The 57,671-nt window shown below is 46.1% G+C and carries 43 protein-coding genes (2 of these 43 running past the window's edge); 16 read left to right on the top strand and 27 right to left on the bottom strand.

Annotated features, from left to right (window positions below; all coding sequences use genetic code 11):
- Nucleotides 1-2,176: the 3' portion of a Tex family protein gene (locus MHN09_RS02760; protein ID WP_239239016.1), read on the top strand. It extends 173 nt beyond the left edge of the window; 2,176 of the gene's 2,349 nt are visible here — the last part of the coding sequence; its start codon lies beyond the left edge, outside the window; it ends in the stop codon at nucleotides 2,174-2,176.
- A 427-nt stretch (nucleotides 2,177-2,603) separates the two neighbouring features.
- Nucleotides 2,604-4,382, top strand: a complete 1,779-nt coding sequence (locus MHN09_RS02755; protein WP_239239013.1) for a C1 family peptidase — start codon at nucleotides 2,604-2,606, stop codon at nucleotides 4,380-4,382.
- A 121-nt stretch (nucleotides 4,383-4,503) separates the two neighbouring features.
- Here MHN09_RS02755 and MHN09_RS02750 read toward each other — a convergent pair whose 3' ends face one another.
- The 3 genes from MHN09_RS02750 to bioH all read right to left on the bottom strand — a co-directional run bounded on the left by MHN09_RS02750 (nucleotide 4,504) and on the right by bioH (nucleotide 6,749).
- The gene (locus MHN09_RS02750) at nucleotides 4,504-5,430 is read right to left on the bottom strand and encodes a putative metalloprotease CJM1_0395 family protein (protein WP_239239010.1); all 927 of its coding nucleotides are present in this window, start codon (nucleotides 5,428-5,430) and stop codon (nucleotides 4,504-4,506) included.
- 14 nt (nucleotides 5,431-5,444) lie between these two features.
- Entirely contained in the window at nucleotides 5,445-5,762 is a 318-nt protein-coding gene (locus tag MHN09_RS02745; protein ID WP_239239007.1) for a hypothetical protein, read from the bottom strand.
- A gap of 177 nt (nucleotides 5,763-5,939) precedes the next feature.
- Nucleotides 5,940-6,749: a pimeloyl-ACP methyl ester esterase BioH gene (gene bioH / locus MHN09_RS02740; protein ID WP_014980724.1), complete on the bottom strand. Its 810-nt coding sequence runs from the start codon at nucleotides 6,747-6,749 to the stop codon at nucleotides 5,940-5,942.
- A 98-nt stretch (nucleotides 6,750-6,847) separates the two neighbouring features.
- Here bioH and MHN09_RS02735 point away from each other — a divergent pair, with 98 nt between their 5' ends.
- Entirely contained in the window at nucleotides 6,848-7,561 is a 714-nt protein-coding gene (locus MHN09_RS02735; RefSeq protein WP_239239004.1) for a ComF family protein, read from the top strand.
- A gap of 56 nt (nucleotides 7,562-7,617) precedes the next feature.
- On the opposite strand, the gene MHN09_RS02730 is transcribed toward MHN09_RS02735, so the two are convergent.
- A complete protein-coding gene (locus MHN09_RS02730; RefSeq protein ID WP_239217858.1) occupies nucleotides 7,618-10,275 on the bottom strand; it encodes a M14 family zinc carboxypeptidase in 2,658 nt (885 codons plus the stop codon).
- 160 nt (nucleotides 10,276-10,435) lie between these two features.
- Between MHN09_RS02730 and nfuA the strand changes: the two genes are divergently transcribed.
- From nfuA to MHN09_RS02710, 4 genes are all read left to right on the top strand, one after another.
- On the top strand, nucleotides 10,436-11,014 hold the full coding sequence (nfuA, locus tag MHN09_RS02725) for a Fe-S biogenesis protein NfuA (protein ID WP_014951369.1): 579 nt from the start codon (nucleotides 10,436-10,438) through the stop codon (nucleotides 11,012-11,014).
- 472 nt (nucleotides 11,015-11,486) lie between these two features.
- Entirely contained in the window at nucleotides 11,487-12,191 is a 705-nt protein-coding gene (locus MHN09_RS02720) for an aspartate/glutamate racemase family protein (protein ID WP_014951371.1), read from the top strand.
- Between the two features lie 87 nt (nucleotides 12,192-12,278).
- Complete coding sequence (locus MHN09_RS02715) at nucleotides 12,279-12,662, top strand: VOC family protein (RefSeq protein ID WP_014951372.1); 384 nt, start codon at nucleotides 12,279-12,281, stop codon at nucleotides 12,660-12,662.
- A 285-nt stretch (nucleotides 12,663-12,947) separates the two neighbouring features.
- Nucleotides 12,948-13,664 carry a class I SAM-dependent methyltransferase gene (locus tag MHN09_RS02710; protein WP_239239001.1) on the top strand — a complete coding sequence of 239 codons (717 nt, stop codon included), beginning with the start codon at nucleotides 12,948-12,950 and terminating at the stop codon, nucleotides 13,662-13,664.
- A 95-nt stretch (nucleotides 13,665-13,759) separates the two neighbouring features.
- Here MHN09_RS02710 and MHN09_RS02705 read toward each other — a convergent pair whose 3' ends face one another.
- A complete protein-coding gene (locus MHN09_RS02705) occupies nucleotides 13,760-15,106 on the bottom strand; it encodes an MATE family efflux transporter (protein ID WP_239238998.1) in 1,347 nt (448 codons plus the stop codon).
- A gap of 121 nt (nucleotides 15,107-15,227) precedes the next feature.
- On the opposite strand from MHN09_RS02705, the gene MHN09_RS02700 reads away from it, so the two are divergent.
- A complete protein-coding gene (locus MHN09_RS02700; RefSeq protein WP_239238995.1) occupies nucleotides 15,228-16,454 on the top strand; it encodes a polysaccharide deacetylase family protein in 1,227 nt (408 codons plus the stop codon).
- Nucleotides 16,455-16,533: 79 nt separating this feature from the next.
- Here MHN09_RS02700 and MHN09_RS02695 read toward each other — a convergent pair whose 3' ends face one another.
- The 6 genes from MHN09_RS02695 to MHN09_RS02670 are packed head-to-tail and all read right to left on the bottom strand — an operon-like array spanning nucleotide 16,534 to nucleotide 21,133.
- Nucleotides 16,534-17,121 (bottom strand): GNAT family N-acetyltransferase, encoded by a 588-nt coding sequence (locus MHN09_RS02695; RefSeq protein WP_014951376.1) that lies wholly within the window; start codon nucleotides 17,119-17,121, stop codon nucleotides 16,534-16,536.
- Between the two features lies 1 nt (nucleotide 17,122).
- Nucleotides 17,123-17,767 carry an SCO family protein gene (locus tag MHN09_RS02690; RefSeq protein WP_014977801.1) on the bottom strand — a complete coding sequence of 215 codons (645 nt, stop codon included), beginning with the start codon at nucleotides 17,765-17,767 and terminating at the stop codon, nucleotides 17,123-17,125.
- Nucleotides 17,764-18,681, bottom strand: a complete 918-nt coding sequence (gene cyoE, locus MHN09_RS02685) for a heme o synthase (protein ID WP_014980735.1) — start codon at nucleotides 18,679-18,681, stop codon at nucleotides 17,764-17,766. The genes MHN09_RS02690 and cyoE overlap by 4 nt, the downstream gene beginning before the upstream one ends.
- Nucleotides 18,674-19,891 carry a COX15/CtaA family protein gene (locus tag MHN09_RS02680; RefSeq protein ID WP_239217864.1) on the bottom strand — a complete coding sequence of 406 codons (1,218 nt, stop codon included), beginning with the start codon at nucleotides 19,889-19,891 and terminating at the stop codon, nucleotides 18,674-18,676. Before MHN09_RS02680 ends, cyoE begins: the two co-directional genes overlap by 8 nt.
- A 5-nt stretch (nucleotides 19,892-19,896) precedes the next feature.
- A complete protein-coding gene (locus tag MHN09_RS02675) occupies nucleotides 19,897-20,436 on the bottom strand; it encodes a hypothetical protein (RefSeq protein ID WP_014951380.1) in 540 nt (179 codons plus the stop codon).
- Nucleotides 20,429-21,133: an SURF1 family protein gene (locus MHN09_RS02670; RefSeq protein WP_239238992.1), complete on the bottom strand. Its 705-nt coding sequence runs from the start codon at nucleotides 21,131-21,133 to the stop codon at nucleotides 20,429-20,431. The genes MHN09_RS02675 and MHN09_RS02670 overlap by 8 nt, the downstream gene beginning before the upstream one ends.
- 45 nt (nucleotides 21,134-21,178) lie before the next feature.
- Between MHN09_RS02670 and MHN09_RS02665 the strand changes: the two genes are divergently transcribed.
- Nucleotides 21,179-21,388: a DUF2909 domain-containing protein gene (locus MHN09_RS02665; RefSeq protein ID WP_039221374.1), complete on the top strand. Its 210-nt coding sequence runs from the start codon at nucleotides 21,179-21,181 to the stop codon at nucleotides 21,386-21,388.
- A gap of 15 nt (nucleotides 21,389-21,403) precedes the next feature.
- On the opposite strand, the gene MHN09_RS02660 is transcribed toward MHN09_RS02665, so the two are convergent.
- The 7 genes from MHN09_RS02660 to MHN09_RS02630 all read right to left on the bottom strand — a co-directional run bounded on the left by MHN09_RS02660 (nucleotide 21,404) and on the right by MHN09_RS02630 (nucleotide 33,212).
- On the bottom strand, nucleotides 21,404-22,297 hold the full coding sequence (locus MHN09_RS02660; RefSeq protein WP_239238989.1) for a cytochrome c oxidase subunit 3: 894 nt from the start codon (nucleotides 22,295-22,297) through the stop codon (nucleotides 21,404-21,406).
- Between the two features lie 23 nt (nucleotides 22,298-22,320).
- Complete coding sequence (locus MHN09_RS02655) at nucleotides 22,321-22,908, bottom strand: cytochrome c oxidase assembly protein (protein WP_014951384.1); 588 nt, start codon at nucleotides 22,906-22,908, stop codon at nucleotides 22,321-22,323.
- A gap of 147 nt (nucleotides 22,909-23,055) precedes the next feature.
- A complete protein-coding gene (gene ctaD, locus MHN09_RS02650) occupies nucleotides 23,056-24,699 on the bottom strand; it encodes a cytochrome c oxidase subunit I (protein WP_014977806.1) in 1,644 nt (547 codons plus the stop codon).
- A 9-nt stretch (nucleotides 24,700-24,708) separates the two neighbouring features.
- A complete protein-coding gene (gene coxB / locus MHN09_RS02645; RefSeq protein ID WP_014951386.1) occupies nucleotides 24,709-25,872 on the bottom strand; it encodes a cytochrome c oxidase subunit II in 1,164 nt (387 codons plus the stop codon).
- A 582-nt stretch (nucleotides 25,873-26,454) separates the two neighbouring features.
- Complete coding sequence (lexA, locus tag MHN09_RS02640) at nucleotides 26,455-27,081, bottom strand: transcriptional repressor LexA (RefSeq protein WP_014951387.1); 627 nt, start codon at nucleotides 27,079-27,081, stop codon at nucleotides 26,455-26,457.
- 112 nt (nucleotides 27,082-27,193) lie between these two features.
- Nucleotides 27,194-30,754: a hypothetical protein gene (locus tag MHN09_RS02635; RefSeq protein ID WP_239238986.1), complete on the bottom strand. Its 3,561-nt coding sequence runs from the start codon at nucleotides 30,752-30,754 to the stop codon at nucleotides 27,194-27,196.
- 172 nt (nucleotides 30,755-30,926) lie between these two features.
- Nucleotides 30,927-33,212: a diguanylate cyclase gene (locus MHN09_RS02630; protein ID WP_239238983.1), complete on the bottom strand. Its 2,286-nt coding sequence runs from the start codon at nucleotides 33,210-33,212 to the stop codon at nucleotides 30,927-30,929.
- Between the two features lie 267 nt (nucleotides 33,213-33,479).
- On the opposite strand from MHN09_RS02630, the gene plsB reads away from it, so the two are divergent.
- Nucleotides 33,480-35,933, top strand: a complete 2,454-nt coding sequence (gene plsB, locus MHN09_RS02625; protein WP_239238980.1) for a glycerol-3-phosphate 1-O-acyltransferase PlsB — start codon at nucleotides 33,480-33,482, stop codon at nucleotides 35,931-35,933.
- A 245-nt stretch (nucleotides 35,934-36,178) separates the two neighbouring features.
- Here the strand turns inward: plsB and ilvA are convergent, their stop codons facing one another.
- Together ilvA and ilvD are read right to left on the bottom strand one after the other, a co-directional pair.
- A complete protein-coding gene (ilvA, locus tag MHN09_RS02620) occupies nucleotides 36,179-37,732 on the bottom strand; it encodes a threonine ammonia-lyase, biosynthetic (RefSeq protein WP_239238977.1) in 1,554 nt (517 codons plus the stop codon).
- Entirely contained in the window at nucleotides 37,732-39,582 is a 1,851-nt protein-coding gene (gene ilvD / locus MHN09_RS02615) for a dihydroxy-acid dehydratase (protein ID WP_014977810.1), read from the bottom strand. Before ilvD ends, ilvA begins: the two co-directional genes overlap by 1 nt.
- Nucleotides 39,583-40,024: 442 nt before the next feature.
- Here ilvD and MHN09_RS02610 point away from each other — a divergent pair, with 442 nt between their 5' ends.
- Nucleotides 40,025-40,642 (top strand): trimeric intracellular cation channel family protein, encoded by a 618-nt coding sequence (locus tag MHN09_RS02610; protein ID WP_014951393.1) that lies wholly within the window; start codon nucleotides 40,025-40,027, stop codon nucleotides 40,640-40,642.
- 209 nt (nucleotides 40,643-40,851) lie between these two features.
- Nucleotides 40,852-42,366, top strand: a complete 1,515-nt coding sequence (locus tag MHN09_RS02605; protein WP_239238974.1) for a YifB family Mg chelatase-like AAA ATPase — start codon at nucleotides 40,852-40,854, stop codon at nucleotides 42,364-42,366.
- 20 nt (nucleotides 42,367-42,386) lie between these two features.
- On the opposite strand, the gene ilvY is transcribed toward MHN09_RS02605, so the two are convergent.
- Nucleotides 42,387-43,259 (bottom strand): HTH-type transcriptional activator IlvY, encoded by an 873-nt coding sequence (gene ilvY / locus MHN09_RS02600; RefSeq protein WP_156079065.1) that lies wholly within the window; start codon nucleotides 43,257-43,259, stop codon nucleotides 42,387-42,389.
- A 157-nt stretch (nucleotides 43,260-43,416) separates the two neighbouring features.
- On the opposite strand from ilvY, the gene ilvC reads away from it, so the two are divergent.
- Nucleotides 43,417-44,895 carry a ketol-acid reductoisomerase gene (gene ilvC, locus MHN09_RS02595; RefSeq protein WP_239238971.1) on the top strand — a complete coding sequence of 493 codons (1,479 nt, stop codon included), beginning with the start codon at nucleotides 43,417-43,419 and terminating at the stop codon, nucleotides 44,893-44,895.
- A gap of 133 nt (nucleotides 44,896-45,028) precedes the next feature.
- Here the strand turns inward: ilvC and MHN09_RS02590 are convergent, their stop codons facing one another.
- Together MHN09_RS02590 and MHN09_RS02585 are read right to left on the bottom strand one after the other, a co-directional pair.
- Nucleotides 45,029-46,276 carry a multidrug effflux MFS transporter gene (locus tag MHN09_RS02590; RefSeq protein ID WP_061096227.1) on the bottom strand — a complete coding sequence of 416 codons (1,248 nt, stop codon included), beginning with the start codon at nucleotides 46,274-46,276 and terminating at the stop codon, nucleotides 45,029-45,031.
- A 140-nt stretch (nucleotides 46,277-46,416) separates the two neighbouring features.
- Nucleotides 46,417-48,408, bottom strand: a complete 1,992-nt coding sequence (locus MHN09_RS02585; RefSeq protein WP_239238968.1) for an alpha/beta fold hydrolase — start codon at nucleotides 48,406-48,408, stop codon at nucleotides 46,417-46,419.
- A gap of 504 nt (nucleotides 48,409-48,912) precedes the next feature.
- Here MHN09_RS02585 and MHN09_RS02580 point away from each other — a divergent pair.
- Nucleotides 48,913-50,751: an autotransporter assembly complex family protein gene (locus MHN09_RS02580; RefSeq protein WP_101566443.1), complete on the top strand. Its 1,839-nt coding sequence runs from the start codon at nucleotides 48,913-48,915 to the stop codon at nucleotides 50,749-50,751.
- Nucleotides 50,748-54,620: a translocation/assembly module TamB domain-containing protein gene (locus tag MHN09_RS02575; protein ID WP_239238965.1), complete on the top strand. Its 3,873-nt coding sequence runs from the start codon at nucleotides 50,748-50,750 to the stop codon at nucleotides 54,618-54,620. The genes MHN09_RS02580 and MHN09_RS02575 overlap by 4 nt, the downstream gene beginning before the upstream one ends.
- Before the next feature lie 42 nt (nucleotides 54,621-54,662).
- Here the strand turns inward: MHN09_RS02575 and MHN09_RS02570 are convergent, their stop codons facing one another.
- The gene (locus MHN09_RS02570; RefSeq protein WP_168463698.1) at nucleotides 54,663-55,283 is read right to left on the bottom strand and encodes a hypothetical protein; all 621 of its coding nucleotides are present in this window, start codon (nucleotides 55,281-55,283) and stop codon (nucleotides 54,663-54,665) included.
- Nucleotides 55,276-55,782 carry a sigma-70 family RNA polymerase sigma factor gene (locus MHN09_RS02565; RefSeq protein ID WP_014951412.1) on the bottom strand — a complete coding sequence of 169 codons (507 nt, stop codon included), beginning with the start codon at nucleotides 55,780-55,782 and terminating at the stop codon, nucleotides 55,276-55,278. The genes MHN09_RS02570 and MHN09_RS02565 overlap by 8 nt, the downstream gene beginning before the upstream one ends.
- A 210-nt stretch (nucleotides 55,783-55,992) precedes the next feature.
- Here MHN09_RS02565 and MHN09_RS02560 point away from each other — a divergent pair, with 210 nt between their 5' ends.
- A complete protein-coding gene (locus tag MHN09_RS02560; RefSeq protein WP_014951413.1) occupies nucleotides 55,993-56,268 on the top strand; it encodes a hypothetical protein in 276 nt (91 codons plus the stop codon).
- A 16-nt stretch (nucleotides 56,269-56,284) separates the two neighbouring features.
- On the opposite strand, the gene MHN09_RS02555 is transcribed toward MHN09_RS02560, so the two are convergent.
- Both MHN09_RS02555 and MHN09_RS02550 read right to left on the bottom strand, forming a co-directional pair.
- Nucleotides 56,285-57,187: an EamA family transporter gene (locus tag MHN09_RS02555; RefSeq protein WP_239238962.1), complete on the bottom strand. Its 903-nt coding sequence runs from the start codon at nucleotides 57,185-57,187 to the stop codon at nucleotides 56,285-56,287.
- 9 nt (nucleotides 57,188-57,196) lie between these two features.
- On the bottom strand, nucleotides 57,197-57,671 hold the 3' portion of the coding sequence (locus MHN09_RS02550) for a D-2-hydroxyacid dehydrogenase (RefSeq protein WP_239238959.1). Its footprint extends 542 nt past the window's final position; only the last 475 of its 1,017 coding nucleotides appear in the window; its start codon lies beyond the right edge, outside the window; it ends in the stop codon at nucleotides 57,197-57,199.

Raw genomic sequence — 57,671 nt, 5'->3', positions numbered from 1 at the left:
CCTGCGAGAGCTTGAAGAGCGCCGCGATGTAATCCTTAAATCTATCGAGGAACAGGGCAAACTAACCGACGAGCTTAAAAGCAGTATCACCAGTGCTGACAGCAAAACTACCTTGGAAGATTTGTACTTACCGTACAAGCCTCGCCGACGCACTAAAGGCCAAATAGCGATTGAAGCAGGCCTTGAACCTCTCGCTGATACCTTATTCTCTACCCCAGATACCGATGCTGAAAGTGCAGCAAGCGAATACGTTAACGCAGATAGTGGCATTGCTGATACTAAAGCAGCATTAGAAGGCGCCCGCTATATCTTAATGGAGCGCTTCGCCGAAGACGCTACACTGCTGGCAAAAGTGCGCAAGTACTTAACTGAAAATGCTTATGTAAAAAGCACGGTTGTATCAGGTAAAGAGCAAGAAGCCGCCAAATATAAAGACTATTTCGAACACAGTGAAAAGTACAAAAACGTACCATCTCACCGCGCGCTGGCGATGTTTAGAGGCCGCAACGAAGGCATGCTACACATTCAGCTAGATGCAGACCCGCAGTCAGAAGACAACGGCCCATCGCATTGCGAACATATTATTGCCAGCCATTACGATATTATGCACCGCGGCCGTAGTGCAGATGACTTCTTAGCTCAAGTTGTACAGTGGACGTGGAAAATCAAAATTGGTTTACACATGGAAACTGAGCTATTCAGCGCCCTTCGTGAGCGCGCTGAAGAGGAAGCCATTGAGGTATTTGCTAAAAACTTAAACGACCTGTTGATGGCTGCACCTGCAGGTGCAAAAACCACTATGGGTTTAGATCCAGGTTTGAGAACCGGCGTTAAGGTAGCGGTCGTAGACAGCACAGGAAAAGTGGTCGCAACCAACACCATATTCCCGCATGCGCCACAAAACCAGTGGGATAAATCTATTCGCACGCTCACCACGTTGTGCAAGCAATACAAAGTAGATTTAATCAGCATTGGCAACGGTACTGGCTCGCGCGAAACCGACAAACTTGTTGGCGAAATGCTCAAGAACAACAGCGAGCTTACTGCACAAAAAATTATGGTCAGTGAAGCGGGTGCATCGGTGTATTCAGCCTCTGAGCTTGCTTCAAAAGAATTGCCTGACCTTGACGTGTCAATCCGCGGCGCAGTGTCTATCGCTCGACGCTTGCAAGACCCGCTGGCAGAGCTGGTTAAAATTGAGCCTAAAGCTATTGGTGTAGGCCAATATCAGCATGACGTAAGCCAAAGCCAGTTAGGCAAGTCGCTAGACCGTGTTATTGAAGACTGTGTAAACGCCGTTGGCGTTGACTTAAACACTGCATCGCCCGCGCTTTTGAGCTATGTATCGGGCTTAAATAAAACCCTAGCGCATAACATTGTTAATTTCAGAGACATCAATGGTGCTTTCCCAGACCGTAAAGCGCTATTGAAAGTCGAACGTTTAGGGCCTAAAGCCTTTGAGCAAGCGGCAGGCTTCCTTCGCATTGTAAACGGCACAAACCCACTTGATGCCTCTGCGGTTCACCCCGAAGCGTACCCAGTGGTAGATAAAATTGTAGATACGACCGCTGTTGCGGTTAATGACATCATCGGCAATACCGAGCTGCTAAAAAGCCTGTCGCCAGACACCTTTACCAGCGACGCATTCGGTTTGCCAACGGTTAAAGACATTCTAAAAGAGCTGGATAAACCAGGCCGCGATCCTCGTCCAGAGTTTAAAACTGCCGCGTTTAAAGAAGGCGTTGAAACCATTAACGATCTTAAACCAGGCATGATTTTAGAGGGTGTGGTTAGCAACGTAGCCAATTTTGGCGCGTTCGTTGATGTAGGCGTACATCAGGATGGACTGGTGCATATTTCAGCACTGACTAACAAGTTTATCTCAGACCCACGCGAGGTAGTTAAAGCAGGCGATATCGTCAAAGTAAAAGTGCTTGAAGTTGACGTACCTCGCAAGCGTATCTCCTTCACCATGCGCTTAGACGATACACCGAGTCAAAGCAATAATGCAGGCGGTAAACCAGCAGCAGGAAAACCACAAAGTAAAGGGGCTGGGCGTGCTAACGCAAAAGCAAACCCTCGTTCAAATCAGGGTGGCGGCAATCGCAACAGCCAGCCTCAAAACAGCGCCATGGGCAACGCCTTTGCTGATGCATTTGCTAAAGCAAAAAAGTAAACAGTAGCGAATTTACTGTTGCTTATAGAGGGCCTGTCACTGACAGGCCCTTTTTGTATCACGCTTCCATTTAGCCTGCCGTTTTTGCTACATTAGATTGTGGTACATTAGTTCGGGCGCATAGAAATTTTATGTGCCCAAAAACTCTTTAACCAAAAGCACCAAAATAGAGAATACCGAAATAATGAAGAGGTGTAGGTCACACCGAAACCGAAGTTCGTATATTGGTAGCGTTTAGCAAGGCCGTTGACATGCTTTTAGAGCCTTAACGTTTAACGAAGGTAATGTTGCTCATTTGACCACAGCCTTTTTCTAGGCAGCACTTTCGGACAACCATAATGAGCTAAGGGCCACTAACCTTTGGTGTACGAGCGTAATCATCCAACTGTACAGCAAAGATTATCTGCCCTCATCAAAGGATGATTTTATGAACTCGCCTGTCTCAAAAAACATGCTGAATGTCAGCGCCGATTACCCCGACCTTCGGGATCGTTATTACCAACCGAATCTTACTCCACTTAAGCCTTTTATCGACCCGCCAGGCAATTTGGTTATTTTAGACCAAGGTAAAGATGGAGCGTGTACCGGCTTTGCATTGGCCGCTACCATTAATTTCATTTACCGTCAGCAAGGCCGAAAACATACTGTTAGCCCGTGGATGCTTTATGCCATGGCTAAACGTCATGATGAGTGGTTAGGTGAAGCGTATGAAGGCTCTAGCTGCCGCGGTGCAATTAAGGGGTGGTACAACAGTGGCGTATGTAACGAGTCACTAACTGAAGATATTAAGCACAGCAACGAATTTGAAATGACCCTAGCTATTGCTAACAATGCAAGCAATCACAGGCTAGGTGCGTACTACCGTATTGAACGAGAAATTAGCGATTTTCATGCGGCGCTTAACGAAGTGGGCGTAATCTTTGTTTCTGCCAGAATTCATGAAGGCTGGAAAGATAGCGAAGGTGATGTAATAAGCCTAAGGCCTGAACCCATGGGTGGCCATGCGTTTGCCATTGTTGGCTATAACGATGAAGGGTTCTGGATCCAAAACTCCTGGGGGACGGATTGGAAGAAGTCAGGACTGGCACTTTGGCGTTACGATGACTGGGCGTTAAACGTTATGGATGCGTGGGTTGTTCAACTCGCACTTCCTATCTCCGGCACAGGAACTTACCATCAGGCTACGCGCTCTATTGCACAGGGTTTGTTTTCTCGCTCCACACCACGGGTGAGCATTCAAGATCACTTCGTTCATTTCGACGACGGACACTTTGATACCAAAAGTAAATATTGGAGCAATAAAAACCACGTCGATGCCATTATTGAAAAACTTTCCGAAAGTAACCATCGCCATGTAATGCTATATGCACACGGCGGCTTAAATAGCATAAAAGCTTCGGCTAAACGCATTGCTGCCATGAAAGACACCTTTCTTAAAAACGATATTTACCCAATTCACTTCATGTACGACACGGGTATGCTAGAAGAACTCAAAGATATTCTGGGCTTTAAGAATAAAGAGATTAGCAACAAAGTTGGAGCCTTCACTGACTACACTGACCGCATACTAGAATGGGCAACACGTAAAGTAGGCGGCGCACTGTGGCGAGAAATGAAATCAGACGCTTGCACGCCTTTTACCCGTACCACATCAGATGGTACGTATTTTCTAACGCAATTGGCCGCCTACTTGAAAGACAATTCAGATATTAAGCTGCATGTTGTAGGGCATTCTGCTGGCTCTATTTTTCATGCACACAGCCTATCTAGGCTGTGTAAAGTTGATGAAAACATAACGATTAAGAGTCTGCATTTACTGGCTCCAGCCATTAGCTACCCCTTGTTCAACGAAAAGCTCTCTGCGCTTATAGAAGGGAAACACATTGAATCGACCACGGTTTACAACTTATCTGAAGCGTTGGAAAAAGATGACCACGTGGCGCGTATTTACCAGAAGTCGTTGCTCTATTTAGTATCAAATGCGTTTGAATCCAAACCAGAGATGCCCTTGTTAGGTATGGCTGTGTTTAATCAGCCGCTGCCTAACGTGACGTTTAAGTACAGTGAGGGGAAAGTAGGTGATGCCACCGCCGCCACGTCCCATGGTGGCTTCGATAGCGACGTAGATACCATGAACTCGGTACTTTCAGACATCACTGGCGGCTCACCTAAATATCCGTTTACAAAGGCAATACTGGATTATTAGGGCCTGCTGGTTTGAAGGCAATGCAAGGGAAGTGAAAGTACTTTTTTCGCGATTTAGCCCTTAGCTATGACGGGCTAAATCGTTCGTGCAATGTTAAGCAGCTAGCGTTAATTGCACGTTATCATGCTTGAAGCGATAAACCTTCTCTAGAGGGGGTGTAAGCTTGCAAATAAGCATTTTGAATGCGGCCAATTCGTGTTTGCATCACATTAGACTCATATGCCTGAAAGCCTTGTGTGTCTGCTGATGAAGATTGATTATCTAACACCATATCCGCAATAGAATCGGTTGCGGTGCCTATATTTGTATCGGGCTGCACGGCTGCCCCAGTGTCTGCAACAATGCCATTGCTTTGTGCTGAGGTAGAACCTGCTGAAGCCGTTTCTGTTTGGCCTTTGGCAATCTCGCTACGGGCCTCTGTGGCTTTTTGAGAAGCCTCTGCAGCCACTTTTAAATCTTGTGATGAAGGTTCAGCTGGTGCGAGGGCGGCTGCGCGCACTTGCTCCATTTTTTTCAGCGTTTCTTCAGGCGTTTTTTCTTCTGAGACATCAATCGACACTTCGCCATCGGTCACATAGCGTTTATTGTCAGGGCCTGTAGTGTATTCATATTGCGGAGCACCGGCGTACTGACCGCCTGTTGAAGCATGCGCTTGCTCGTGAACCCTTACTTCCTGATCGCGGGCTTTTAACTGCTCAATTTCAGCAGCGTCTTGTTTCTCTTGCTGTTCTTGTTGCCTGTCTTGCGCGCCCTGCTTGCCTGCACTCTCATCTTGCGCATTATCTTTCTGTTGCCCAAATACGTTTTGAAAGGCAGCTTGAAGTTCTGTTTGTACCTGAGGGCGTTCGTAAGTAACCGGCGCTGGCGGCTGGCCGGGGCTCTTCGCTTTATCGGCTTCTGACCCCAAGCCTTTTTGAGAAGCCCCTTGCTGGGAATCTGACGCTTGGGGAATAGTTTCACGCTGCACGTTATCTCTACGTGCAGACTCTGTATTTATGTTCGCCGTGGGATAAGCAATGGCGTTAAGGATTGGTGTAACGATATTCACCGTAACTGTTCCACCTACGCAAGCACGTCTATGATGGTACCAAGCATCTCATCGGCAACACCTAATACTTTGGCAGAGACTTGGGCATTACGTTCGTTTACATTGAGCGCGATTAAGTCGTCAGTGAGACGCGTGGAGGTAGACGTTGAATTCGATGACGTGTTTATTGTGTCGGTATTGGTCGCAATAGGTTGAGCGGGTGCTACCGCATCCTCAGCAGTTCGCTGAGCAATATTTGATGCTGCCTGCGAAATTCCGTCGCTGGCATTTTGTAAACCATATTGAGCCGCTGCAAATGCAGAGCCTGCACCTAAACCATCAATACTTGTCATACACTACCCCTAACCTCTCATGTGCAATTATTAACCAATTTCACACAAATGGAAAGACATGTATTACACCCTGTCATTAACTTATTGTAAGCAGAAGATTTTTATTAGGCTGTCAAGGATAAGAAAAGCTTCAAACTATCGGCAAGCCGTGGTTTGAAGCTTCATGTCATCGCTTTATTAAGACGCCTTTTGCTGGTAAACGCCAGCGGCAAAGCGAAATAAAATGTCGGCAGTTTGCTGAGGATGTGAAATAAACGGCGCATGCGACGCATGAGGCAGAACAACGGTATCGGCCTGCGGATGTAGCTCACATATACGATCTATTCCGCTGGTCGGCACTAGACTATCTAACCTGCCATACAATCGTAACGTGGGTGTAGTTATTCGCCCCACGTCTTGACGCATGTCTTCAGTAGACAATATGCGTAAACCTTTCTTAAGCGCTTCCTCGGCGGGATCTGGGAATTGGGTTACCTGTTCTCTGATCGCCTTAATATCCTGCTTTGCCGTTTCGCTGCCCATCGCTTGAATTGCCAAAAAACGTTCCAGTGTTTTCTGATAGTTCTTTTCAAGCTGAGTCTCGAACATTGAAAGTAAATCGGCAGCAATACCCGGCCAACAAGGCCCTGCTATAAATCGAGGTGTTGAAGCAATCGTTACCAGTCCGGTAAGTTTTTCTGGTGCTAACAGCGCTAACTTTTGCGCAACTAGTCCACCTAATGACCACCCAACCAACACACACTGGTCTGGCAGTTGGTTCACAATGGATTGAGCCAATGTTTCCACGTTATACGGTGACGGGACGAACTCTGCATTTTCCCCAAACCCAGGAAGATCTATGGTGGTGACGCGAAAATTATCGCTTAAATAAGGAATAAAGGATGTGAACGCTCCGCTGTTCATACCCCAACCATGAAGAAATACCACATCTACGCCTGTACCCTGAGTACGGGTGACAAGCTCGCCGTTTGTATGCAAACTTTCCATTTACACCTCCTTAGGCAGTCACGTGTTTTTGAGGCAACACGAAATAATGAAAACAGGTCGACGTTCGACAATTCAAGGAAGTTGATGGAATCAACACTATGAACCTTTCATGCTTGCTATGTTATCAGGCAAGTCCTACGCCAGTATGTCACTGGTGTGAAGATGACATATTTTTTTTCGATGCCACGTTGCACGGAAGTAATTTACTTCAATATGGCCCTGTGGCAGGCCACGTCAAGCATAGCCACTATGACGCGTTACGCGTTTTGGGACTTCATACGTGGCCAATGTCATCGCTGGTTCACCAGTTAAAGTTTACGCATTCCCTTACGGCAGGAAAAGTATTAAGTAACTGGTTTGTCCATAAAATGCGACAGTGCACTTTATCAGTGCCCAATGTGCTGCTTCCGGTGCCAATTAGTGCATGGCGACTTGCTAGACGGCACTACAATCAGGCTACGCTTCTGTGTGAAAGCATAAGCAGTGAGCTGAATATTCCAGTTAACCAGTCGTGGGCCAAACGACGGGGCTTTAGCGTGCAGCATCACTTATCCAAAATGGCGAGAGCCGAAAACGCAAGCCGTGTATTTAGCCTATCGACGCAGTGTATCGATGATGAGATAGCAATAGCGCAAGGTAATAAAGATGGCAGCAACTTCAGCGTTGCAATTGTCGATGACGTTCTCACCACCGGCGTGACCGTAAATACATTGAGTAAAAGGCTCAAAAAACGCTACCCAAATTTACACATTCAGGTGTGGGTCGCGGCATTTACGCCACCGCCTAAAAGCAGTCTGTATCAGAAAGCCTAGTGATCAGAAGCGGTGATACTGAAAAGCGCGGCATTCGCCGCGCCTTTCAAACTGATTTAGCGAATAAAGTGCGATTGGTAGATTGCATTGGCCAGCATTTTGTTCGTGCCATACCAATACCCTCTAAACTGCGTATTGTCGGTAAAGCCAATGACAACGCCGCGACCCATTTTTTGAGTCGTCACAGCAGTTGATTCAGCCATTAGCGCAACCATTCGTTTGTCACTAAACCCAGCCATGAGAGGCTCATCAGTGTAGCGTGCAGGTGTTATAAAGGGTGAACTACTGGCCTCCACTATCATATTATTGGTTTTAAACATGGGCAGTGTGTCGTCATCATAGCCGTAGAACAATGGATGAGTATTGTCGATATCGGCTTCAAACACAGCGCCAGCCACCAACTTTCTGGCGTATAACGATGCGCCATCTTTATAGCTGAGTTCGCTTTCATCGAACGCGTTATCAATACTCTCTCGACTAACAATTTCTACGTCTAACCATTTATGTTGAGCGAAATAACGCAACGCGGATTTCTGCCCCACGATCACGCCACCGGCTTTCACCCACTGTTCAATTTGAGTTCTTTCACTTTCGGTAAAGCGATATCCACCGCTAGGGAATAAAAGGTGCGTATAAGTAACGCTCGGATCATTAAGCGCGCTTGTCAGATGTTGTTGCTCAACAATACTGGCAGCCAGCCCCACTTTTGTGTCGAAATAGTGCCATATTTCACCTGCTTCGTATTCACTGGTGCCTTCGCCGCCCACTATTAACACCTGTGGCAAGGTAACAGGTGCCATGCTCCGGCTACCCAAATCGTGCCCAGTGGGTGTTAACCCACTGCGCAAACTAAACACAGGCACCTGAAGTTGCTGTTGCGCATCGCGCAAAATGGCCGCCAAGTTTTCTGGCTGACCCAGCCCTTTCGGTACAACTATGCTGCCAGGCTGAAGCTCAATGCTGTTGCCATCGTATTTAATAGCGGAAAACGCTTCTTCACTACTACGCACCTTAACGCCAGCTTCCAATAACGTTTGCAGCATGGCTGGCGCATAGTACTGCTGCCATGAAAACGCATACGCGTATGCCTCTGGGTGAATATCATTAAGTGCGGGTTGTGCAAGTGCGGTGCTGTCGCTAAGTTTTAGGCTTCGCGCATCGCCCCTATCTAGAGGCGCGTAATCCAAATTGAAAGCCAAAGCCAAATTCCACGTTGATACATCGTAAAACGTGTTGTTCTCAAACGAGGTTTGGGTAGAGAAAATTGACTTTACTAAACGGTATTGAGGCTGGTTTGAAGGAATATAAATCGCGCTACCTGCACCATAGCGAACTTTGCTTACCTCAACATCTTTCGTTAACACCTCGTAATTAATATGATGCTGTTCAAGCAATGCAACAAATGCGTTAAAGCGAGCTGTGTCATTCGATGCACTAACAACAAAACCTACCTGCTCATCCTTTTCAGCCAGTGACTTTGTGCTCTTAACAAAACCCGATTGATAATCGAGAATAGCAGCCTTATTTGCCAATGCGCCTCTAAAAGTGCTTAAAGACGTAGTAATTTGATTTGCTATGGTGTCTTTGAAGGCAAGCTTGCCATTAATAGAGTCCTGAATGTGGCCCCGTGAGCTTGCTTGCTCAAAAAGAATACCCACACTGCCGTGTAAATCTGGATAGGTCGAGCCTTTGCCTGCGTAGAAATCGTCAAACGCTTCTTGGGTAAAATAGAGCTCCCCTTGCTCATCAAACGCGGCAGCGTGATACTGGGCAAGCGCTTCAGTTAGCGTAACGTTCTCATCAGGCGTCAGTGGATTTTTACGCGAGCGCACACCAGGCTGGAAAAAATAGGTGCTGTCTGTCCCCATCTCATGAAAATCGGTGAGGATATGTGGGCGCCATTTATGAAACTGTTTAATTCGCGCCTGCGACTCTGGGTGCGCCAGCAATAGCCAGTCGCGGTTTAAATCAAACCAGTAATGATTTGTTCTACCTGACGGCCACCCCTCATCGTGTTCACGATGTCGACTGTCAGAAACCAGCTGCTTGCCCTTGTGCATATTTGCCCACTGAGCAAATCGAGAAAGCCCGTCGGGGTTGAAAGACGGATCAAACAGCACAATATTGTTATTCAACAAGGCATCAATTTCTTTACCTTCAGCCGCGGCCAAATAATAAGCCAACGCAAGTGAAGCATTGGTTCCGGAAGGCTCGTTACCGTGAATACTGTAGCCCATGTAGAAAATAAGGGGAGCATCGCTACCTACTTTCTTGCCGCTTTCCATTGCATCAATGTGTTGCTGCCTCATCGCCTCAATATTGTTTCTATTTGAGGGCGCTGTGATTGTCAGTAACAGAAGTGGGCGGTTTTCGTGAGTACGGCCGGTTTCTTCAATGGTGATACGGTCAGACTTCTCGGCAAGTAGCTTCATATAATTGACGACTTGGTCGTGACGCACATGCCACTCGCCAATGTTGGCGCCTAGTATCGATTCAGGCGTGGGAATAGCTGGGTTGTAGGATACCGTGTCAGGTAAGTATGCTGTCACCGGCTGCCCGCCTACATCAGGTGCAATAGTAACAGTTGAAGCAGAGGCGGGATGTGCTAATGATTTCTGACTGGCTGCTGCCCCAAAGGCGATGGTACCAATGGCTAATAATGAAACGAGTGAGAATGGATTCTTTTTGGCGGTGTAATGCAATTTCGCGAACATAGCGCTTCCCGTCTTGTTGTTATGGTTGAGAATAGTGTCGACGTGCACGCCTCTCAACAAATTCGATTCACTGGAATAATTTATTTAATTAATACCTGACTGTTTTACTCAGGTAAATTTGATACAATAATCCAAATTTCAAAATATGTAGGACTTGCTGATGATAACTATATCAGAAGAAGCCCAGGCTCACTTCGTAAAACTGTTGAGTAAACAAGAGTCTGGCACGAATATTCGTGTATTCGTCGTAAATCCAGGCACTTCGTCGGCTGAGTGTGGTGTGTCCTATTGCCCACCAGACGCGGTTGAAGAAACGGATACCCGTTTGCCATTTAATGGTTTCGATGCGGTCGTAGATGAAGAAAGCGCGCCTTATTTAGAGGAAGCGGAAATTGACTACGTTACCGATCAGATGGGCTCACAGTTAACCTTAAAAGCACCTAATGCAAAAGCGCGTAAAGTGTCTGACGACGCACCATTAATTGAGCGAATCAACTATATGATTGAGTCGGAAATCAATCCTCAGTTAGCGAGCCATGGTGGCAATGTTGTATTGACAGAACTGACTGACGACGGCTACGCCATACTTCAGTTCGGCGGCGGCTGCAATGGTTGCTCAATGGTAGACGTAACGCTTAAAGAAGGTATTGAGAAGCAAATGGTCGAGCAATTCGCTGGCGAGCTTAAGGGCGTGCGCGATGCGACTGAGCACCAAGCGGGTGAGCACTCTTACTACTAAGCGTAATATTGCACTTGCTTAAGTGCATATCTCGATAACTATCTCATGCTAAAGCAAGACATTCACAAAAGCTGGCAACGATTCAAAATAGGTCTATCTATTTTCGTTGTCGGCGTCTTGCTGTTGTTTACCTTAAGTGAACTTCATATCACGCTGCATTACCTGAGCCTTCTTATATTATTTGTCGGTTTCGCTATCGCCATGTTGGGTTACTGGGGAATTTTTATTCAGCGCTTTTCTTTTATGAAAAACAAAAAGCCGCCGCCTAAATTCTGATTACTTCCGGCTCTACGCCATATCTTCTTGCCCTATTCTTTATGTAAGCCAGTCGCTTGCACTCAGTTTTACCCATACGCCATACTCTACATTACGCAGCTGTCTCCCGTTCATTTATGTTCGCCTAGCGCTCGTCTCAGGTTATAGGTAGATTAGAGGTTGCGCAAAGTGCCTAACAAAATAAAAGGGAGCTGTGGTGAATACAACAAAGAAGCTGGGCCTGCTTGGCGGAATGAGTTGGGAATCAACGGTCAGTTACTATCAAGCCATAAACCGTGGTGTAAATGCTCGACTTGGCGGCCTTCATAGCGCACCGCTGATAATAAGCAGCGTTGACTTTGCCCACATAGAGCAGCTTCAGCATAAAGGAGAATGGGATAAAACCGCCGATATACTGATCCGCGAGGCGAAGCACTTAGAAACTGCGGGGGCAAAAGCCATATTAATTTGTACCAATACCATGCACAAAGTAGCAGCTGACATAGAGCAGAAGATCACTATTCCACTTATTCACATTGCCGACGCTACGGGGTGCGTGTTGCAACAAGATAGGGTTAAGAAAGTTGGGCTACTGGGCACCCGCTTCACCATGGAACAAACCTTTTATACATCCCGCCTTAAAGAGATTTTTGGCATTGAGGTTGTTACTCCAAATGCCCAACAACGAGACACGGTTCATAACATTATTTATGAACAATTATGCAAGGGCGTGATTTGTGTTGAATCCCGTAACGCGTATATTGACATTATAAATGAACTGGCGGCCGAGGGTGCTGAAGGCATCATTTTAGGCTGCACAGAAATTGCCTTATTAGTTCAACAACATCACACCAAAGTTAAGTTATACGATACTACCGCTATTCATGCTTCAGCTGCGGTAGATTTTGCATTAGCTCCCTAAAGCGTTAGCAAAGGGTAAGTAGCGAAACACACATAACCTAACTTTGATAAAAGGGAATTGGCCCTACTATTTTCAGAGGACACAGCTATGTTTAGCCACGTAATGATTGGTGCGAACGACCTTGAAGCATCAAAAAAATTCTACGATGCTATTTTAGGAGTATTAGGATACGAACCAGGCGTTTTTGATGAATACGGACGGGTTTTTTACTATACGCCGAAAGGTATTTTAGCGCTAACAAAGCCGATTAACGGAGAGGCTGCCACACACGGTAATGGCACCACACTCGGCCTTGCCGCTCGAACACCAGACATCGTTGATGAATGGCATAAAGTAGGAAGCGAGAATGGGGGCGTGCCATGCGAGGACCCACCGGGTATTCGAGGCAATGGGGAACGCCAGCTGTATCTTGCTTATCTGCGAGACCCAGCAGGCAACAAGCTCTGTGCCACGCACATCGTAAGAAAATAGCTCAAGTGCTGCCTGCTTAAATGATCACGCTCTTTTTGCAGGCTATTCACTTTTAGCTGTCTATTTGGCCCAAAGCCCTTTGAATAATAGCACTTTGAGTAATAGCGTTTTGGGTAATGCCTAGTTATGTCTACATATAAGCCCTAACCAAACGAAACTACATAGGTGTTACTGTCTGGCCGCTCAATATCCTAAACGGGTTTCGCCTTTTCTCTTCTTTGCACTATACATTGTTGCTAGATGAATTAACCTTGAACCAGTAAAAGCGCAGCTAACAGAGGGAATATGACACCTGAAGAAACTGGCAAGGCCTACGACACCATTACACACCTTTGGACTCGTCCTGAATTTAATCAGAAAAATGGGTTAACCGCCTACCAAAAAGCATTGTCATTTTTAGCGGACACCCCATCACAAGAGCCTGATACGGTGCCCAGCGAAGCGCTTGATAAGGGAGAAGCGCTTGGTAAGGGCGAAGCGAGCAATAAAGACAAACCAAAGAAACGAGGCTACGCACTAGACATAGGTTGCGGATGCACCAATCGTTTTGTTCCGATTATCGAAAGCGCAGGGCTAGCTTACGAAGGCATTGATGTTTCCAAAGATATGCTGGCCATTGCGACGTCCCAATTACCCGCTCATACCTTCTATTGCGCCGACGTGTGTACATTCACTATCCCCAAGCACTATTCGTTTATTAGCGCTTGGGATAGCTTTTGGCATATTCCCCTAACGCAGCAAGAGCCTTTGCTTAAGAAGCTAGTGGCTCACTTAGACGATGACGGAGTGTTGCTTTTTAGCTGTGGGGGTACAGATGAAAGCGGCCAACACACAAACGAAGTGATGGGTCCAGAAGTCTACTACGCCTCGCTGGGGCTACATAGATACATAGAAATATTGATTGAAGCAGGCGGGTTTGTTCGTCACGTTGAATTCGATCAGCACCCTGAACTACATACTATTATCATTGTGCAAAAAAGAACCGCGAAAAAAACACAGTAGCAAGAATAATACTGAATGATGCCCTAGAAAAACTGAGAGAGGCAGCGTGCTCAGCACGCCTTCCCTAAGTAAGGTCAGCGAAGCATTATAAAACTCTAGCTTTGCGGTATCGCTAGCTCACCGCGTTTATTTAACCGATAAAAGCTCCAAGCCAATGTCACGCCCCGGGCGAGCAAGAAGGCAAGAAGGGCGTACCACAGGCTGACATTACCTTGGTTTTTGGTGAGATACCAAACGGGGAAGTACACGCCTAGTGCACTAATTATCATGGTATTTCGCATTGCGCTGGCTCGGGTAAGGCCAACAAATACGCCATCGTACAAAAAACACCAATGCGCTAATAGAGGAAGTAATACCATTAAACCAAGATAAGGTAGCGCAGCTTTTACAATGTCACTATGTTCGGTAAGCAGCGCGATAATGGCCTCACCGCCAGCGAAAAATATCAAGCTATAAATAAGGGCAAAAATACTCGACCAGACTAACCCTTGGTAGGTGCGTCGTTTCACTTCGCTGCTGTCAGACGCCCCCTTGGCTTCACCCACCAGCGCTTCCACACCATAGGCTATGCCATCAAGTCCCAATGCAATAAGAACAAAGAACTGCATGAGTATGGCATTGACGGCCGCCGACGTTTCGCCGTAACGGGCACCTTGAATGGTGAGAAACGCTAAGCAGCCCTGTAATGCTAAGTTACGCAATAGCATGTCACCATTAAGCTTCATCAGTACCTTCCGAGCTGCACGGTTAAACCACGATGCACTCAACGCGACACCGCCAACGCGCTTAAACGCCACCGCTAGCGCCATTATAGCCATGGTATATTCAGCGATAACACTGGCCAGCGCCACGCCAGCTACAGACAAACCAAGCCCGAACACAAACACTACATCGAGTCCCGCATTCAATAAATTTCCCACAATTTGAATAGCCATGACGCTGCGCGTTTTTTGCTGCCCTACTAACCATCCAACTAATGCCAGATTAAGCATGGCAGCTGGTGCGCCCCATACCCGCGTCGAAAAGTAGTCTTGAAGATGCAGGGCAACTTCACTGTTTGGCTGAGTTAAAGCTAAGCCTATAGACAAGATAGGAGATTGAAGAGCGAGTACCACAGCCCCCAACACTAGAGCAACCGCCACCGTTTGCCACAGCACTTTTGCTGACTCTAATGTATTGTTCGGTGAGCCTTTAGCTTGTGCACTCAAGCCTGTTGATGACATGCGAAGAAACCCGCACACCCAGTATATTTGCGTTAAGATAAGTGCGCCCACCGAAGCCCCTGCAAGCATGGCTGGTAAAGACATGTGTCCCAAAACCGCGGTATCCACCAAACCTAATAGAGGCGTAGTAATATTCGCTAAAATCATGGGAAGCGCTAACGCCAACAGACGGGAATGGTCGTCAAAAAAGGAGCGCTGAGTTAGTTGAGCAGGGGACATAAATGATCTCAGTAGGGGTTAATTTCGCTATATACTATCAACCTATGCAGCAGCATAAGTGAAATGCGTACCAGCTTGACCATGTATAAGATTGGCCAAGTCGCATTATTTGGAGTTTACCATGCTATTGAATTTGATTAGGCACTCAGTGGATGATGATATGAAAACCAACAATGTAATTCAAAATAGAACGACGAGTCGTACGCGTTTGAAGATCTTATCTTCAATGCTTGCGGGAATTTTCAATGTTTTGTTGGTCTCACCTAGCATTGCTTCAGGCTCAGATGCAACCCCTGTTGCTGATGCGACTTCCACTACAAAGGAACAAAGTGGTAGTAACATCGACTCTAGTGTGAGCACCACGCCTAACGCCGCCATTTTGCTTTATCACCATGTGTCGTCTTCAACACCAGCCAGTACCAGTATTTCGCCTGAAGCCTTTAAATCGCACATGGAATACTTGGACGCACACCACACTGTTGTTTCGCTTCAGGACGTTGTTTCTGCGATACAACACAACACTACACTGCCAGAAAATGCGGTTGCGATTACGTTTGACGATGGCTACGCAAACATTTTAGACAATGCTCACCCAATACTGGCTGACCTAGGTTTTCCCTATATCGTGTTTATCAACCCTGATGAAATTGGCGTAGGTCCTAAGCAGCTAACATGGGAGCAAGTTATTGCTATGCATAACGATGGCGTTGTTTTTGCCAACCACACGCTAGACCACCTTCATATGCTAAACGGTGAGCAAGCAATGGGCGAGCGCGCATGGCTGGAGAAAGTTTGGCAGAACGTAGAAAGTGCTGAAAAGAAGATTGAAGATAAACTGGATATTAGCCTTAAATATTTAGCGTACCCGTTTGGTGAATACAACACGGCGCTCGCTAATAAGCTCAAAGCTGAAGGTTACATTGGATTCGGGCAGCATTCCGGGGCTGTGGGCCCATCTAGCGACATGCAGGCACTACCGCGCTTCCCCGCGGCCGGTCCTTACGCCAATTTGGCAACGCTAAAGACCAAGCTTAATAGTCTAGCCATGCCAGTGACGCAAAGTTCACATAAAGACCCTCGTATGACAACACGAAACCTGTCATCGCCCATTAGTTTAACGATAGACAGTGACGATGTTCGCCTTACACAAGTAAATTGTTTTTTCGGCGGCGACCCTATCGAGACTAGCCTAGAAGAAAATGTGCTTACGTTTACCCTTGATGAAACCCTGCCAGTAGGACGTTCACGTGTGAATTGTACAGCACCGTCTAATGCGCAATCAGGGCGTTATTATTGGTACTCTACGCCCTTCTTTGTGGCAGATGAGAACGGCAATTACCCAGACTAGGGCATGTCGATAAGGCACATCTATGCTTGAGCGCGAGCGCATATCGATTGGGCTCGCGCGTATATAAGGAAACGTTTACCTATACAGGTTTAGAAAATCGAATAAAACCTTTATTTATCGACTCTTCCACAAAACTATGGCGCTGATAGAAACGAATGGCTGGCACGTTCGACACTTCAACATCTAGTACCACTTTACGTTTGTTCAGTTTTTCTGCTCGCGCTTGCATAGCATCAACCAGTATCGTTCCCACGCCCGTTCGACGGGCACTTTCTTCAACAGAGAGATGGCCTATCATGAGTTCGGTATTAGTAGGCGGCGTAAGATTGATGGCCACGGTCTGATTGCGCATGAGCACTGTCATAGCCTCATCGAGGGTAAAGTACGATGTGATGCTATCAAGGGTCGCCCTATCAAATGTTGCACCAAGTTTGCTGTGCCAAGAGGTCACAACACCGAGTACTTCGTCGCCGCTACACGCCACCCAATGATTCTTAAAGCCATATTGCCCGCCACCGAGCTCCCATGCATGAGACAGGTAGCCCTCAGCTGTTTTATTTTTATTTTGTCCAAAAATAGACGTTAACAAAGACTGCGCCGCATTCAATATAAGCGGCGTAGTTTGCGCAGCATCAGATGCCACACCTTGCCTTATTTTGATTTCCATATTACTGCTTCGAGATTATTATTGGCATATCAGCCAATATTTGCTGGGAATCACTTATCGATAGCTTTCCTGGCTCTCTTTTTGGTTTGAATCTTCCTATCACCCTAGCTTCAGGGTCGACAAGTACGACAGATGCACTGTGATCAACTAAATAGTTGGGGTTATCGGTACTTTCAGCAATGGCATACATCATTCCTAAATTACGTACAAACGGGAATAGCGCCTTGTGCTCTCCAGTTACGGCAATGAACTCCTCATTAAAATAGCTCACATACTCTGAAAGTCTTTCAATTGAATCGCGATTTGGATCAACGGATACAAAAACAATTCGAATAGGTTCGACACTATTTAATGCTTTTAGTTCAGGATATATGCCGTTCAGTTCAGCCATGGTAGTTGGGCAAATATCGGGGCAGAAGGTATAGCCCACAAATACTAAGCTCCACTGCCCTTCAAGCGACGAATTATCAAACACTTCACCTTCATGAGATGTAAGTGAAAACGGTGATAATGCTCTCGGCTCTGGGTAAGTCTGAAAGTATTCAGGCTGACTTTCAACATTTGGGGGCGCGATATACAGCGCCCCTACGATGCCTGCACATAGCGCTAAAAATGCAACAAGGCCGACGGTAGTTCGTTGATTCATAAACTCAGTGGTATGTAGTGATCTAAGAGTAATACGACAAACAATACCATGAGATGAATAATTGAAAACCTAAAAGTTTTCATTGCAGTTTGTGGCTCTGCATCGAATTTTAACTTTAATGCATAGTATAAAAACCCAATGTTAAGCACACTTGAGCCAATCAAATAAATGAGATCGCTCATGCCTGTAAGATAGGGCAGCAAACATACAAGCCCCAACAATACTGTATACAGCAACACTGACGTTTTCGTAAATGACACACCGTGGGTTACCGGCAGCATGGGCACCTTCGCTTTGGCGTAATCTTTTTCTCTATGAATAGCGAGCGCCCAAAAATGCGGCGGCGTCCAGGTAAAGATAATCAGCACTAAAAGCAGGGCATGGGCATGTATTTCCCCTGTAACCGCGGTCCAACCTAGAAGCGGTGGAGCAGCCCCTGCTAAACCGCCAATCACGATGTTTTGCGGTGTCGCTCGCTTTAAATACATCGTGTAGATAAACGCGTAGCCTACTAGACTTGCTAAGGTTAACCACGCGGTTAGCATATTCACAAAAAGAGCTAACACTACAAATCCAACCACACCTAAAACGCCTGCAAACCACAGCGCGTTGTTTACGCTAACCTTGCCTTTTGCGACGGGGCGATTAAAAGTACGCGCCATCACACTATCTATCTTATGGTCGACAACGTGATTAATAACCGCAGCAGACGCAGACAACATACCAATACCCAATAAGCCACAGATAAGTACGGTTGCGTTTACCCACGAAGGCGTAGCTAAACACATGCCTACTAACGCGGTTAACAGCAACAACATGACGACATTAGGCTTAGTCATTTCATAGTAATCTCGCCACGTGACTACATTGTGCTGACGTGAAGTGCGCGCATGTAAAGAGACCGATTTAGCCATGGAAACCTCCTGGAGCTTTAGGGAGAATATGAGAAGACGTTGACGCGTTTAAAGGGTCGTGCAAAGGCGCTTCGTGGATGCTAAATGCACCTGCACCCTGCAGTGGTTTCGAACCTGAGAATGAGCCTGTATTTCGTTTTTCTGTACCGAAGACGTTATCGTTTTCTAGTGCCAAAAATACGGTAAAAATGAGGTTGAGTAGGGAGAGAAGTAACACGGCTGCGACCGCGTTATGCATTACAGCGATAGCCAGTGGCAGCATAAAGATAATGTTGCTAAGTCCTAATGCCACTTGCGTGCACAATGCTACCAACATAAACGCACCCACATATTTTTGTTTACTTGTGGTGTAGCGGCTTACCAACACACTTATACCTAGTGCTAGCAAGTATAAAAACGTGATGACCGCGCCGAACCTATGCACTATGTGCATGGTAACTCGTTCGCCGTAATCGTGAGCACCAAACTCATAGTTGTCTGCATCAGGCACACTGAATGCACCTGCCAAATCAATTCTTTCCTGCCAACCGCTTTCACAGACCGGCATTTCCGTACAGGCCAACGCAGCATAATTGGCAGAAGTCCATCCACCAAGAGCAATCTGGGTAACAAGCACGCCAAGCCCAATGAAGGCGAAAAGTTTAAGGTTTCGTTGAAAGACTTTGGCTTGAGGTAAGTCGGTAATATCCTGATCATGCATAGCTGACGCTATGGGCGCTTGTTTAGTTTTCGATGCATCGCCTGCGGTGTTGCGCAAGCGGAGGTAGAGAATAAACAGGCAAGAGAGTACAGAGAAGCCCCCCAGCAAATGCCCCATAACTACGACGGGAAGCAGATTGAGCGTCACGGTCCACATACCAAGTGCTGCCTGGAAGATAATAAGCCCCAGCAGTAACAGAGGTAATTTAACGGGCATTCCTTTGTCGCGCTGCCGAATAGCAATAATGGCAATAGCCAGAACACACAGCCCCAGCGTTCCTGCAAAATAGCGGTGAATCATTTCATTCCACGCCTTAAACGCCTCAACTGGACGTTCGGGAAAAGCAGCGTTGGCTTGTGCCACTTTTTCCTCACTCAAAGGCACGGTTAAATTACCGTAGCATCCAGGCCAGTCGGGGCATCCTAGCCCCGCGTCGGTCAAACGCGTATACGCACCGAGAATAATAACGACCGCCGCCAAAAAAATACTGAATAGGGTTAATTTTTTCATGGCCATTATCCTATACGCGATAATTTTAGGAGCTTTCTCATATCTGCCAGCATGTTGCGGCTTTCCATCACGGCGTCTTTTCTATCGTCTTTAATGTCGTAAAAGAGCATGGCGTTATTTTGCGTATCAACAATATAAACACTGCTAGAGGCAAGCGCCGTTGGTGTAGTAACGGGTAAGGTTTCGACAAAAGGGTAGTCTTCTAGCGCGGCTATCGCAGTTTGGTCGCTTGAAGCGGTAGTAACGACCACTGCTTGAGCACGGTCCGATTCTTTACCTAGCGCAAGCCACACTTGGTTAATGCTAAAAAGTGCGTTCTCGCACACTGCGTCACATTTACTTGGCATCACATACAACAAACGCCATTTAGGTTCCGCGTTTTCTAAAAGCGCACTCATGTCGATGGTCGGCGCGAGCAGCTGACCTTTATTTGTCGCGCCTTTAGTAAACCAATCGTTATCAAGTGCGAGCTTTGCCAAAACAACAGGTAAAACAAACACGGCTACCATAATAATTAATGTTTTTTTCGAAGCAGCATTACTCATAACTACGTCCTTTCTTACTAATTGCAAAGCCGCCAATGGCTGCAGCGGCAATAGCTAAACCAAACCATTGAACTGCATAGCCAAGGTGCTTTTCAGGAGACATTACGACGGTCTGATGTTCACGAATAAACGCGGGGTCAGGCGTGGTAAGGTGAAGAATAAAGGGTAAAAGTTTGCGCTCTAAGGCGTTGCTTAGTGCAGGGAATTCTATGTGTTGTACCAGCGCGGGGCTTTGCGACAAAGCCATGTTGGTTTCTTTCACTAAGGGGTTGTTACCCGGCACGCTAAGCACGCCGATTAATTCGCGCGTTTGGCTTGTAAAACTTATATCCGGTAGCGTGCGCGTTAAGTCTGGCGCAGGCACCCAGCCAAAGTTAACCAAGAGCCACCCGACATTGGTATTTACCGGTACGATGACATCGAAACCCACCCGCTGATTGTGAATCTGATTATCTAATAGCAACACATGGTTAGCGTCTATTGCGCCGCTGAACGATACGGTAATATCCCGAGGATCATCATGAGACAACGCCTCTTCTAAACTCAAGGTTCCATTACTTTGCTTTTGCGCTATGCTAGCTAAGCGTTGTTGCTTTTGGACCATGCGATCAAGTTGCCAGTACCCTAAACCGCACATAATCGCCACACTAAAGCCCGTGAGTAACCAAGGAATAACGTGGCGAGTGCGAGAAAACATGATTATTTCGCACCATGCAAAATTAGAATAAAAACAGAGGTGAATATGTTGATAAAAATAGTCCTTGTTGCGTTGGTGCTGTACATGATTGTGAACTTGTTCATGGCGATGCGAATCATGATGAAAAACGACACATCAAAAGGGCCTATGAGTAAGTACATTGGTCGACGCGTGCTCACTTCTGCCGTCATTGTTATTATTATTCTTATCGCTATTGGTACCGGTTTAATTACCCCAAACCCAAGGCCTTACTGAGTTTGGGGATTCCTTTTAAAGTACGTAAACAAAGATGTAGAGCATGACCCACACTACATCTACAAAGTGCCAGTACCAGCTCCCCGCCTGAAACGCGAAGTGGTTTTCAGGCGTGAAATGGCCTTTCAAGACCCTAAAAAACAGTACAATTAGAATGATGGTGCCAAGGGTCACATGCATGCCGTGAAACCCTGTGAGCATAAAGAAGGTGTTGCCGTAAATGCCTGACTGAAGCGTAAGCCCCAAGTCGCGATACGCATGTATGTACTCTTCTACCTGTAGGAACAAGAACCCACATCCAAGTAAGATAGTGATACCCAGCATTAGGGTTAGCTGTTTGCGTTTGTTTTGCTCTAGTCCCACATGAGCGAAGTGCAGTGTAATAGATGAGATAAGCAAGATAACCGTGTTGATTGTGGGCAACCCCGCAGCACTCATTTCCTGTGTGGAAGTGCCGCCTGGCGTTGACACCAGCGGCCACATGGCCTCAAAGGTCGGCCATAAGACCTCATTGGTCATAGCGTTGTTCGATGCGCCGCCCAGCCACGGAACGGAAATAAATCTCGCGTAGTAGAGGGCGCCGAAAAACGCAGCGAAAAACATTACCTCTGAAAAGATAAACCAGCTCATACCTTGTCGATATGAACGCCCCAGCTGATCGCTGTAAAGCCCTGCCATAGATTCGTCTATTTGATTTTTAAACCAACCTACAAGCATAACGAGCAATACTGCTATCCCCGCTAAAAGGATATGACCGCCATAGCCTGTTTCACCTTTGGTTGCTTGCACCACATAATTGCCCGCACCTACGGCGATAAGAAATAGAGCAACGGCCCCTACGATGGGCCATGGACTTTGTGCGGGTACATAATATTTTTGGTATTCGTGATTCTGTACTTCGGGTTGCATTTTCTTCTCCTTACCCCTTCGGCCTATTCGCCATTTGATGGTGTTGAAGCCATAAAGGGATTCGGTGTTGTCGTTAGGTCACTGGCTCGCGCTGTGACGTCATAGAGTGTGTACTGCAAGGTAAAAAACGTAATTTCTTCAGGTAGCTGAGGGTCTACATAAAACTGCATGGGCATATAGGCTTCACTACCCGCATCTAATGGCTGCTGATTGAAGCAGAAGCATTCAGTCTTGTTCAGGTACAGTGCTGCCGTTCCGGGGGATACAGAGGGAATGGCCTGAGCTACGATATTGCTTGATGCAGGGTTTCTCACATAAAACGACACCGTATTAAGTTCGCCAGGGTGCACTTTCACGCGCTTGGTTTCAGCACGAAACTCCCACGGCATACCGGTATTTGTGCGAGTAATAAACTCGACGGTCACTTCTCGCGACTCATCAATCTCAACCGATTGATAAACCGCAGCCGTGCCTTCGGTTTTTCCGTTAATACCCGTAACGTCGCAAAATACGTCGTACAAGGGAACAAGGGCAAAGCCGAAGCCAAACATGCCAATGACAATAGCAACAAGTTTAATAACCATCTTGTTGTTTGCGCTTTGCTGTGACATCACGTGACCTCCGGGTAAATCCATAGATGAAGGTTGGTAAACGCTTGCTTAGTCGTTTATCTCCCTCACCACCTGCAATGTGTGAATGTCATTCCCATCGGCTTTTGCCGGTTGAAAGGAATGACCTATTCACAACTCCACCTACCGTTACTTAACGACAGGTGGCGTTTCAAACGTGTGATAAGGAGCGGGTGATGGAATTTCCCATTCCAATCCTTCTGCGCCGTCCCAAACTTGCGCTGATACCGGCTCACCTTGCTTTTTGCATGCCTTGATAAGCAGGGCAAGAAAGATGAGCTGAGATAAACCGAATGCAAAACCACCCAGGCTTATCCATTTATTAAAATCAGCGAACTGCAATGCATAGTCAGGAATACGGCGTGGCATACCAGCCAAACCCACAAAGTGCATAGGGAAGAACAACACATTGACCGATACCAATGAGCACCAGAAATGCCATTTAGCTAAGGTTGTGTCATACATTTTTCCCGTCCATTTAGGCAACCAGTAATACACCGCAGCCATGATGGAAAAGACCGCGCCAGTTACCAGTACATAGTGGAAATGGGCTACAACGAAGTAAGTGTCGTGATATTGGAAGTCCACGGGCGTGATCGCCAACATTAGCCCTGACAACCCACCAATGGTGAACAGCACAATAAAGGCAATAGCGAACATCATTGGCATTTCGAAGCTCAGTGAGCCGCGCCACATGGTCGCTACCCAGTTAAACACTTTCACGCCAGTAGGCACCGAGATAAGCATGGTGGCAAACATGAAAAACATTTCCATGTACACCGGCATGCCCGTGGTGAACATATGGTGAGCCCATACAACAAAAGAGAGCAGCGCAATCGACGCCGTGGCGTACACCATAGACGCGTATCCAAACAGCTGCTTTCGAGAGAAGGTAGGAACAATTTGCGAGATAATGCCGAAAGCGGGCAAGATCATAATGTACACTTCAGGGTGCCCGAAGAACCAGAAAATATGCTGGAACATAACCGGGTCGCCGCCACCAGCAGCATCAAAAAAGCTCGTGCCAAAGAACTTATCAGTTAACACCATGGTAACCGCACCGGCGAGCACTGGCATTACCGCAATCAGCAAGAATGCCGTGATAAGCCACGTCCATACAAACAGCGGCATTTTCATCCAGGTCATGCCTGGCGCACGCATATTAAAGATGGTCACAATCACGTTAATCGCTCCCATAATGGATGAAATACCCATGATGTGAACAGAGAACACAAACAACGCTGTCGAATCGCCACTGTAAGTCGTTGAAAGGGGCGCGTAGAAAGTCCATCCAAAAGCAGGGCCGCCGCCTTCCATAAAGAGCGAGCTCAATAGAATGAGAAAGGCACCTGGTAAAATCCAGAAGCTCCAGTTATTCATGCGCGGTAACGCCATGTCAGGGGCGCCGATCATCATGGGAATAAGCCAGTTTGCGAGCCCAGTAAAGGCAGGCATTACTGCACCAAATACCATGATAAGCCCGTGTACCGTAGTCATTTGGTTAAAGAAGTTTGGCTCTACAATTTGTAGACCGGGTTGGAATAGTTCAGCGCGGATCACCATGGCCATCGCACCACCAACTAAAAACATAATAAAGGCAAACCACAGGTAAAGTGTGCCTATATCTTTATGGTTAGTGGTAAACAACCAACGCGTTATCCCTTTAGGAATATGATCGTGGTGTTCATGGTCATCATGTAGGTGACCACCATTTACTTGACCACTGTGAGGCGCAGAGGTATCTGGCGAAATAACTTCAGTTGCTTTGCTCATTGTCTGCTCCTAGTTTCCGTTTGCCACTGCGTTGACATCTTTGGCTTGAACCATATCGCCAGTTTTATTGCCCCAGGCATTTCGCTCGTAAGTGACTACGGCGGCAATTTCCTTAAGACTTAGCATTTTTCCAAACGCTTGCATGGCTGTTCCTGACTTTCCATGCAGCACGATGTCAATGTGACCTTGCTGATCTTCTAGTGCCATCTTGCTGCCTTTTAATGCCGGGAACACGCCAGGTAAACCTTCACCATTTGGCATATGGCAAGCAGCGCACGTTGCGTTGTATACTCGCTCGCCCTCTTTCATCAGTTCATCCATAGACATATTCATAGAAAGTAGACGCTGCTCTTCTTCTTTTGCTTTACGAACAATCTCTTCTTGTTCGCCCATCCACTTTTCAAACTCGGCGGGTTCTTTAGCAATTACCACAACCGGCATATAGCCATGGTCTTTACCACAAAGCTCTGCGCACTGTCCGCGATAAATACCCGGCTCATTCACCTTGGCCCAAGACTCGTTAATAAAGCCGGGGTTGGCGTCTTTTTTCACGGCAAAGTCAGGAACCCACCAAGAGTGGATAACGTCGTCAGAGGTAATAAGAAAGCGTACTTTTTTCCCAGTAGGAATAACCAAGGGACGGTCAACTTCCAGCAGGTAGTTATCTGTTTTCTGAAATTTGTTTTCTATTTGCTCGCGCTGAGTGGCGAGTAAAGAATAAAACTCGACATCGCTATCCATGTACTTGTAATGCCATTTCCATTGAGAGCCTGTTACTAACACCGTCATGTCAGGCTCAGACGTGTCTTCCATAGCAATTAGAGTATTCGCTGCGGGTACCGCCATGAAAATAAGAATAAGGAAAGGAATAACGGTCCAAGCAATTTCGACCTTCACGTTTTCGTGAAAATTAGCTGGCTTGGCGCCACGGGACTTTCTATGTAGATACATTGAGGCGAACATCACGCCAAAAACTACAACCGCGATACCTACACAAATGAAGAACATCAACATATGGAGGTCGTATACCTGCCCACTGATGTCGGTAGCACCGCGTCTCAAATTAAGCGAAGAGGCTTCTTCGCTTGCTTCTTGCGCAAAAAGCAAAGGGGAAAAAAGCAAAATTGGTATACTAGAACACCATTTTGCGAAAACGGTCGTTAGTTGTTTCACTCAGCACCTCCGTAATGGCGTGGTCAAAGACGCTGATTAATTTGCGCGATGCCCTACCAAATGGTTTGCGAACGATTGACCCATAACCTCAACTTGTAAAACAAATTTAGAGCCATTGTTATTATTTTGTTAATCTCTGTATAAGAATTGCGCAATAATGTCGTGCCGTCTAGTCTTTTCTATTAAAAATTTAACGAAGTGGTTAATTTTTAATCATTTACTAAAATGGTCGCGGGGATTTCAAGTGCAAAAAAGAGAAAGCGATTGCTGTGGGATGCCCTTGGAATCAAACAGGCATTTTGAACACGGGGTTAAAGTAAATGCTCGACTAACTAGTTAAGAAATCAATAAGTAATCGATGACTCAATGTCGATTTCAAACAAAATTCACAATAAAAAATGGAAAATACTTGAAGCATTCATAGAAAGAATAACGTGAGTAATGATAAAAATAAGCGCGCAGAAAACCAACAGGTTTGCTGGGCAGGATAAAACCTAAGTTGGCAGATTGAAGAAAAAAACAGGAACAAAAGACATAAAAAAAGCGGCTAACGCGCCGCTTTTATACAAACAAGCTAAAATACTACATCCAGTCAGCGTTTCTGATCACACCCACCGCAATACCTTCTATCGCAAAATGTTCAGTCGCCAAATCGACTTTTATTGGTGCAAACTCATCATTCTCAGCATGAAGCAATACTTCACGCCCGCGTTTCTCTAGACGCTTTACGGTGACGTCTTCATCTACACGCGCCACAACCACCTGACCGTTGTGTACATCAGTGGTGCGATGAACAGCGAGAAGATCACCGTCTAAAATACCAATGTCTTTCATGCTCATACCGTTAACGCGTAGCAAAAAGTCGGCATGGGGTTGAAACAGTGCAGGATCGACTTTGTAGTGCGATTCAACATGCTCTTGCGCCAAGATCGGCTCACCGGCTGCAACACGCCCAATTAACGGTAGGCCTTCTTCTTCTTGTGCGTCGTTATCAAGAGGGATATTGAGCTTAATGCCACGAGACGTACCAGGCAAAATTTCAATCACGCCTTTACGCGCCAATGCTTTCAAATGTTCCTCTGCTGCATTAGCAGAACGAAAGCCAAGCTGACGGGCTATTTCCGCACGAGTAGGCGGCATTCCCGTTTCTAACATGGTTGTTTTAATAAGTTCTAAAACTTCGGTTTGTCGAGCTGTGAGTGGGCGCATAAAAGACCTGTCTGTTCATACAGTTCCTGTAAGTATATACACCTAAAACTAAATAACAAGCACTTGCCGCGTCTTTTGCGATCTGCAATAGCCTACGACAAGTGCTTTCCTCTTATTTTACGAGAAGAGCCATGTTCGGGTTACTAATTTGTAACTCCAGCTCCCCATCACTATTTTGACGTGTGCGCATGCCTTCAACATTATCGAGCCCAAGTCCAGGGCTTTGCCACACCACATTGCCTTTATTATCAACCTCAACCACGCGATATGCGATGCTGTCATAATAATTGTACGAATAGTCATTCTCGTTAGGCTGGTAGATAGCGAGAATCGACTGATTAGACGACGTCGTTGGAACAGCCGCTATATACTGAGGGTAGAATGACGGTGCTATAGCGTCTTTGAGTTCTAATGCATCGCTCGCCACGTCATAAACATTGATGGTGTTGTAGTTTCTATTTAAACACGCAAATTCAAGTTCGCTATCACTATCAAAATTTACCGTGAGCAATTGGTCACAATTGGTTTCCAATTCATTCAATCCAACAAATTCACCATCCTGCATTTTATAGAGCTTGAGCGAACTATAGCCCCCAACAGCAAAATAATGCACACCGTCTTTTTCAGAGGCAGCAAGCGCATTAATTGAAAAATCGTTAATGATTGAGTCGATAAGCACCTGATTCTCGATATCAAACGCTTTAAGTCGATTGTTCTCAATAATAACTGCATCGGCGTAACTATCGTTATTTACGTCAATGGCTTCAATAAACGAAATTTCACTATTCTGATTATTGTTCAGTGTCCACTGAATAGCGTTATCTGTAAGTCTCACGACATTAAACGACGAACTATAATCCAGTGCCCCTATTAGTAACTCACCCACACCGTCATTGTTGTAGTCTGTAACGACCGGTTTGCTATAGTTATAGACATCTTCGCCAACCTCAGCACTTATCGCAAAGTTATCCTCTTTATCTACCGATAAAATCTGAATAGATGATTCGTAACTACTTGTATCGCTAACAAAGACGGCTCTTTCATCATTATCGCCATAAGGTGCCCAACCCGCGGCATGATATCTACTCGCGCGCGGCGCACCTTTTATATCTGACAAGGCATATTCACCGTTGGCATCTTGTTGCGCTACTAAAATTTGATTCTCACCAGTCCAAATAATGTCGTCCACATTGTCATTGTCTAAATCGTCAATGAGAAGTGACATGCCACTGTAAGTGTTGTGGTTAAGAGCCCACTGCTCAGAGATTTGTCCCGCTTCTAATGCAAAACCTCTAACTTGTCCCCACTGACACTCGGAGACAACCACTATTCCTTCTGTAGCTGGGTTTTCTTTACTATAGGCGATATCACAAATGTCACCATGTTCCGCCGTTGCCAAACTGCTTTTCGATACTGCTGAGTAGATTGAGATATCATTCCAACTATCGGCACCGATGATTTCATCTACACCATCGTTATTCATATCACCCAGCACAACAAATGCGTCGCTGAACCCGCTACCGTATAGCCATTGGTTGGCACCGCTTTCGATATCAAATACATAACCATTGTTCGTTACCATTTCTATCGATGCGTCATCATCTACGTTACCAAAAGCAAGGTTATTGACGCCGTCAATATCGTACTGTTGCAACTGCTCACCTGTGCGAACATCTACAATGGCAATAGAAGTCGCATTGTAATATTCGCTCCCATATAAATAAGCAACTTCATCAACTCCGTCACCATTGATGTCGTAAAATAAGCCAGAAATAATACTATCTTCAATAATAAACACCGCTTCTGCGTTACTTTCGCGGTCTTTTATTACAGACAATCCCTGTTGAGTAAGAAGGTAGATTTCATCATTATTGTCACCATCAACATCTTGGGTATGCACGCTTCTAATTTCGCCTTTAGTTGGCAGTTTATACGGATACACATAGGTATTTTTAAGCGTATTGCCTTCTAGCGAAAATGCGCCCACGTTGCGAGCATTTACCGTGATAAGTTCACTTGCACCATTGGTCGAAGCAATAGCAAAGCCATGATTATAAATTGGTGTCATCACAGTAGTACGAGCATAAGCCGGGGCCTTGTCCGCATAAGAAGTGATTTCGAGCGTTTGTTGGGATTCAGTTCCGTCTAAGCTAGCGAAACTAAACATATAAGTTTGAGCGTTGAAAAGTTGATTCGCAGGTACATTCCAGGTCATCAGACCTTCCGCATTTAACGAAGCACCGGGAGGCGCTGAAATAAGCTGTCCCGCGACGTCATCGTCAACTCTGTCTGGGTCACTCATCGATACGGTAAACTCTACGTATCCGCCCGCAGTTACTACTTCAGGCATATTCGATGCAGTGAGCGTCATAGGAGAATTGTCGATCTCAACGAAAGTAGGCTGGGATTCAACAACGTTAATACCGTCTGACACCACCATGGTAACTTTAACTTCATCACCGAAGACTGCGCTGTAAGGTGGCAGCGTGGTACCATTAACATCGTCAAGGACTACACCATTTACATACCAGCGAAACGAAATCACCAGCTCTGAGTCGGGAGTATCTGAATCATGATAGTAGCCAGGCTCAACGGTGACTTCATCTGTGGTATAGACAGTCTCATAGGCATAGTAATAAGGCTGATTCACTACAGGAGGTACGGATATCGCATCGATATCTGAAAGCGCAAGGCCAGTATGATTTCCGCTGGCAAACGCTGTTAGATTATTAAAGTATACACCTACATCGTAAATATCATCGCCGTTGTTATCTTCGCCATAGCGAACTGCGCCATCAATAACGTCAATTCCAGCCGTTTTATCTCCTTTTACGACCAGCGAGCCAGATGACGAATAGGGAAGGTCGCCCTGATCAGAAGAATACGCAAAGTCCAATTTGCCTTTAGACGCAATGTAGATTGAACCATTTAGTTCAGACACGAAGGTGTTGTTTGTCACCCCTTCTGCTGATGTGCCACTGACCTTGTAAGTTTCACCATTGTGCGTGACAGTAAGATACTGCCTCGTCTCTTCATAAAACGTACCTGTTTGTGGGCGGTAGCGAAAATCAACACTTAAGTAGCCTTTTAATGTTGTGCGCACGCCACCGTCTAGCATAGACAAAGTAGTGAAATAAGACGTTACTTCGGAGCTGTTTTCACCTGCGTCAGTAATAACTAGCGAAAATTGTCCGTCATACCGAGTGGAGTCGTAATATTGAATGCACTGATCATAGTCTACAGTAATCGTTCCTTTACCCGTGTCTTCATCAAGCTTACCTGAGTATGTTACTGATCCTGATTCATAGCACTCGGTCGTACCTTCAACGTTGCCGTTCTCATCTAGGAAGGTGTAGATATCATATTGATCTACATAGGGTGAGCCACTTGTATTGTCACCAAAGAGCGTGATGTAAACCTCTTGTACTGCGCTGATATCCACAGTAGAGACTTTCGTTTCTCCACTGTAGTTCGCATCAGCATAGGTGGTTGCCGCCGAGTTTAGTCGTGACTCTGAGTAATCTAAAGGATTTGATAAAATTTCTAGTGCTGTCGGCTCAGGTGGAGGTGGTGGGTTTGTAGGTGGAGAAGAATCAGAGCCACCTCCACCACCACACGCAGTTAGAGCTAAAAGAGAAAAAAGGCCAGAAAAACCCAAGCGCGAAGTTTTCATACATCGTCCCTGATTTAAAAGGCATGTCGGCTTTTTAGTTAGAAGCTCAAAACAAGCCTAATTATTAAGTTTAATAAAATATTCGTTTTTTATAACTTAACTTTATCAATCTAGCAACAGCGCCTTGAGCGTATACGCTTATATTTAATGTAGGCGAAGCCACGTACTATTATTATTCATCCCATACGACTTGGTTTCTGCCCTGCTTCTTGGCTCTGTACAGCGCCTTGTCAGCAAGCGATAAGAGGGCGCTGAAATCCGCCTCAAAGGTGTCTTTGATAAATGTTGCGCCAATGCTGATCGATAAATTCATCGTGTCTGTCTTGTAGGTCACCCTTCCTTCTTCAACAGCAATGCGCAGTGCTTCTAGCTGCCTATGGATCTCTTCTTTCTTGTCACCTATCATGACTATTGCAAACTCTTCTCCTCCTAATCGAGCCACGACATTTGGCGTTTGATTATGTTTAGCTATTTTTCTTGCAACAGCAATAAGCGCCTGATCTCCAGCATCGTGACCGTAGGTATCGTTTACTTTTTTGAAGTGATCAATATCGACGATAGCAACACATCCTCGACAATGTTGTTTTGAAAATGAGATGCACTCGTCAAGGAACGCGCGTCGGTTATAAAGGCCCGTTAAAGAATCAGTCATCGCCAAATGCCTAAGCTTCTCTTCAGCAACGGCTCGGGCTTCCTCAAGCTCTACTGCGTAGAACAAGCCAGCCAAAGCATCTAAAAAGGGCTGCAGAAACTCAGCATCTTCGTCAGTGTAGGTATCAAACTTATTCGCTAAACCGACCATTCCCACTACTTTATCTTTCACTTTTATTGGTAGGCCTAAAAATCGGCTAATGCGCGGATGACCGTGCGGAACACCTTTGGAATTAGGGTGACTGTTTGGCGCATTACTAATGGTAACTTCTCCCGTTAAAATTGAGGTTCCAAAAAGGTTATCGAAGTTACTAAAGTAGAGGTTTCGTTTTTTGTACTCTGCATATTGAGAAAAGCTACTGTTATCCCAAACAATTTCAGAAATCGCATGAATGAAAAGTCTAGATGAGCTACCGTCTCCTTTCATTTGGCCGACAAAGGCAAACTGGCTATCTGAGATATCTATGAGTTCAGCCAGTACGGACTGACACGCCATCGTCAAGTCATTGTTTTGCAGATATGATACCCGGGTTTTATTGATAAATTGAAGGAGCTGGGTTTTCTTTCTCTCATGCAGTTCGCTTTCCATTCGCTGCGTTATATCTCTGTGAATACCTGCTATACGAACCGGCTTACCTTGGGCATCTGTCTCAACGGTTTTCCCATAACTTTCAACCCAAACCCAAGAGCCATCAGTGTGTTTCATGCGAAATGTGGTGTTAAAGACTTTGCTCTTACCAATTAGATGCATGTTGAGCTGCTTTTCAACTTTGACGTAATCCGCGGGATGAATGAGCTGTCTAAAAAAGCGGGAGCCACTGTCATAGTATTCATACTCAAGACCAACAATGTCGCACCAGCGCTTGTTGACTTGATTAACATCGGCGGCCAAGTTCCAGTCCCATGTTCCTAACTCTGAAGCCTCGAGTAATAAACGCATCCGCTGATTGGTTTTGTTGAGTTTATCTTCCACATACTTTTGGTCACTAGTGTCAAACAAAAATGCTTGAACCGAGTACAACATGCCGTCTTCGCGAAAATTTGCCGTTGATATCATGCTCACCCAAATAGTACGCGTTGGCGTCTTTATCTGAAGACGGCAGGTGTGCGTTTCCACACCTTCCATGTGGGCCTGCATAGCAAAGGTAAAATCACCCTCCGCCTCCTCAGACAGCACCTCACTCAATGCCACCGTTCCAGTGAGCAAATCTTGGGGTGAAACTCCCAATACACGCTCACTATTTTTCGAGATATACACCAGCCTCAACGACGTATCATAGCGCCACGTTGCCAACACAATAGGAGACTTCTCAATAAGCCCATGCTCGCGTTTAAGCGCTTCGTGTTCTCTTGAAAGCGAAATATGCTGACTAACCAAAGCACCTATTCTCTCTAAAACTTCTAAGTGTTTTGCGTCTATTTCTCTTGGCACGGTATCAATTAAACATACGGCACCGATTACCTGATCATTTATCTCGATCGGCGTTCCTGCGTAAAAACAAATGTGAGGCTCTCCGGTGACGAGAGGATTATGCATAAACCGTGGATCTTCTTGCGCGTTGCTAACAACCACCTGCTTGCGCTCTTCAACGACGTGACTACAAAACGCATGTTCACGAGTGACTTTAGAAAGAGTGGTTCCGTAGTGTGCTTTAAAGGTTTCTTCAAACTCTCCGACGACGCCAATGAGTGCGATCGGCACCTTGTATGCCTCTGCGAGCACCATCATTAAATCATCAAGATCTAGCGGCACTTCGCTATTGAGCATAAAGTCATCAATTGTCTTTAACCGGCTTTGATCATCCACTACTGCTTGCTCATATTCATTTGCCCTTATAAAAGTAGTAACAGTCCGGCTGTACCGCAATTAAATACAGCTAATGTTACGTTCTCTGTATTCGAACCCATTATAGAAATGGCTGTGACTCAAAAGAAAAGGAGAAGAGCGCTTTTGAACTTCCCATGTTATGGATAGTCATTACAGCATGAGAAGCGATGAAATTGGCTTGTCGCGAGATTGTGACGCGTTTGTGTTACACTTCACCCGTTTTTATTTCATAGGATTACATAATTCATGTCGTGGATGCGAAAAGCCCTTCTGTCGGTATTTCATTATCCTGTTAAGTTACTGGTTAAAGCCCACAGCATTCCAGTTAACGTTGAAACCGAATTAGGAATAGATAAAAGTAAACCTATCGTTTATCTACTCCCCACCAACTCAGTGACTGACCAACTTGCACTGAGAATGTCGACTAAAGCGCTAGGTTTACCTAGTCCTACAGAAACCCTTACATTAGCGGGGCGAGAGTATTCGTCGACCTTATTTTTACGTAAAACCCAGCCCCTTTTCCGCTCGTCGGCTAAAGATACGGGAATTGAAGACGTTTTTACTGACCTCTTTCATTTGCATAGAGACCATGAAAACCTAGATTTACAAGTTGTTCCTGTCTATGTGACGTGGGGCCGTGCCCCGGGTCGTGGAAAGCCAGGCTTAAGCGATCTCATTGCTGATAAAGCGGCGCCAAGTTGGCTTCGTAAGTTGTTCATTGTGCTGTTTTTGGGCCGCGACAACTTTATTAACTACTCTAAAGCCGTTTCTGCACGCGCGATGTCCAATCAACATGGTAGTGACCAAAGCATTGCACACAAGCTTGTGCGCGTAGCAAGCACTCACTTTCAAAGAAAACGCCAAAGCATGACTGGCCCTACGCTGTTAGAGCGCCAAGAACTCAATAATAGTGTGTTGGGCTCTGATGCAGTGCGTCGCGCTATTGCTGAGGAATCAAGAAGTAAGAAAGTGTCTCATGAAAAAGCGAAAGAGACTGCCCAAACCTACATCACAGAAATCGCGGCAGACTACCGCGAAGGGCTAATTCGTTTTGGCGACAGACTACTTACCCGAATCTGGAACAAAATTTATAACGGTATTAGTGTAGGTCATGCCGATCGCATTCGTGAATTGGCGGCTAATGGTCATGAAATCATCTACGTACCGTGCCACCGTAGTCACATGGATTACCTATTATTGACTTACGTGATTTATCACGAGGGTATGGTTACGCCACATATCGCTGCAGGTATCAATCTGAACTTTTGGCCGGTTGGAAAAATGTTCCGTCGTGGCGGTGCTTTTTTCTTACGCCGCAGTTTTGCAGGCAACAAGCTCTACACAGCTGTATTCAGAGAATATCTAGAGCTGCTGTTTAACAAAGGCTATTCGGTAAAATACTATCCCGAAGGTGGCCGCAGCCGAACCGGCCGTTTGATCCCACCTAAAACCGGTATGCTAGCCATGACCATTCAAGCCATGCTCAAAGGGGTTAACCGCCCTGTAAGCATAGTGCCTGTTTACATCGGCTATGAGAACGTGATGGAAGTGAAGAGCTATTTGAACGAACTCAAAGGCTCTAAGAAGAAAAAAGAATCTAACCTTCAGGTGTTCTCGGCTATTCGTAAACTCAAGAATTATGGTCACGGATATGTGAATTTTGGCGAACCCATTGCGCTTAACCAGTTTCTTGAAAATCATGTGCCTAACTGGCGAGATTGTCGCGATGCCGAGCCAGAGAAAAAACCAGCGTGGCTGACACCTGCGGTTAACGAACTGGCCAATAATGTCATGACGCGAATTAATCGCGCAGCGGCATTAAATGGTATGGCGTTAGCGTCGTTATGCTTACTGTCTTCTAAACGACAGACCATGAGTGAAGCTGAGTTAAAACAAGCAATGGGCGATTTCATGGACTTGTTTAAAGCGGTACCGTTCAGCGATGATGCCACCATTCCAGATTCATCAGCGGAAGAGCTACTGCGCGATACGCTGAAATTAGGCCGCTTTGACGTAAAAGAAGACGATTATGGGCGTTTGATCAGTCCTCAACCAAAATCAGCGGTATACCTTACTTATTATCGCAACAACATTTTGCATTTATTCGCGATCCCAGGTCTTATTATGGCGTCTATCTTCGCGAAGAAAGGCACCACGAAGAACAGTATTTTTCAGCTTATTGCGGCGCTTTATCCGTTGCTGCAAAAAGAGCTGTTCTTGCACCTTACCCAAGATGAAGCGCTTGCGCATACTGATGCGCTTATAACAGCACTACTAAACAAAGGATTGTTGCGTCAGGAGAGCGATGAACTGTTGCCGCCAGATGCACACTGCAAACAATTCCACTCAGCATGGCTGTTAAGCCGATGCATGCAGGAAACGCTTCAGCGTTACGCGGTGGTATTGACCATTCTTGATAAAGAAAAAGTGATTAGCCGAAGTGCGCTTGAGCGCGAAAGTAAGCAAGTGGCTGAACGCTTATCTGCTCTCTACGGGCTAAGCTCACCAGAGTTTTACGATAAGAACGTGTTGTCTAGCTTTATTAGTGCATTGAAAGAAAACCACTGGCTGGACTCTGAAAAAGATGGCAGCTTGAAGTACTCAGAAGAGTGTGAAGCCTTACGCGCTGACGTTATGGCCCTGATTTGGCCAGAAATGATGCAGCATTTGGAGAACGTTACACTAAACGCTTCGAATTAAGGCGACGCTAGCTGGCTGAATTTGCCAGCACTACGGAGCTTAGGTAAAAAGAGAAAGCCCATGCTACTGCATGGGCTTTTTATTGCGCGTCAATCTATCTTGGCAGGCATTGAAAATCCCCATACTTCATTGATAGATAGACGCTAGATAGTGCCGCTTCGTATCGCTCCCCGGTAAACCTGCGCTTAACGCGAAGCAATACAAAGCGAAAACGGGAGATAGGCTCGTTTCGCCTGTTTCGCTATTTAGACCTTCGCTGGTTGCGACAGGAAAAAACGATAGGCGGGGTTGTCTGTTACTTCTTCAACCTTATAGCCTAACTCAGCAACATGCTGGTTAAAGTCATCTCTACTTTCTGGTGCGATATCAAAGCCTGCCAATACCAAACCTTCTGCTGCGCCATGGTTGCGATAGTGAAATAGGGTAATATTCCACTGTTCACCTAACGTATTTAAGAAGTTCAGTAGCGCACCCGGACGCTCAGGAAATTCAAAGCTGAAGACTTGCTCGTTGAGAATAGTTGGCGGACGGCCACCAACCATGTGACGAACATGGAGCTTCGCTAACTCATTATCGGTTAAGTTAACGCAGTCATACCCTTTGCTTTCAAGGTCGCTTTGCAGTGCAGCAAACTCTTGCTGCCCGCCTTTAAGCTTAACGCCCACGAAAATATGTGCTTCGCTCTCACTGGCATAGCGATAGTTAAATTCTGTGATTGCTTTTGCCCCAACGCACTCGCAAAACTGTTTAAACGCACCTTTGTTTTCAGGAATTTTAACCGCAAAGACCGCTTCTTTCTGCTCACCTAATTCACAGCGTTCAGACACATAGCGAAGGGTATGAAAGTTGATGTTTGCGCCACACAGAATGCCGCCTAACTTCTTACCTTTGAGTTCGTGTTGCTTAGCGTACTTGCGAATTGCCGCCACCGACAATGCGCCCGCAGGCTCTGCAATAACACGGGTATCATCAAAGATATCCTTAATTGCTCCGCATATTTCATCATTAGTAACCGTAATGGTTTCATCAATTAAACGATTACACAGACGGAAAGTTTCCTGCCCCATCACTTTAACAGCAACGCCATCAGCAAAAATGCCGACGCTTTCAAGCTCGGTAGGCGCGCCTTGCGCCTTTGCTTTAATGAAACAGGCCGATTCTTCCGACTCTACCGCAACGATTTTTATGCTTGGTTTTAGTTGCTTTAAGTAAACCGCAATACCAGCGGCTAAACCACCGCCACCCACAGCAATAAATAAGATATCGAGGTGTGGGTTTTGCTCTAGCAACTCTCGCGCGACTGTACCTTGCCCTGCAATGACATCGGGGTCGTCAAAGGGCGGAACAAAGGTATAACCGTGGGTCTCACATAATGCTTTTGCATGGCTACTTGCTTGATCAAAGCTGGTGCCATGCAATACCACATTCACGTTTTCACCGCCGAAGCGTCGTACTGCGTCTACCTTGATATCAGGCGTGGTTTCAGGCATGACAATAGTCGCCTGAATACCTTTCATTTTTGCACTGTACGCTAAGCCTTGCGCATGATTACCCGCCGAGGCGCCAATTACGCCAGCTTGCAATTGCTCGTCGCTTAGTGAGCAAATACGGTTATAGGCACCGCGCAGCTTAAAGCTTTTTACCGGCTGCTGATCTTCGCGTTTCAGAAAAATTTCATTGCCAAGCTCGGCTGAAAGCAAAGACATATAGGAAAGTTCACTTGCCACTGCTACATCGTAAACAGGGGCAAGTAAGATCTTCTTCAAATATTCATGATCGCTAACGTGTTCGGCTGCCATTATAGATTTTCCAGCTTAGTCACATCACGCACTGCACCTTTATCGGCACTGGTTGCTAACGCCGCAAAGGTTTTAAGAGATGTGGAGACTTCACGAACGCGATCTTTCGGCTTCCAAGGCTTATCACTGGCTTCCATTTTCGCGCGGCGTTCTGCTAATTCTTCATCGCTAATAGCAATATTGATACTTCTATTGGGGATATCTATTTCAATTTTATCGCCATCTTCCACTAGACCAATGCCACCACCACTGGCGGCTTCAGGTGAGCAGTGACCTATAGACAACCCACTGGTACCGCCACTAAAGCGTCCGTCTGTTACCAAAGCGCAGTGCTTGCCTAACCCTTTAGATTTCAAGTAAGACGTTGGGTACAGCATTTCTTGCATACCCGGGCCGCCGCGGGGACCTTCGTAGCGAATGAAGACCACATCACCGGCTTTTACTTCATCGCCCAAGATACCTGCTACCGCATCATCTTGGCTTTCGTAGATTCTCGCAGTTCCGTTGAATTTAAGAATAGACTCATCTACGCCAGCCGTTTTTACAATACAGCCATCTTCAGCCACATTACCGTAAAGCACGGCTAGGCCACCTTCTTGACTGAACGCATGGTCGATAGAGCGAATGCAGCCGTTTTCGCGGTCGTCATCGGCTTCGTCCCAGCGACAATCTTGGCTAAATGCTTTTGTCGTGCGAATACCCGCAGGACCCGCGCGATAAAAGGTAATAGCGTCTTCGTTTTCAGGGTTAGTGATGTCCCACTCGCTGATAACGTCGGTAAGCGGTTTTCCTAAAACATGATTAACATCGGTGTTCAGCAAGCCAGCCTTATTTAGCTCGTTCAAAATACCCAAAACGCCACCCGCTCGGTGTACGTCTTCCATGTGATATTTGGGTGTTGAAGGTGCCACTTTGCATAGGTGAGGGACTTTGCGAGACAATCTGTCGATGTCTGCCATAGTAAACGGCACTTCGCCTTCCATTGCCGCTGCTAACAGATGCAAAATGGTATTGGTCGACCCACCCATGGCAATATCCAAGCTCATGGCATTCTCAAAAGCCTTAAAGTTAGCGATATTACGTGGTAATACACTGTCATCATCGTCGCCGTAGTAACGCTTGCACAGCTCAACAATTTGTTTGCCCGCTTGTTTAAATAAACCTTCACGGTCGGCGTGGGTAGCCAGCATAGAGCCGTTGCCCGGCAAGGATAAACCTAACGCTTCGGTTAGACAGTTCATGGAGTTCGCGGTGAACATCCCTGAACATGAGCCGCAGGTAGGGCAGGCTGAGCGCTCAATTTCGTCGGTATCAGCATCGCTAACTTTGTCGTCAGCAGCCGCTACCATGGCGTCAACCAAGTCTAGTTTAATAAGCTGGTCTGAAAGCTTGGTTTTACCCGCTTCCATTGGGCCCCCAGACACAAAAATGACCGGTACGTTCAAGCGCATAGACGCCATTAGCATTCCCGGGGTAATCTTGTCGCAGTTAGAAATACAAACGATGGCATCGGCGCAATGTGCGTTCACCATGTATTCCACTGCATCAGCAATGATTTCTCGAGATGGTAAGCTATACAGCATACCGCTGTGCCCCATGGCGATACCGTCATCCACTGCGATAGTGTTGAATTCTTTCGCCACACCACCCGCTTCTTCAACGCTGCGTGCCACTAATTGGCCGAGATCTTTTAGGTGAACATGCCCAGGTACGAACTGCGTAAATGAGTTCGCAATAGCAATAATAGGCTTGCCGAAATCAGAGTCTTTCATTCCAGTTGCTCGCCATAACGCGCGAGCTCCCGCCATATTTCTACCTTGGGTGGTAGTTGCTGAACGTAACTTGGGCATAAATCCTTCCCGTTAATTTAAGGTTCTAGGTTTAGGCGCTAGACCTTTTTGTGAAACTAAAAAACAGTGGTAAACCAGTAATGCTTTGGCTCAACTTCCAATACGCGCTGTTTTACTCAAAATTGCATGTCATACTGATGATGTAACACATCATCTAAGGTCGTTCAAAGCGAGGAGCAACAAAGCCTAACTGCTAACACATCAGTAGCGCTTTGTTTTATATGATATATTTGACATACAATACCTATATCCATTGGCATTGTAATTATGAAATGTTGTTCGTTAGAGGTTATGGCTTTACCTCATCACTCAATATCACGCACCGTAATCTCAACAGTACGTTTCGATATTGGGCAAAGAAATAGCATGAAACATAAGGCCTGATCAAGTATTTTGCGGTAGGAATGGCGAGTTTTTAAGGGTAGTAAAAGGGTACAAGAAGATGTTTGATTGGTTTCATTGGTTAAACTTAGCAGGGGTTGCAGTGTGCGCAATTTCCGGCACCCTGATGGCCTATCAAAAGCGTATGGATGGATTTGGCGTGGTCGTGCTTGCCAGCGCAACCGCCATTGGCGGCGGAACACTGCGTGATGTCATGTTAGATGTCCCGGTCTTCTGGATTGCCGATACCGATTATTTATACACCACACTGATAGCCGCCTTTATACCCATTATCTGGCTGCGTATTAGTCCACGCTTTCCTTTTCACTATTTATTAATTGCCGATGCTTTCGGGCTGGCGCTGTTTAACGTAGTAGGCATAGAGAAAGCCTTGGCAAACGACACAGGCATGGCCGTGGCGGTTGCCATGGGCACCATTACCGGCGTGTTTGGCGGTTTGTTACGGGACGTTATTTGCCGAGAGGTACCGCTGGTACTCAACGGCGAACTGTATGCAATGACCTGTATTGCAGGGGGCGTGGTTTATGGAATAGGCATGCAAATGGAACTCGCCACACAGTGGTGTGGTATTGCGGCCCTTGTCACAACCGTACTGTTTAGGCTTGGCGCCATGCGCTGGCATTGGCAGCTGCCCGTTTTCTACAACGACCACCACTAGCACTAGCCTAAGTTTGCTGAGCAGGATCATTACATGCCAAGCGTTTTATGCACTCTCAGTAAATCCCATCGTTAGTACAGTTACATCTTCTCTCTACTCTATCTAAAGTTTACGCCTAATGCGTTGGCTAATTCTATTGGGCACGCCGAGGCTTTTGCATTTTTAAAGCTCAAACAATAAGTATGAAAGGAAAGGGGGTTGTTTAGATTATGGGAATGGCTGTCGTTAAGACCTTTGCAGGGCAGGGCGTGTCAGCGCCAGAGGTAAGTGTAGAAATTCACTTAGCTAATGGTTTACCTGCTTTTCAACTGGTCGGCATGGCAGAAACCAGCGTTAAAGAAGCGCGAGAGCGGGTACGCAGCGCCCTTATAAACAGTGGTTTTGAGTTTCCCGCAAAACGAATAACCGTTAATTTAGCGCCGGCAGATATTCCCAAGTTTGGCGGGCGGTTCGACCTTCCCATCGCCGTCGGTATTTTAGCTGCGTCGGGCTACATCTCAGACATTAGTCTTCTGAACATTGCCTTTGTGGGTGAGCTTGCATTAAACGGTGAAATAAAGCCGGTAAATGGGCTAATTCCTGTGGTAATGGCAGCCGCAAACGAAGACATTGCGCTTGTATACCCGGGGGATAATGACGTAGAGGCCGCATTGGTTTCTCACGCAACGCGCTATCCCGCTTTCGATTTATTGTCTGTTTATGAACACCTTACCGGCAACAAAAAACTTGCTAAAGGCCAGCCTTTCACTTCTCATTCATCACGCAGCGCTTCAACTGGTTGGGACGATATTATCGGTCAAGAGCAAGCCAAACGAGCCCTGATTATTGCGGCAAGTGGTTCGCATAATTTACTTATGGTAGGGCCTCCTGGCACAGGTAAAAGCCTGCTCGCCAGCCGAATGCTATCGCTATTACCCGATATGAGCGAGGAAGAAGCGTTGGAAGTGGCTGCCATTCACTCTGTGAAAGGCGAAAAACTGCATGCAGAGCGTTTTCTAACTCGCCACCTCCGCTCGCCCCATCATACTAGCTCTGCGGTGGCGCTTACTGGTGGTGGCTCAAACCCTGTACCGGGTGAAATATCGCTGGCTCACAATGGTATTTTGTTTCTAGACGAACTCCCTGAATTTGGGCGAAAGGCACTGGATGTATTGCGCGAACCACTTGAAACTGGCGACGTGCATTTGTCTCGTGCTTCAGGAAGCGCCACATACCCCGCCAACTTTCAATTAGTAGCGGCAATGAACCCAAGCCCGACGGGTGATATTGATGATAACCGACTAACCCCGCAGCAACAGCTCAACTACTTGAACCGGTTATCGGGCCCACTGCTTGATAGAATTGATATACAAGTCGAAGTGCCTCGGCTACCTGACTACGACCTGCCAGAGCGTGCCAATAGACCTGACGACTCGTTACACGCAACGCGAGAGCGAGTCATTGCAGCGCGTCACAAACAAGGGCTACGGCAAGGTAAGCCAAATGGTGCGCTGCACGCAGGTGAGCTTGCCGATATATGTTTGCTAGATGACGCTGATTTGCAGTTTTTACAAGCCGCTGCTAAACAGCTTAATTTGTCTATGCGGGTGTTTCATCGCACGTTAAAAGTGGCAAGAACCATTGCAGATCTTGAAGATGAGCCCGCCGTATCGCGGGCGCACATTGCAGAAGCATTGGGCTATCGCGCCCTCGATAACCTTATTAAACAGTTGAGCGCTAGCTGAGCACCAGCTATGCCTTAAACTTAGCCTCGCGCTTGCAAATTAAGCTGCATAAAGGCGTTAATAAGCGGCTCGTTTTGCTTATCCTGCAAGCAGCACAATCCTAGGGCATAAGGCTCAATATCTTCAACAGGTATTTGGGTTACAGCATTGGCCATACTGGAGTGATCAAGTACCACTTTAGGCACAAAACCCACACCACATTCAAGTGCAACCATGCTCACGATGGCCTCGTTACCGCCGACATAAGCATACACATTTGGACGAATACCGTGTTCAGCAAACCAGTGGTAGGCAGTACGACGGGTTGGGCCGGTTTCAGGCATAATCACCTGATGTTTGGTCCAGTCCAACTGGCTTAGTTGAGTAAGTCGCCACTCTCTTGGGGCAATAAGTACCAAAGGCACATTATCAAGCGCAGTGAAATGCAAATCTGTCGGCATATCAGGGGTGTAGATAGCAATAGATAAGTCGCACTGTTTGCCTTTCACTTTTTCTATCGCAAGGGCAGGATCGCCGGTAATTAGGCGTATATCAACACCCGGGTGCTGTTGCCTGAACTGTCTAAGCATAGCGGGTAAGTGGCTTTGACTAGCGGTAACCGAGCAAAATACGCTGAGCTCTCCCTGCAATGCGTCGTTATCTTCTTTTAAGTCGACTTTTAGCTGCTGCCAATCTTTTAGCGCTTGCTTTGAAAAAGACAGCAGCTTGTGACCACTGTGGGTTAGCGCCACTTTGCGGTTATCACGTTTAAACAACGTGCAGCCTAACTCGTCCTCGAGGCGTTGAATAACCCGGCTTAACGTAGAAGGCGACACATACATGGCCTCGGCGGTAATGCCAAAATGTAGGCTGGTAGCTAGGTGATTGAACAGCTGTAGACTGCGAAAATCCATAAACATTTCACTTTATGCAATATTATCTTGCAAATATATCATTTTCCAAAACAAAAGAAATCTTTTAGTCTCAATATCAAGTCGTCATAGACGAGGTCTGTCAACACCAAGGTCGGTGTTTGATATTGACAAAAATGAATGTTGTTCGGAAATTTTTATGGCTAATTATTTCAACACCCTGTCACTTCGCCAGCAGTTAGATCAGCTTGGCCGCTGCCGTTTCATGGCACGCGATGAATTCGCTGACGGTTGTCAGTTCTTAAAAGGCAAGAAAATTGTCATTGTAGGCTGCGGCGCGCAGGGCCTTAACCAAGGCTTGAATATGCGTGACTCAGGGTTAGATGTTTCTTATGCGCTGCGTCAAGCAGCCATTGATGAGCAACGCGACTCATATAAGCGCGCAACCAGTAACGGATTTACCGTTGGTACTTACCAACAGCTCATTCCAGAAGCAGACGTAGTATATAACTTAACACCTGATAAGCAGCACGCTAGCGTAGTCGAAGCCGTTATGCCGCTTATGAAAGAAGGTGCAACGCTAGGTTACTCTCACGGTTTCAATATCGTTGAAGAAGGCCAGCAAATTCGTAGCGATATCACAGTAATCATGTGTGCGCCGAAAAGCCCGGGTTCTGAAGTACGTGAAGAATATAAGCGTGGCTTTGGTGTACCAACTCTGATTGCTGTACACCCAGAAAACGACCCTGAAGGTAAAGGTTGGGATCAGGCCAAAGCACTTGCAAGTGCAACGGGCGGTGACCGCGCAGGTGTACTTGAGTCATCATTTGTGGCTGAAGTTAAATCTGACCTCATGGGCGAGCAGACCATTTTGTGTGGTATGCAACAAGTTGCAGCGGTACTTGCGTTTGAAAAAATGGTTGATGACGGTATCGAGCCAGGATACGCAGGTGCACTTATTCAGTACGGCCTAGAAGCTATAACTGAAGCACTTAAGATTGGCGGTGTGACTAACATGATGGACCGTCTATCAAACCCTGCAAAAGTGAAAGCGTTTGAGCTTTCTGAGCAGTTAACTGATTTACTTCGTCCGCTATTTGAAAAGCACCAAGACGACATCATCAGCGGTGACTTCTCTCGCACCATGATGGAAGACTGGGCGAATGGCGATGCGAACCTGCTTAAGTGGCGTGAAGAAACCGGTGAAACCGCGTTTGAAAACGCACCGGCTTATGAAGGTGAAATTAGTGAACAAGAATTCTTTGACCATGGCATCTTACTGGTTGCCATGATCAAGTGCGGTGTTGAAGTTGCGTTCGACGTAATGGTTGAAGCCGGTATTCTACCTGAGTCTGCGTACTATGAATCACTGCATGAAACACCGCTTATTTCTAACACAATCGCACGTAAGCGTTTGTATGAAATGAACGTGGTTATTTCAGACACAGCAGAATACGGAAACTATTTATTTGCTAACGCAGCAATTCCAATTTTGCGTGAGAAATTTATGCCTACCATTGATACCAGCGTTATCGGTAAGGGTTTAGCCGCTACTTCTAATCAGGTAGAGAACAAACGCCTTGTTGAAATTAACGAAGCCATCCGCTCACACGGTGTGGAATCGGTAGGTAAGACCTTACGTGGCTACATGACTGACATGAAGGCCATCATAGGTTAGGACAGTTTCTGTCGTTAGGTGCTTAACTAAGCCCTCTTGCCCGACCATTTTGGTCGGGCTTTTTTATGTCCGTAAGCCTGCTAATAAGTATCTTTCTTACGCAACTGACCTCTGCGACACGCCGATACACCTTCTAAATAGAACCTTCACGAACGCGCTCAGCATAGCGTACGGATACGTAAGATAAAGCAAAAAAGACGAGAAATCCCCAGCCGATAGGCATTAAATTTCCATTTAAGAAACTGTCGACGAACAGTGCAACAGGCACCGAGAAAAGGCTAGAAAATGAGCCAATTATGGCCGCGCCTAAACCTGCCATATCGCCAAGCGGCTGCATCGCCATGGCGTTTAAGTTACCAAACAGTATGCCCACAAAGAAAAAGCCTACAAACATAACCGCAACCGTAGGAATTAAAGGCGGCAAGCCGTCGTACGCCAACAGCAACACTAAATACACAACGGCAAACCCGTTAACCCCTTTAAGTGCAAAACGACAAAGCTTGCGCATCCCAAAACGCATTACCATTTTGCCGTTAAAGTAAGAGGCGAGACCAATTGAAAAAGCAAGCGTTGCAAAGATGTAGGGAAACCATTCACCTACGTTGTAAAACACAGTAAATATGGTTTGCGAAGCGCTTAAATACGCCAAGAATGCCCCAAAAATACAGCCCATGGCAAAGGTGTAACCCATCACTGCTGGGTTAGTTAGAATGAACTTTGAAGATGCGAAAAACTGCGCCCATGAAAACTTTTTACGCCTTGCTCTTGGCAAGGTTTCCCCTTGACGAGAAAAAAACCAAATGCCGGCCATGGTAGCCACAATGAGAAACATAGTGAAAATATGGAACCATGAGGTCAACTCCATCACCGTTTGCCCAATAATAGGCGCCAACATAGGCACTAATATAAACACCATCATGATAAACGACATGACTTTTGCCATCGCATCGCCAACGTAAAGGTCGCGAATAATTGCCATAGAGGCTATTCGTGGCCCAGACACCCCAAATGCTTGAATAACGCGACCTACCAGCATGGTCTCCAAATTGGTGGCCATCATGCAAACAAATGTACCTAAGGCGAAAATACACAGGCCCACTAATATAGTTAGGCGACGGCCGCGGCTATCGGAAAAAGGCCCAAAGAACATTTGACCCAGTGCCATGCCTAAAAAGAACACGGTAACGATTAAGTGGGTTTGATGCGCCTCGGCGACCTGTAGTGACTCGCCAATTTGAATCAACGCAGGCAGCATAGCGTCAATGCTCAACGCGACAAGGGATGTCATCGTAGCCATTAGCGCAACAAATTCAACAAGGCCAAGCGCTGGCTTTTGCACAACTGCAGTATCCTCAGATACGCCATTAGAAGTCTGGGGCATAAAGTCTCGAATATGAAATAAAGTGGGGGAAATTAAAAAGGCGCGAAATTAACGCGCCTTGTTGAGTATACCTGAAACTTGGTTAAAAAGCCGCCAGCCAAGCAAAATCTTGTCGTAAATACTGGTGCATTTAACGGGTGTTACTCGGAAGCTGAAACGTTTGCCGTTGCAGCACTCGCTTTACTCTCTGGCCTAAGGTGTTGGTCTAAAAATGCATCCATTTCCTTAAAGAAAATATGACGATTTCGCTGAATAGACAAATTGTGGTCGCCACTTTCAAGCTCTACATACTTGTAGACTTTGTCGTAATCATCTAACTCGTCAGCCATGTAGCGACTATGAAGTGGAGGGACAACTCTATCTTCCTCTCCATGTACCAGCAAAATTGGCGTCTTTATTCCTTTCGCATTGTAGTAAGGCGAGCGCGCTTCAAGGTCGTCATAATCATCCCCAATTTGGTTTTTCACAAATTCGTTGTTCAGGAAACGGCGAGAATGAATAATGACGTGTTTAAGTGAACTTACGCCAGCAAAGCTCACCGCACACTTAAACAGATCCGGGGTTTTGACAGTTGCCATCAGGGCGGCGTAACCGCCATAGCTAGCGCCCACAATACACATGTTGTCTTGCTCAGCGTGCCCCTGCTCTACCATCCAGTTTGCCGCATCGGTGATATCATCTTGCATAGCCAAGCCCCAACCTTTCATTTGGCTTTGCGCAAAGCTGTACCCATACCCTCTAGAACCTCTAAAGTTAGGCCTTAGTACTGCATAACCTTTCGATGTAAAATACGCTGTCCAATAGTCGAAACCACTGAAATCTCTTGCTCCGGGGCCACCGTGGGGATGAATAATGGTAGGAAACGGGCCTTCACCTTTTGGTAAAGTCAAATACGCTTCGATTTTGATGCCGTCTCTGGCTTCATATTCAATTAACGTATGCTCAGATAATTTTGCCGGATCTATTTGAGCATACTGCTCAAAAAGCATCACTAACGTGCCTTCTTTGCGGTCACCCAGCAAATAAACTCCTGGTAAGGTGTCCGACTCTGAATAAACAATATATGTTTGTTCGTCGTCGCTAAAGCTCACTAAGGTATTGTCGTAATCAGGAAGACCAGCATCGATACCATTTTGAAGAGCGACGTAACGTTCATCCCAATAATGTCGACCGTCATGGCGTACTCCTATTGCATCTCGGGTAACCGGTGAATAGATAAGGCTACCATTAACATCATACCCTTCATCAGCATACACCTCTGTTCGCTCATTAGTAGTAAGGTTTAAGGTGTACAATGCACGGAAGTCTCCTTTATAACCTTTGAAATAAAGAATATTTGGGTCTTTTGCAAAGCCAACTGGGTATTCACCCTTGTCAGACATAGCGTTGTAAGCAAATAAGGTGCGCCAATCGTCTCCTTCTTTTAGAAAGACTTCTCGCTCTCCTGTATCGTAATCAAGCGAAACACCTATACGAACGTTATTTTGTTGGTCCGTCATCCAATCTCTAATGCGTTTTTTCCCGCGAATAATGCGACTTACGCCACCATCATTAACATTGATTTTGTAAACCGACGGCAGCCCCAACACCTCAGCGTCTAAGGCAATTAGAATATGTTCTGGATCGTCAGGCAGCCAGTCGATAACGTCATCGTGAAATTGAGGAATGTGGTTCGGGTTACCTGCTCGACGCTTTATTCTCTCCCATTCAACCAAGTTGAATGCACCGCCTTCACCGTCAAACTTAATGCTTAACAACCGTGTGTCGTGAACTTTCGTGGTGCCACGGCGGGTTTCGTAACGAGCGCTAACCACCAGCCGTTCATTGTTCACCCAGTTGTACCAGTTAATTTTTACGCGTTCATTGTCCGATCGCAGTAGGTAGTGCTTTTCACCCTTTTTTAAGTCGTAAGTGGCAAGCATGGCAAACGCTTCTTCTTGCTCAACGTTTTGAACAAAAGCGATTTTTGAGCCATCGGGTGACAGCGACGGAGTCCAATAAGTTGGCAAAGAACTGAATTTTTCGTACTCGGGTTCTGCCTTAGTTTGATCTGCGCCCAGTGTGGAGAAAGAGCAAACCAACAGTAGCAAAGTAACTAGTGTCGTAGGTAAGAGAGCCTTATTAGAAGACATAACATTCCCTTGTTGTTTTTTATTGTTAGTGGAACTTAGCTTAGGCAAAAAACTCGAAGTTAAGTTACACAGAGTATACTCACTCATGCCCAGATGTACAAAAACAAAGCAATGCTAGGCTCTATGTTCAGTGAGTGGATGTGCCAGATATGTTCTGAAGACGGGCATTCTAGTCAGAAAAATACGTTGAGTGCATTCTATACCAATCCGCATAGATCATTACCCACTCAGCGAGAGTTAAAATGTTCGTATGGGAATTTGAAAGGGAACAGCCATTCCTGCATTCCCACGCTTTGCTAGGAAACTTGCCAGCGCCTTCTGAGTGGGCAATTATCTATGCGGATTGGTATTATTTACCGACGTCAGCGCAATTATTTGATCTCTCGTCGTAGTTTGCGGATACAAATTGCAAATGTGGTATCATTAACCACAGACATAATATGGATTTTACCATCAAGCGGTAAGCTTCACAGCCCAGCGTTACCTTAAGGATTTAGCCTTTTCATGCCTTCGATTTGGAGCGGGCTTGCCAGTTTGCAAGACCATCTTTTCCGACAATTTATGTTTAGAATCACCAAAGCAGTCCGAGTTTTGGTGGGCAGTACATTGTGCACGCTAGTGTGTGCTCTCTTTACTTTTTCACATGCCCAAGACCCTATTTCCTATAACATTCAGGGCGTAGAAGACGACAAACTGCGTAATAATATCCGCCTGCATTTAAACAGTCTCGACGTGGAAAAATCGTTGCTTACTGACCCTTACTGGCAAGATGAAGTGGGCGAAACAGTAGCGACAGCGGTTCAACCCTATGGTTATTACAACAGCGAGACCAAGGTAAGTATTGAAGAGGGCGACAAGGTTACAGTGAATGTTGCTTTGAATGCGCCGCTTACCATAAATAAAGTGACTCGCGAAATAATAGGTGCAGGACGTGAAGATAAGGCTTTCAGAGAACGTTTTAATTCACTAAAGCTTAAAGAAGGCGACGTGTTAAACCAAACCATTTACGAGTCGTTTAAGTCGTCCATGTTTAACTACGCCTTATCTAATGGCTATTTTGATTATTTTTGGCAGGCGACGCGTCTCGACCTAGTGCGTGACGAAAAACAAGCAAACGTACTTTTGATTGCGCAAAGCGGGCCCCAGTACCAATTTGGAGAGCTAAAATTTATTGGCGATGACAAAGCGAAAGCCATCATTGAGCGGCTAAAGCCGTTTAAAACAGGCGATGCGTACTCTTCAGCAACACTTGCCGATTTCAACAGAAGCCTTAATCAATCTGGGTATTTTACCCGCGTTATTGCACGCCCGGTTGTAAGTGAGGCTGATGGTTTGCTGGTACCGGTTGAGGTATCGTTACTTCACAGACCCACAGACGCATTTAACGTTTCTGTTGGCGCAGCCACTGACACGGGCCCACGGGTTCGCTTAGGATGGGAGCGTCCTTGGGTGAATAGTAAAGGGCACTCTGTTTCATCTGATATTTTCATTTCAGCGCCAGAACAATCAGTGACTGCCGACTACCGTATACCTATGAGAAACATAACGCGGGATTACGCGAGTATAGAGGCGGGTTACCAATTTATAGAGTACAGCAACACTTCCTTTGAGAGTGAAACCCTATCTTTGTCTGCACACCGTTACTGGCAACATGACAATTCACCATGGCAACACGATGGCTCGGTGACCTATCTACGTGAAACTTATGATCAAGGGGAATTGAGTACAAACACCACGTCCCTAGTATTACCCGGGTACTCGTTAACCTATCGCGATAAAGACAGTGAGCTCAACATTAATAATGGTACCTACCTTCAAATGCTCACTCAAATAGGCAGAGAAGGTTATGGTTCTGATATCGATTTTGCCAAAGCCGTGGTTGAAGCCACGCTTATCCGTACCTTTAACAATGTGCACAGAATAACCATACGCGGTGAAGCTGGGGTTATTAAAACCAATAGTTTTGATGAGGTGCCAACGTCGTTGCGTTTTTATGCAGGGGGCGATAAAAGTGTTCGCGGCTTCGACTATCGCGAAATTTCTCCGACAGCTGAAGTCATTGATCCAGAAACAGGAGAACTCATTGTTGACTCTATTGGAGGGAAGTACCTTGCTACATCGAGTGTAGAGTATGCCTATCAAGTGGCAGATAATTGGAGAGTGGCAGCGTTTGTCGATGCAGGTACAGCAACAAACGACACCAGCACAACGCTGACATATAGCGTTGGACCTGGTGTACATTGGCTTTCACCAATTGGTCCAGTCAGACTTTACGTGGCAAGAGGCTTTGCGCCAGACGAGAATACATGGCAGTTACATATTTTGTTGGGGCCTGAGCTATGAGAAAACGTACGCTTTCGGCTATTTTACTTTCACCGGTTCTTATACTGGTCGCGTTGTATGCGGTTTTGATAAGTCCTCTAGGCGGCCCTACCGTTAAGTTACTGGCCAACACGTTTGTTGAAAACCTTTCCATCGATGCCATTGACGGTGGGTTTGCTGACACACTAGAAGTGCATAATGTGGAGTGGGAAAACCCGCAATGGAAGGTGTCTGCACAATATGCCTACATTGATATTACCTGGCGTTGTTTGTTTGAGCCTAGAGTGTGTGTCAATGAAGTCACGCTGGAAAACGCTACGCTCACACAGCGCTCAAACGCGCCTGACTCTTCCGATGATGCACCTGCAGGTGGCCAGATTGAATTACCGCTGCCTATTGATGTTGGGTATTTAGCGCTAACGAATATCAAACTTGCTCTACTTACGACAACAGTAGAAATTGATGAACTAGAGCTAACCGATTTTGAAGGAAATAGCGACCTCATACTTGACAGCATCGCCGCAAAAGGTGTTCGCATTGCTCTGCTAAACCAAGATGAAGCTGCCAGCTCTTCACCGGCAGCCATGACCAATGCATCGGAAACTAATAGTGAGCAGCCTGCTCCCAAAAAAGAACAGGCTCCAAGTGCTGATAGCGCTTTGCCTACGTCATACTCACTAAGTTACGACGTCCCCGTACTACCAAATATAGCTACGCCTATTCCTTTGTCTCTTGGTACTTTTTTAGTAGAAGATCTACACATAATTCAAGGGGAGAGCAAACAGCACATTTCACTCATCTCGCTGTTAGAGGCTCACTTTAAGGGCAGCGATGTCGCTATTGAAGAAATGACCGTTGTACATGAACAAGGTGAGGTGAAAGGAAAAGCGAGCGCAACACTTGACGGAAATTTCCCATTAAATGTGGCTATTAACGCGAAAACGAAGCTTGGCGACACACCACAAGAACTGAGTGTAGCGGCCGCGGGTGCGTTGGACGACTTAACGCTGTCAGTTGTAGCCAAAGGCGCGGTAACCGCAAACGCTAACCTAATGGCCAACATTCTAGACAGCAACCTTCCCATAGAATTCACAGCGAACTGGCAAGAACAAGCCATACCGACAGTGGAAAACACTACGCTCAAAGAAGGACAGTTAACGCTTTCCGGCACCATGGGTGATTACGTACTTAAAGGAGCTGGCGCAGCTACATTGCCTGACATTGGCAATGTACCGGTATCACTTGATGTGGTGCTGAAAAAGAACAATATTTTTGTTAATCAAGCCAATATAAACGCTTTGGATGGAAGCTTAACCAACACAGGTACCCTTTATCTAAATGAAAGTATCGCGTGGGAAGGTAAGACAACGCTTAAGAATGTATCAGGGCGGCAATTCAGCACTTATGCGCCTGAAAAAATTAGCGGAGAAATAGACAGTATATTGCAATACTCTGAGCGCGGCGGATTACACATGAGCCTAAGAGATATGACTGTCTCGGGCGTACTTCAGGGCAAACCGCTTCAGGTGAAGGGGAATGCGGTTTATGCTGGCCCCAGCGACTTATTCGTTACTAACGTCAATATCATTCAAAAACACGAGCAAGAGCGAAACACGATACGCGCCATTGCTCAAGTACTGAATAAGCGGCATTTAAATGCAAATATTGCGATAAACGTTAACGCTATTTCAAGCCTATACCCAGAAGTGACAGGTGCGATAAGTGGCAATATCACAGCCGCCGGTCCTTGGCAAAACCCAAGTGCTAACGGCACACTCGCCCTATCTAATATTGCTGTGTCACCCAATTTAAATGCCTCTGCCGCGCAGCAAGGACCATTGAACGGCGAAATCAAAGTTAACGGTACCTATCGCGACCACACCGCAGATATTGACCTAGCTGTGCCCAACAATAATATTGGGCTGTCTTTAAAAGGTGCATGGACTAACAATCACTGGGTGGGAGAAATTAGTGATACCGCATTGAAGCTCGCTAATATGCAGTGGACGCTATCAAGCCCGTTTAGTGTAGATATAGGCACCACACCTATAACGGCTAAAATAGGTCAGCACTGTTGGACCTCTCGAAAAGAAGGTGAGCTGTGTATTTCAAACGTGAATTATCAACAAAACAAAGCCAGTTGGGATATCAGCGCGACGGCGCTGCCCATCGGGTTGTGGGCGAACGAGTTAGCGCCTACTGTTGTTTCAAGCCCCTCACAAGCAACACTTACCGTAAAAACCAAAGGCAGCTACTCAGCTAACGACCCAATCGATGCTACATTTACTGCGTCTATGAGTTCTGCGCCATGGCAACTTGGTGAAACGCGCCCGCTAACGCTCACTATTAACTCCATAGAAACTAAAGGAGAGATAAAGCAGGGGCAGTTAGCATCAACGTCTGTGATCTCAAGCCAAGATGTCGGGGATGCAACACTAACCTTGAATACCCGTCCTTTCGAATCGCGTATACCACTCGATGGTAAACTAGAGATGCAAGGGCTTAATGTTGCACCATTCAAACCCCTTTCCCCTGCTATCAGAACCCTTACAGGAAAGTTAAATGGGAACGTATCGTTAAGTGGTTACATTGACGACCCTACGCTTAACGGTGAATTGACGGTTTCAAATGGCGCTATCGATATACAAGATACGCCTGTGACACTGGCCGATTGGAATCAAAAAGTATCGCTTAATGGTCAAACCGCTGCACTAGACGGCACCTTCTTACTAGGCGGAGGAAAAGGGGCGTTAAAAGGCGAGTTAGACTGGTCATCCAACCCCAGTGCGACATTTAATTTAAAGGGAAACGGTTTCGAAATTCGTCAGCCAAACATTCGACTCAAGGTATCACCGAATATCGATATCGCCGCCACAAAAGAAAAAGTGGACGTGAGTGGCGAGGTAAATATTCCTTGGGCGAGAATTGAAATAGAGTCGCTACCTGAGAGTGCTGTTTCCCCATCAAAAGACGTGCACCTGCGTGGCGAACCGGATAGAGAGGAACCGCTAGATATCGTCCACGCTTCGGTATTGGTCAACATCGACAAAAACAAAACCGAAGAAGTAAAACTCGAAGCGTTTGGACTTACTGCAAGTTTGTATGGTGGCATTCGCGTAAACACTCAACCTGCACTTGTGGGCTATGGTGACCTTCAAATTTTAAATGGTCGATACAACGCTTACGGACAACAGTTAATTATTCAAACCGGTGAAGTACAATTTAACGGCCCAATTGACCAACCTTTGTTGCTGGTCGAAGCCATCCGCGACCCGGCTAAAACCGATGACGACGTAATTGCAGGTATCCGAATTGATGGCGCGGCTGACTCGCCAAGTATTAACCTGTTCTCTGAGCCTGCAATGGATCAACAGGGCGTATTGTCATATCTACTTACAGGTTCTGGACCGAACTCGGGCACACAAGATCCTAACTACGCTGCGCTGCTGGTAGGTTTTGGTTTATCCAACACCAAAACCCTGACAGGACAAGTGGGAAGCGCGCTAGGTATTGATGATTTTAGTTTAAGCACTAACGAAGATTTACTGTCGGTAAGAGGGCAGATAAACGAGCGATTATCTGTGGAATACAATGTGGACGTGGGTCTAAGTAACAACGACGCCAATAGTACGCTACGACGCAGACAACTACCGCCTGACTTGGCGGTAAAATATCAGCTTCTACCTAGTTTATATTTAGAAGCCATTCAAACCACACTGGAAGACCAATCTGAGTTCGCGTTGGACCTTTATTATGAGTTTTTCTTGGGTGATAACAGAACCCGTAGAGATAGTGATGAAGACGACAGTGAAGCTGACGAGTCCAATGAAAGCGCAGAGCAAGATCTGAAAGATAATGTGAGCACTCCGAGCACAAGTAATAACAATTAAGCGCTCAAAGTCAAAACATCGTACTTTTGCACTCATGCGCCCTTAACGCTGCTGTGCCATCTTCTCAAGCGTTTCGAGTTGACGCTCAAAACGCTTTTGTCTTTTGCTCGCCCACACATACCACACTAGCATTACAACGCTCATGGACGTCATAACTATAGCCATCTTCATAACTTTCTCTGGGGTAAGCTCCCCATAAAAATAGCGCTCCACCAGAAAGGCACATCCAAATAACACTGCAGTCCATGTCGAGTGTTTAGTGATTACAGCAATCTTCACGTTATTCTTAATTTGCTTTATTAGCTGCATTAGGTGGTCAGCGGTTTGAGTGTCTTTTGAAAATGCAGCCACTCTTCTTAACCACAGCTGATAAACAAGCAAGGGAAGAGCCGTGACCAGCATAAAAACAAACATCGCGTGGGCGACAAAAGTGAACTTTTCCCAAGTAACAACTAGCAAGTAGATCGCTGGGATAAACGCTAAGGAGTCAACCAACATATACCAGCGTTGCTTGGTTCGCTCGCTGCTTAAACTGGCTTTTACTTCCGAGAGGTTGATAGTCGTAACTGGCTGAGCTTGCCATAGCGCAGAAAGGCCATCATTTTGCGCATCGTCTGCTGATACGGGCGGGTTCGTTTGATTCTCTTTATCTGAATTATGCATGCGGTTGCTCCTGCATGATACTTTGCTTGGCGCGCTTTAAAATCACACCAACATGATTTTTAGTCAGACCACAGACGTCTGCAATTTCATCGTAACTTAAGCCTTCAAGAGAAAGCGTTAGCACTTGTCTTGACTGCAATGGAAGTGCCCGTACCGCGCGAAGTAGGCGTTCTAATGACTGGTGTTGACTAGACATTTCCTCTGGTGAATGGGTAGTACTCACGAACCTGTCAGAGCCCAAATCATCGTGGTCATATTGATGGGTATCGAGACGCTTCACTTGATTTGCTACGTGAGTAACTGCGCGGTTATGAGCTATCTTCAAAATATAGGTTTTCACGCTGCTATCGCCCTTAAAGCGAGACAGCCCCTGCCAGACGGCAATAGCAATTTCTTGCAATAATTCTTGCTGCATCGCTTCGTTTGCTTCATAGCTGTTGGCTACACGGCTCAGTATTGCCCCGTATTGCGCAAAAACATCTTCAAAACCCTGCCCCAACGTCACATCCCTAATCACAAAAACTGTTGTTATTTTATTGTGTTACTTCTATCAGTCTGCCCCCGCGAATTTTTATTACAAACTTTTTTCGTCAATGCTGTAATTTTTTTAAGCAACAAACGACTAGTTAAAACAGTAAGTGCAGTAACGTGCGTTTAGGGCATTTTCCCTAAAAGCCTTCAACCTTGAAATTTGGATTAGGAAAAAATTATGTCTACGTTAAGTATAGTTTTGTTAATTGGCAGCCTGACGTCGCTTGTGCTTTTGGCAAGCTACTTAGACGCAAAATTTCAGTGGCGACTAAACGACTGGATGAACGGCGAGTGCAGCAACCCGTTCGTTAAAAGCGTGACCGACAAACAGCAGCAGCGTTTAGAGGAAAAAGATGCGCAGATTGAAGCTTTGATGGCGCGAATCGAAACCCTTGAAACCATTGTTACCGAGCCTGCTTACGAACTGAATAAGAAAATCAACGCGCTCAAATAAACGGTTTTACCAGCTCCTAGCTCGACACCGGTGGGCGACGCATAAAGCGGGGAATTTTTCCCATTGCAATGGCGTTGCCTACCAGCACAATGACCACCCCAACCACAGATAAAACGCTCCAGGTATAGCCTTCGAAAAAGGTGGAAATAACCAGTGCAACCATGGGGTATACCAAGACCACATATGCAGCCTTGTCAGCGCCCATTTGCTTTAACAGTTTCATGTACGCGCCAAACGCAAACACAGAGCCAAAGATAGCCAGATAAAGCAGCGACAGATAGAACTCGGGTTGGGTAGGAATGACCAACTTACCCGGCATTGCCAGTGAGGTGATGAAAAGCAGCACCATGGCATAGCTCATGGCATAGAAGTTCATTTGGATAACAGGCGTACCCGAGGTCAAAATACGCTCGGAGATAACGTTACCTGTTGAGGCGCAAAAAAAGCTGACAAACGCTATAGCGAGGCCGGTAGCAAGCGCCGCATCCATGGAGACTTTGGAAAACTCCGGCACAAACAAACACACAATGCCCAGCAAGCCAAATGTAGCACCTATAACCACTTCTTTTCTTATAGGCTCTTTAAGCCACCATCGCCGAAGCACAACATTAATGTAGATAATACAAGAACTCATAAGGGCTAACAGCGCGCTAATTATGTGCGCTTGCGCCATATACAGCAGCGTGTAATTTAAGCTGTATAAAAAGAGACCGACTGCGGCCATTTTCACATGAACATGTACCGGTAGCTTAAGCGGCAAACGCCTAATAACACAGTAAATCCCTAAACAGGCCGACGCCAATAAATAACGCAGCGCAATGGCAAACGTTTCAGAGGTATACCCTATTTGGTAAGTGATGGCTATCCAGGTTGAGCCCCAAATCAGGCAGCACAGAGCAAATAAGGTTGCGTTATTCATAGCGGTGTTCTAGCCCTGGGAAGCTGATAAACAAGAAGATAAGTGGGCAGATAAATGGTCGATAGCACTATCTAGCAGTTTTTGCCTAGCGCCATTACCAATCCACGCATTATGCGGCGTTACCAGCAAGTTAGGTAGTGCCTCTTTAAGCAATATATGATCAAAAGGCGGAGGCTCGACACTTAGTACATCTAATCCCGCGCCACCAATTTGGTTGTTTTTAAGCGCATGATAGAGTGCCTCCTCATCAATCAAACCGCCGCGAGCCGTATTAATGAGAAAAGCGGTTGGCTTCATCAGCGACAACGTCTCGGCATTAATCAGCTTATCGGTGGCTTCAGTAAGCGGGCAATGAAGACTTACCACATCGGCATTTGGTAAAAGCGATGCAAGACTTGGACGAGGGTCGTCTTGTTTACCTGGGCGAGCAGCGATACTCACCTGCATACCCATAGCCTTAAACAATGCTTCTACACGCTTGCCA

The sequence above is a fragment of the Alteromonas sp. MmMcT2-5 genome, assembly GCF_022348315.1.
In the GTDB taxonomy this organism is placed as follows: Bacteria; Pseudomonadota; Gammaproteobacteria; order Enterobacterales; family Alteromonadaceae; genus Alteromonas; species Alteromonas macleodii.
The sequence above is the reverse complement of the archived record's forward strand: the minus strand, read 5'-3'. Positions and strand labels throughout refer to the sequence as shown.

Coding starts and splice junctions, on each gene's coding strand:
- MHN09_RS02755 (WP_239239013.1), top strand. CDS start 2,604: ATGAACTCGCCTGTCTCAAAAAACATGCTGAATGTCAGCGCCGATTAC.
- MHN09_RS02745 (WP_239239007.1), bottom strand. CDS start 5,762: ATGACAAGTATTGATGGTTTAGGTGCAGGCTCTGCATTTGCAGCGGCT.
- bioH (WP_014980724.1), bottom strand. CDS start 6,749: ATGGAAAGTTTGCATACAAACGGCGAGCTTGTCACCCGTACTCAGGGT.
- MHN09_RS02735 (WP_239239004.1), top strand. CDS start 6,848: ATGAACCTTTCATGCTTGCTATGTTATCAGGCAAGTCCTACGCCAGTA.
- MHN09_RS02730 (WP_239217858.1), bottom strand. CDS start 10,275: ATGTTCGCGAAATTGCATTACACCGCCAAAAAGAATCCATTCTCACTC.
- nfuA (WP_014951369.1), top strand. CDS start 10,436: ATGATAACTATATCAGAAGAAGCCCAGGCTCACTTCGTAAAACTGTTG.
- MHN09_RS02715 (WP_014951372.1), top strand. CDS start 12,279: ATGTTTAGCCACGTAATGATTGGTGCGAACGACCTTGAAGCATCAAAA.
- MHN09_RS02710 (WP_239239001.1), top strand. CDS start 12,948: ATGACACCTGAAGAAACTGGCAAGGCCTACGACACCATTACACACCTT.
- MHN09_RS02705 (WP_239238998.1), bottom strand. CDS start 15,106: ATGTCCCCTGCTCAACTAACTCAGCGCTCCTTTTTTGACGACCATTCC.
- MHN09_RS02700 (WP_239238995.1), top strand. CDS start 15,228: ATGCTATTGAATTTGATTAGGCACTCAGTGGATGATGATATGAAAACC.
- MHN09_RS02695 (WP_014951376.1), bottom strand. CDS start 17,121: ATGGAAATCAAAATAAGGCAAGGTGTGGCATCTGATGCTGCGCAAACT.
- MHN09_RS02690 (WP_014977801.1), bottom strand. CDS start 17,767: ATGAATCAACGAACTACCGTCGGCCTTGTTGCATTTTTAGCGCTATGT.
- cyoE (WP_014980735.1), bottom strand. CDS start 18,681: ATGGCTAAATCGGTCTCTTTACATGCGCGCACTTCACGTCAGCACAAT.
- MHN09_RS02680 (WP_239217864.1), bottom strand. CDS start 19,891: ATGAAAAAATTAACCCTATTCAGTATTTTTTTGGCGGCGGTCGTTATT.
- MHN09_RS02675 (WP_014951380.1), bottom strand. CDS start 20,436: ATGAGTAATGCTGCTTCGAAAAAAACATTAATTATTATGGTAGCCGTG.
- MHN09_RS02670 (WP_239238992.1), bottom strand. CDS start 21,133: ATGTTTTCTCGCACTCGCCACGTTATTCCTTGGTTACTCACGGGCTTT.
- MHN09_RS02665 (WP_039221374.1), top strand. CDS start 21,179: ATGTTGATAAAAATAGTCCTTGTTGCGTTGGTGCTGTACATGATTGTG.
- MHN09_RS02660 (WP_239238989.1), bottom strand. CDS start 22,297: ATGCAACCCGAAGTACAGAATCACGAATACCAAAAATATTATGTACCC.
- MHN09_RS02655 (WP_014951384.1), bottom strand. CDS start 22,908: ATGTCACAGCAAAGCGCAAACAACAAGATGGTTATTAAACTTGTTGCT.
- ctaD (WP_014977806.1), bottom strand. CDS start 24,699: ATGAGCAAAGCAACTGAAGTTATTTCGCCAGATACCTCTGCGCCTCAC.
- lexA (WP_014951387.1), bottom strand. CDS start 27,081: ATGCGCCCACTCACAGCTCGACAAACCGAAGTTTTAGAACTTATTAAA.
- MHN09_RS02635 (WP_239238986.1), bottom strand. CDS start 30,754: ATGAAAACTTCGCGCTTGGGTTTTTCTGGCCTTTTTTCTCTTTTAGCT.
- plsB (WP_239238980.1), top strand. CDS start 33,480: ATGTCGTGGATGCGAAAAGCCCTTCTGTCGGTATTTCATTATCCTGTT.
- ilvA (WP_239238977.1), bottom strand. CDS start 37,732: ATGGCAGCCGAACACGTTAGCGATCATGAATATTTGAAGAAGATCTTA.
- ilvD (WP_014977810.1), bottom strand. CDS start 39,582: ATGCCCAAGTTACGTTCAGCAACTACCACCCAAGGTAGAAATATGGCG.
- MHN09_RS02610 (WP_014951393.1), top strand. CDS start 40,025: ATGTTTGATTGGTTTCATTGGTTAAACTTAGCAGGGGTTGCAGTGTGC.
- MHN09_RS02605 (WP_239238974.1), top strand. CDS start 40,852: ATGGGAATGGCTGTCGTTAAGACCTTTGCAGGGCAGGGCGTGTCAGCG.
- ilvY (WP_156079065.1), bottom strand. CDS start 43,259: ATGGATTTTCGCAGTCTACAGCTGTTCAATCACCTAGCTACCAGCCTA.
- ilvC (WP_239238971.1), top strand. CDS start 43,417: ATGGCTAATTATTTCAACACCCTGTCACTTCGCCAGCAGTTAGATCAG.
- MHN09_RS02590 (WP_061096227.1), bottom strand. CDS start 46,276: ATGCCCCAGACTTCTAATGGCGTATCTGAGGATACTGCAGTTGTGCAA.
- MHN09_RS02585 (WP_239238968.1), bottom strand. CDS start 48,408: ATGTCTTCTAATAAGGCTCTCTTACCTACGACACTAGTTACTTTGCTA.
- MHN09_RS02580 (WP_101566443.1), top strand. CDS start 48,913: ATGCCTTCGATTTGGAGCGGGCTTGCCAGTTTGCAAGACCATCTTTTC.
- MHN09_RS02575 (WP_239238965.1), top strand. CDS start 50,748: ATGAGAAAACGTACGCTTTCGGCTATTTTACTTTCACCGGTTCTTATA.
- MHN09_RS02570 (WP_168463698.1), bottom strand. CDS start 55,283: ATGCATAATTCAGATAAAGAGAATCAAACGAACCCGCCCGTATCAGCA.
- MHN09_RS02560 (WP_014951413.1), top strand. CDS start 55,993: ATGTCTACGTTAAGTATAGTTTTGTTAATTGGCAGCCTGACGTCGCTT.
- MHN09_RS02555 (WP_239238962.1), bottom strand. CDS start 57,187: ATGAATAACGCAACCTTATTTGCTCTGTGCTGCCTGATTTGGGGCTCA.